At 67.8% G+C, this 48596-nt stretch carries 44 protein-coding genes; 24 read left to right on the top strand and 20 right to left on the bottom strand.

Going from position 1 to position 48596, the window contains the following annotated elements; genetic code table 11:
* Both HYU53_17220 and HYU53_17225 read right to left on the bottom strand, forming a co-directional pair.
* Positions 1 to 878 (bottom strand): PAS domain S-box protein (locus tag HYU53_17220; GenBank protein MBI2222931.1); only part of this gene is annotated, 878 nt, incomplete at its 3' end.
* A gap of 319 nt (positions 879 to 1197) precedes the next feature.
* A complete protein-coding gene (locus tag HYU53_17225) occupies positions 1198 to 1896 on the bottom strand; it encodes a hypothetical protein (protein ID MBI2222932.1) in 699 nt (232 codons plus the stop codon).
* A gap of 248 nt (positions 1897 to 2144) precedes the next feature.
* Here HYU53_17225 and HYU53_17230 point away from each other — a divergent pair, with 248 nt between their 5' ends.
* Positions 2145 to 2615 carry a CoA-binding protein gene (locus tag HYU53_17230; GenBank protein ID MBI2222933.1) on the top strand — a complete coding sequence of 157 codons (471 nt, stop codon included), beginning with the start codon at positions 2145 to 2147 and terminating at the stop codon, positions 2613 to 2615.
* Between the two features lie 36 nt (positions 2616 to 2651).
* Entirely contained in the window at positions 2652 to 2876 is a 225-nt protein-coding gene (locus tag HYU53_17235) for a hypothetical protein (GenBank protein ID MBI2222934.1), read from the top strand.
* Between the two features lie 94 nt (positions 2877 to 2970).
* Here HYU53_17235 and HYU53_17240 read toward each other — a convergent pair whose 3' ends face one another.
* Positions 2971 to 3672 (bottom strand): metal-dependent hydrolase, encoded by a 702-nt coding sequence (locus HYU53_17240; GenBank protein MBI2222935.1) that lies wholly within the window; start codon positions 3670 to 3672, stop codon positions 2971 to 2973.
* 24 nt (positions 3673 to 3696) lie between these two features.
* Between HYU53_17240 and lipA the strand changes: the two genes are divergently transcribed.
* Positions 3697 to 4629, top strand: coding sequence for a lipoyl synthase (lipA, locus tag HYU53_17245; protein ID MBI2222936.1), 933 nt, complete (start codon positions 3697 to 3699; stop codon positions 4627 to 4629).
* On the top strand, positions 4553 to 5353 hold the full coding sequence (locus HYU53_17250) for a uracil-DNA glycosylase (protein MBI2222937.1): 801 nt from the start codon (positions 4553 to 4555) through the stop codon (positions 5351 to 5353). Before lipA ends, HYU53_17250 begins: the two co-directional genes overlap by 77 nt.
* 3 nt (positions 5354 to 5356) lie before the next feature.
* On the opposite strand, the gene HYU53_17255 is transcribed toward HYU53_17250, so the two are convergent.
* Entirely contained in the window at positions 5357 to 5809 is a 453-nt protein-coding gene (locus HYU53_17255) for a DoxX family protein (GenBank protein ID MBI2222938.1), read from the bottom strand.
* 84 nt (positions 5810 to 5893) lie between these two features.
* Here HYU53_17255 and HYU53_17260 point away from each other — a divergent pair, with 84 nt between their 5' ends.
* On the top strand, positions 5894 to 6361 hold the full coding sequence (locus HYU53_17260) for a MarR family transcriptional regulator (GenBank protein MBI2222939.1): 468 nt from the start codon (positions 5894 to 5896) through the stop codon (positions 6359 to 6361).
* Here the strand turns inward: HYU53_17260 and HYU53_17265 are convergent.
* From HYU53_17265 to aceE, 4 genes are all read right to left on the bottom strand, one after another.
* A complete protein-coding gene (locus tag HYU53_17265; GenBank protein ID MBI2222940.1) occupies positions 6323 to 7741 on the bottom strand; it encodes an aspartate aminotransferase family protein in 1419 nt (472 codons plus the stop codon). The two genes, HYU53_17260 and HYU53_17265, sit on opposite strands and share 39 nt — an antisense overlap.
* Positions 7713 to 9140 (bottom strand): dihydrolipoyl dehydrogenase, encoded by a 1428-nt coding sequence (gene lpdA, locus HYU53_17270; protein ID MBI2222941.1) that lies wholly within the window; start codon positions 9138 to 9140, stop codon positions 7713 to 7715. The genes HYU53_17265 and lpdA overlap by 29 nt, the downstream gene beginning before the upstream one ends.
* A 75-nt stretch (positions 9141 to 9215) precedes the next feature.
* Positions 9216 to 10589, bottom strand: coding sequence for a 2-oxo acid dehydrogenase subunit E2 (locus tag HYU53_17275; protein MBI2222942.1), 1374 nt, complete (start codon positions 10587 to 10589; stop codon positions 9216 to 9218).
* 9 nt (positions 10590 to 10598) lie between these two features.
* Positions 10599 to 13274, bottom strand: a complete 2676-nt coding sequence (gene aceE / locus HYU53_17280; GenBank protein MBI2222943.1) for a pyruvate dehydrogenase (acetyl-transferring), homodimeric type — start codon at positions 13272 to 13274, stop codon at positions 10599 to 10601.
* A gap of 223 nt (positions 13275 to 13497) precedes the next feature.
* Between aceE and HYU53_17285 the strand changes: the two genes are divergently transcribed.
* The 12 genes from HYU53_17285 to HYU53_17340 all read left to right on the top strand — a co-directional run bounded on the left by HYU53_17285 (position 13498) and on the right by HYU53_17340 (position 27670).
* A complete protein-coding gene (locus HYU53_17285; protein ID MBI2222944.1) occupies positions 13498 to 15396 on the top strand; it encodes a PAS domain-containing protein in 1899 nt (632 codons plus the stop codon).
* 3 nt (positions 15397 to 15399) lie between these two features.
* On the top strand, positions 15400 to 16833 hold the full coding sequence (locus HYU53_17290; protein ID MBI2222945.1) for a sigma-54-dependent Fis family transcriptional regulator: 1434 nt from the start codon (positions 15400 to 15402) through the stop codon (positions 16831 to 16833).
* Positions 16834 to 17029: 196 nt separating this feature from the next.
* Positions 17030 to 17365: a hypothetical protein gene (locus HYU53_17295; GenBank protein ID MBI2222946.1), complete on the top strand. Its 336-nt coding sequence runs from the start codon at positions 17030 to 17032 to the stop codon at positions 17363 to 17365.
* 11 nt (positions 17366 to 17376) lie between these two features.
* On the top strand, positions 17377 to 17880 hold the full coding sequence (locus tag HYU53_17300) for a cyclic nucleotide-binding domain-containing protein (protein ID MBI2222947.1): 504 nt from the start codon (positions 17377 to 17379) through the stop codon (positions 17878 to 17880).
* A gap of 16 nt (positions 17881 to 17896) precedes the next feature.
* Entirely contained in the window at positions 17897 to 18433 is a 537-nt protein-coding gene (locus tag HYU53_17305; protein MBI2222948.1) for a cytochrome c3 family protein, read from the top strand.
* 13 nt (positions 18434 to 18446) lie between these two features.
* On the top strand, positions 18447 to 20774 hold the full coding sequence (locus HYU53_17310) for a molybdopterin-dependent oxidoreductase (GenBank protein MBI2222949.1): 2328 nt from the start codon (positions 18447 to 18449) through the stop codon (positions 20772 to 20774).
* A gap of 8 nt (positions 20775 to 20782) precedes the next feature.
* Complete coding sequence (locus tag HYU53_17315) at positions 20783 to 21466, top strand: 4Fe-4S dicluster domain-containing protein (protein MBI2222950.1); 684 nt, start codon at positions 20783 to 20785, stop codon at positions 21464 to 21466.
* 1 nt (position 21467) lies between these two features.
* The gene (gene nrfD / locus HYU53_17320) at positions 21468 to 22820 is read left to right on the top strand and encodes a polysulfide reductase NrfD (GenBank protein MBI2222951.1); all 1353 of its coding nucleotides are present in this window, start codon (positions 21468 to 21470) and stop codon (positions 22818 to 22820) included.
* A gap of 8 nt (positions 22821 to 22828) precedes the next feature.
* Positions 22829 to 24025 carry a c-type cytochrome gene (locus tag HYU53_17325; protein ID MBI2222952.1) on the top strand — a complete coding sequence of 399 codons (1197 nt, stop codon included), beginning with the start codon at positions 22829 to 22831 and terminating at the stop codon, positions 24023 to 24025.
* Positions 24026 to 24047: 22 nt separating this feature from the next.
* Positions 24048 to 24995 carry a DmsE family decaheme c-type cytochrome gene (locus HYU53_17330; protein MBI2222953.1) on the top strand — a complete coding sequence of 316 codons (948 nt, stop codon included), beginning with the start codon at positions 24048 to 24050 and terminating at the stop codon, positions 24993 to 24995.
* A 16-nt stretch (positions 24996 to 25011) separates the two neighbouring features.
* The gene (locus HYU53_17335; protein MBI2222954.1) at positions 25012 to 27312 is read left to right on the top strand and encodes an MtrB/PioB family outer membrane beta-barrel protein; all 2301 of its coding nucleotides are present in this window, start codon (positions 25012 to 25014) and stop codon (positions 27310 to 27312) included.
* Positions 27313 to 27337: 25 nt separating this feature from the next.
* Positions 27338 to 27670: a cytochrome c gene (locus tag HYU53_17340; GenBank protein MBI2222955.1), complete on the top strand. Its 333-nt coding sequence runs from the start codon at positions 27338 to 27340 to the stop codon at positions 27668 to 27670.
* Here the strand turns inward: HYU53_17340 and HYU53_17345 are convergent.
* The 4 genes from HYU53_17345 to HYU53_17360 are packed head-to-tail and all read right to left on the bottom strand — an operon-like array spanning position 27663 to position 31907.
* Positions 27663 to 28598 (bottom strand): hypothetical protein, encoded by a 936-nt coding sequence (locus HYU53_17345; GenBank protein MBI2222956.1) that lies wholly within the window; start codon positions 28596 to 28598, stop codon positions 27663 to 27665. The two genes, HYU53_17340 and HYU53_17345, sit on opposite strands and share 8 nt — an antisense overlap.
* Before the next feature lie 10 nt (positions 28599 to 28608).
* Entirely contained in the window at positions 28609 to 30684 is a 2076-nt protein-coding gene (locus HYU53_17350; GenBank protein MBI2222957.1) for a M1 family metallopeptidase, read from the bottom strand.
* Between the two features lie 24 nt (positions 30685 to 30708).
* Positions 30709 to 31149, bottom strand: a complete 441-nt coding sequence (locus tag HYU53_17355; GenBank protein MBI2222958.1) for an energy transducer TonB — start codon at positions 31147 to 31149, stop codon at positions 30709 to 30711.
* Positions 31146 to 31907, bottom strand: a complete 762-nt coding sequence (locus tag HYU53_17360; protein ID MBI2222959.1) for a glycerophosphodiester phosphodiesterase — start codon at positions 31905 to 31907, stop codon at positions 31146 to 31148. The genes HYU53_17355 and HYU53_17360 overlap by 4 nt, the downstream gene beginning before the upstream one ends.
* Positions 31908 to 31960: 53 nt before the next feature.
* On the opposite strand from HYU53_17360, the gene HYU53_17365 reads away from it, so the two are divergent.
* The 3 genes from HYU53_17365 to HYU53_17375 are packed head-to-tail and all read left to right on the top strand — an operon-like array spanning position 31961 to position 35425.
* The gene (locus HYU53_17365; GenBank protein ID MBI2222960.1) at positions 31961 to 33493 is read left to right on the top strand and encodes a sigma 54-interacting transcriptional regulator; all 1533 of its coding nucleotides are present in this window, start codon (positions 31961 to 31963) and stop codon (positions 33491 to 33493) included.
* Positions 33490 to 34794 (top strand): hypothetical protein, encoded by a 1305-nt coding sequence (locus HYU53_17370; protein MBI2222961.1) that lies wholly within the window; start codon positions 33490 to 33492, stop codon positions 34792 to 34794. The genes HYU53_17365 and HYU53_17370 overlap by 4 nt, the downstream gene beginning before the upstream one ends.
* Position 34795: 1 nt before the next feature.
* Positions 34796 to 35425, top strand: coding sequence for an LON peptidase substrate-binding domain-containing protein (locus HYU53_17375; GenBank protein ID MBI2222962.1), 630 nt, complete (start codon positions 34796 to 34798; stop codon positions 35423 to 35425).
* 153 nt (positions 35426 to 35578) lie between these two features.
* Here HYU53_17375 and ypdA read toward each other — a convergent pair whose 3' ends face one another.
* From ypdA to folE, 4 genes are read right to left on the bottom strand one after another with little or no spacing between them, the layout of a single operon-like run.
* Complete coding sequence (ypdA, locus tag HYU53_17380) at positions 35579 to 36586, bottom strand: YpdA family putative bacillithiol disulfide reductase (GenBank protein ID MBI2222963.1); 1008 nt, start codon at positions 36584 to 36586, stop codon at positions 35579 to 35581.
* Positions 36586 to 37833: an amidohydrolase family protein gene (locus HYU53_17385; GenBank protein ID MBI2222964.1), complete on the bottom strand. Its 1248-nt coding sequence runs from the start codon at positions 37831 to 37833 to the stop codon at positions 36586 to 36588. The genes ypdA and HYU53_17385 overlap by 1 nt, the downstream gene beginning before the upstream one ends.
* A gap of 47 nt (positions 37834 to 37880) precedes the next feature.
* Positions 37881 to 38528, bottom strand: coding sequence for a hypothetical protein (locus tag HYU53_17390; GenBank protein MBI2222965.1), 648 nt, complete (start codon positions 38526 to 38528; stop codon positions 37881 to 37883).
* A 49-nt stretch (positions 38529 to 38577) separates the two neighbouring features.
* Positions 38578 to 39186 carry a GTP cyclohydrolase I FolE gene (gene folE / locus HYU53_17395; protein MBI2222966.1) on the bottom strand — a complete coding sequence of 203 codons (609 nt, stop codon included), beginning with the start codon at positions 39184 to 39186 and terminating at the stop codon, positions 38578 to 38580.
* Between folE and HYU53_17400 the strand changes: the two genes are divergently transcribed.
* Positions 39185 to 39874 carry a hypothetical protein gene (locus HYU53_17400; GenBank protein ID MBI2222967.1) on the top strand — a complete coding sequence of 230 codons (690 nt, stop codon included), beginning with the start codon at positions 39185 to 39187 and terminating at the stop codon, positions 39872 to 39874. The two genes, folE and HYU53_17400, sit on opposite strands and share 2 nt — an antisense overlap.
* Before the next feature lie 79 nt (positions 39875 to 39953).
* Here the strand turns inward: HYU53_17400 and HYU53_17405 are convergent, their stop codons facing one another.
* From HYU53_17405 to HYU53_17420, 4 genes are read right to left on the bottom strand one after another with little or no spacing between them, the layout of a single operon-like run.
* Positions 39954 to 40799 (bottom strand): 3-hydroxybutyryl-CoA dehydrogenase, encoded by an 846-nt coding sequence (locus HYU53_17405; protein ID MBI2222968.1) that lies wholly within the window; start codon positions 40797 to 40799, stop codon positions 39954 to 39956.
* Complete coding sequence (locus HYU53_17410; GenBank protein ID MBI2222969.1) at positions 40800 to 41981, bottom strand: acetyl-CoA C-acetyltransferase; 1182 nt, start codon at positions 41979 to 41981, stop codon at positions 40800 to 40802. It abuts the gene before it with no gap.
* Positions 41982 to 41986: 5 nt separating this feature from the next.
* Complete coding sequence (locus HYU53_17415; protein ID MBI2222970.1) at positions 41987 to 43048, bottom strand: 3-isopropylmalate dehydrogenase; 1062 nt, start codon at positions 43046 to 43048, stop codon at positions 41987 to 41989.
* A 21-nt stretch (positions 43049 to 43069) separates the two neighbouring features.
* On the bottom strand, positions 43070 to 44281 hold the full coding sequence (locus tag HYU53_17420) for a thiolase family protein (protein ID MBI2222971.1): 1212 nt from the start codon (positions 44279 to 44281) through the stop codon (positions 43070 to 43072).
* Positions 44282 to 44578: 297 nt separating this feature from the next.
* On the opposite strand from HYU53_17420, the gene HYU53_17425 reads away from it, so the two are divergent.
* The 3 genes from HYU53_17425 to HYU53_17435 form a co-directional block, all read left to right on the top strand.
* A complete protein-coding gene (locus HYU53_17425; protein ID MBI2222972.1) occupies positions 44579 to 47545 on the top strand; it encodes a TonB-dependent receptor in 2967 nt (988 codons plus the stop codon).
* A gap of 107 nt (positions 47546 to 47652) precedes the next feature.
* Positions 47653 to 48435: a tetratricopeptide repeat protein gene (locus tag HYU53_17430; protein ID MBI2222973.1), complete on the top strand. Its 783-nt coding sequence runs from the start codon at positions 47653 to 47655 to the stop codon at positions 48433 to 48435.
* Between the two features lie 72 nt (positions 48436 to 48507).
* The coding region (locus tag HYU53_17435; protein MBI2222974.1) for an AbrB/MazE/SpoVT family DNA-binding domain-containing protein at positions 48508 to 48596 on the top strand (89 nt) is incomplete at its 3' end.

The raw sequence follows: 48596 nt of genomic DNA on the forward strand, positions 1-48596 counted from the left end.
GCGAGCTCCAACGCCTGCTCAGCCAGCATGCGCCTGGTCACGTTTGTGATGGTGGATAGCGCACCGCTGAATCGGCCTCCCGGCTCAACCAGCGGCGTTGAGTTCACGATCGTCCACACCAGGCTGCCGTCCCGGCTTCGGAGCCTCAGATCGTACTCGACGACGAGTCCGTGCTCTCGTCGATACATCTGCTCCAGGACAACGGCCTGATCTTCCTTGTCAACGAACTCCGCGACGAAGCTGAGCATGTGCCGCCCGATGATTTCACGCGACGTGCACCCGACGAGCTTCGCCATTGCGGCATTGACGAAGGCGTAGCGCCACTGTTCGTCGATGACGCAGATCCCTTCTTGAGCCGCATCCACCATCTGGCTCCAACGCCGCTCGTTTGCCGCCCATTTCATGTCGACCGGATCTGGATTCCAGTCCCCCTCTGCCATGGCGACGGTCCGGTAGATTTCACCCGCGCGCCCCTTGATCGAGAACACGCGCATGTGGACGACATGCGTCATCCCGGCGGGCGTTCTGATGTGGAACTGCTCGTCGAGCGGTTCCACCGTGGATCGCTGCCACGCCGCGGCAACTCGTTCGTGCTCCTCCGGGATCACCGCATCCAGCCAGGAGTCGGGATGCTCATAGAAGGACTTACGCGTCCGGCCCCAGATCTTCTCGTAGGCTCGGTTCACGTACCAAGATGTGGAAGCACCGTCGCAGCCCACATCGCTGACGAAGATCACTTCGCCAGCGTCCTCCGCGAGCTGCCGAATAAAATAGCGCTGGTCGAACTCTCCTGCGCCTTGTGGGGGGGCGAACAGATCTAATGAGGCGTGACCGGACCCTGCCCGCGGAGCCGATGAGGCGTCCGTCGTGAGATCCAAGGCAACTCCTCCTCGACGTCCGCGCTGCTCAAACCGAGTGCATGTATCACGCAGCGGGATGTCGCAGCCGGCTTTCGGCGTTCCCGACGTCGTCGCGGCAACTTCGATCGGGCTTCCGGGGCGACGCTACCAACCGAATCGGACGACCTGAGCCGGTGCTCTCGACAGCGTTCCTGAAGGACGCCGTCCTGCTCCCGGCAGCGGGCCAACTATGCCGTCAGCTGCCGCAGTTTGCAAGAGGTTATGACAAGGCCGCCAAGTGCTTCGACGAATCCCACCGAAACAGCCCTGCTGCGGCCCCGTGCCTTGTGCCTCGTGCCTAATCGGAGACCGCCAGCTCGCCGGGTCTCACCTTCCGGGTGCGCGGGAGCATGCCGCGCGACGAGAGCCACGCCACCCACGCGCAGATGCCCAGGAACACCGCGAGGTTGAGCACGTCGGCCGCGCGGCGGCGCGGCAGGAAGACCCACATCTGCCAGAGGACCGGCTGCGCGAGGCACGCCGCCCAGACGCTGCCGTAGAAGAACCGCCGCTCGTGCCCTTCGTTCTTCGTGGACGGCTTGACGCGCGGCAGCCATCCAGCGGCCCCCAGGAGCCAGATCGTCCCGGCGATTGGAAAGTACCCGACGTCGTACATCTGGCGCAGCCGCCACTGCCCCGTCGCGATCGCCCACACGAGGCCCGAGACGTTCAGCACGGCGAACGTGATCACGGCGCTCCACGCGAACGTGTAGCAGATGCGCCGGTACGGCGGGTTCGGCTTGTCCTCGGTGAAGCGAATGATGTACGGCGCGCGCTCGACGCCCGGGAGCCGTCCGCGCAGCGCCGCGATACCGGTGAAGAGCAGCACCGCGCCCAGCCAGAGCGCCATCCGCCGGTCGAACCCTCGCTCGAACAGATCGAAGGTCAGCGGACCTGGCGTGATGAAGAACACCCAGATCCAGATCGGCCAGTGAAGCACACGATAGGTCGCGGTGTTGCGGTCGCGGATGCGCCCGAGTTCGGCGAGCTCCCGCAAATCGCGGAATCTGCCACGCGGTGCTGGGTTCAGGGCGCTAGGTTCTGCGTTCTGGGTTCGGTTCACGGTTCCGGGTGCCCGGCATGCGCCGTGCTCAGCAGGCGGTATGGTACACCACTACACCGACCTGGACACCTGGAAGCTCGCCGATGAATTGCGCGCGCCACTGCCGCGCTGCTGGCGCACCTCCGGACCCAGAACCCGCGCCCGCAGTATCATGGCGTGCGGGGGGACCACGAGGTCGTTCTATGCACCCCCGTCTGCGCCACGCCTCCGCCGCTGCCATCCGCGACTTCGTCTCCCAGCGCACCCTCGCCGTCGTTGGCGTCTCGCGCAGCGGAAAGAAGTTCGCGAACTTCGCGTATCGCGAACTGCGAACGAAGGGGTACACCCTGGTACCGGTGAATCCCGGCGCCGAGACCGTCGAGGGGGAACGCTGCTACCGCAGCCTGCTCAACCTGCCCGGGCCGGTGGACGGCGCGGTGATCATCGCACCGCGGGAGCAGTCGCTGCAGGTCGTGCGCGAGGCGGCCGCGGCTGGCATTCGCCGGGTCTGGCTGCAGCAGGGGGCCGAATCGCAGCCGGCGATTGACGCCTGCGAGGACGCCGGCATCAACGTTGTCGCCGGCGAGTGCATCCTGATGTTTGCCGGGACGGAGCACTGGATCCATCGCGGTCACAGGTTCGTGCGGCGCCTGTTCGGCACGCTGCCGCGATAGCGCACGAGCGCCGACCGCAGGTGGCAGCCTCTGAACATGACCCGCGCGCCCGCACGCATCACCGTGAGCCGCACATCGAAGGAAGACTTCGGCGAGCGGCACCTCGTCGTCTCCGTGGACGGCACGAAGCTCGCCGACCTCCTCTTTGGGCACACGATGACCTGGGAGCTCGAGCCCGGACGGCACCGGCTGAAGGTGCACAACACGCTGGTGTGGAAGACGCTGGAGTTCGATCTGCCAAAGCCTGTTCGCTCGCAATGACCTGCGCACCGGCGTGCGCTGCGCTCGCACCCGCGAAGACCACGACGACACCCATTCTGACCAAGGCTTCGAACACTGGACTCCTCCTTCCAGTTTACGCGGCCGTGTCTCCCGGCTTGAGGTCCAGCACCTCGATCCCCATGGGCCCCACCAGCTCGCGGAGCCGGGCCGGTGTGCCGGTGAGCAGCGGGAAGGTGCCCCAATGCATGGGCACCACCTGCTTGACGCCGAGCAATTCGCAGGCGCGCGCGGCCGCATCCGGGCCCATGGTGAAATGGTCGCCAATCGGGAGGAACGCGATCGCCGGCGCGTAGAGGTCCTTCACGAATTTCATGTCGCCGAAGAGCGCCGTGTCCCCCGCGAAGTACGCGCGCAGGCCGTCCTCGAACGTGATCACGAAGCCCGCCGGCTCGCCAAGGTAGATGGGCTTGCCGTCTTCGACGGCGCCGCTGCTGTGCAGCGCGGTGGTCATCGAGATGGCGATGTCGCCGATGCGCTGCGTGCCGCCGATATTCATCGGGCTCGTGTGCTTCACGCCCTTCGCCTCGAGCCACGCGCACAGCTCGAAGATGCCCACAACGGTCGCACCGGTCGCGCGCGCGACAGGCACCACGTCACCCACGTGGTCGAAATGCCCGTGTGACAGGAGAATGAGGTCGGCCTTGTCGATCTTCTTCATCGACGCGGGGCACGCGGGGTTTCCGTCGAGCCACGGGTCGGTGACGATGCGTTTGCCCCCGGGGGAGGTGAGGATGAACGTCGAATGCCCGAGCCAGGTGATGGAAAGGGACTTCATCGGCGCATTGTATAATTTCCACGGATGTCCGACAGCGCTCCGGTGACCTTCATCCGCGGGCGGCACGCGCGCCGCCGTCTCGAGGAAGCGGCGCGGCAGCCCAAGCCCGAATGGCTGAAGGTGCGCGCCCCCGGCTCGCAGAACTACATGCGGCTCAAGGGACTCATGCGCGACCTCGGGCTGCATACGGTCTGCGAAGAGGCGAACTGCCCGAACATCGGCGAGTGCTGGCACCACGGCACCGCCACGTTCATGATCCTCGGAGACGTCTGCACGCGCTCGTGCGGGTACTGCAACGTGGTGCACGGCAAGCCGGGCCCGGCGGACCCCCGCGAGCCGGTGAAGGTCGCGGAGGCGGTCGCCTCCATGGCGCTCGAGTACGTCGTCATCACGTCGGTGGATCGCGATGACCTGCCGGATTTCGGCGCGTCGATCTTCGCCGGGGTCATCCGCGAGATCCGCGCGCGGCGGCCCGAGTGCCGCGTCGAAGTGCTGATCCCTGATTTCCAGGGGAACGACACATCGCTCCAGACGGTTCTCGACGCGCGCCCTGACGTGCTCAACCACAACATCGAAACGGTCCCGCGCCTGTACCGGACGGCGCGGCCGGGCGGGCGGTACGATCGCGCGCTGCAACTGCTCGATCGCGCGCGGCGGTTTGCGCCCGGGGTGCCGACCAAGTCGGGCGTCATGGTGGGGCTCGGCGAGGAGTTCGACGAGGTGGTGGCCACGATTGCCGACCTGGCGCACATCGGCTGCGGCATCCTGACGATCGGGCAGTATCTGCGCCCCTCGCTGGCGCACCTCCCGATGGCGCGCTACTACCATCCCAGCGAGTTCGCCGATCTGAAACGGATCGCGCTCGATCTCGGCTTCGGTCATGTCGAATCCGGTCCGCTCGTCCGCAGCTCGTATCACGCGCACGAACAGGCGCAATCGTACGAGCAGCGTTCCTGACCGTCGCCGGCCCGTCGGGTTGACATCGCCGCAGTCGGCGCTCGCGCGGGCCCATGCCGCGATCGTCGCCTGCAACGACTGCGCGCGCCTGCGCGAGTACTGCATCACCATCGGGCGCGTCAAGAACGCTGCGCACAGGAACGACGACTACTGGGCGCGCCCCGTCCCCGGGTTCGGCGACCCGGGGGCGCGGCTGCTCATCATCGGCCTGGCGCCCGCCGCGCACGGCGCAAACCGCACGGGGCGCATGTTCACCGGTGATGCGCCGGGGGGCTCCGGCGACTTCCTGATGGAGGCGATGCACGCCCACGGCTTCGCCAACCAACCGACCACGCGTCACAAAGACGACGGGCTGCGGCTGCAGGACGCCTTCATCGCCGCCACCGTGCGCTGCGCGCCGCCGGACAACAGGCCCACGCCGCGGGAGATCGGCCGCTGCGAGCGCCACCTGGACGCGGAGTTCGACGCGCTGCCCAACGTCGAAGTGATCGTCGCGCTGGGCAGGATTGCGTGGGATGCGACCTTCCGCCTCCTCGCGCGCCGGCGTGGCATCATCCTCCGCCCGCGCCCCGCGTTCGCCCACGGCGCACTCGTGCGGGTGCCGCAGCAGCTCGCGGTGATCGGCTCGTTCCACCCGAGCCGGCAGAACACGAATACGGGACGGTTGACGCAGCGCATGCTGCGCGAGGTGTTTGCGAGGGCGCGGCGGCAACTGGGGAGCTAGGGTTCAGGGTTCAGGCACGTGCGCCGCGAGCGCCCCGTCCGCCGACGCCGTCCCGCCGCCGCGGATCATCAGCGCCAGCGCAATGCCGATGGCGAGCAGGTGGTACTCGAACCCCTCGCCTTTCGCGGTGCCGTTCCAGTTCATAAAGAACCCGGCGGAGCCGTGATAGAGCGCCACCGCGACAACCATGACGCTCGCAATCCCAAATGCGGCGACGCGCGTCAGCAGGCCGGCAATCAACCCGAGGCTGCCGAGGAACTCGGCGGCAATGGCGAGCACGCCGAAGACGTATGGAATGCCCTGGCTCTGGAAATAACCCATGGTCCCGGCAAACCCATATCCCCCGAACCAGCCGAGCACCTTCTGGGCCCCGTGCGGGAATATCACGATCCCGAGCGTGAGCCGGAGCACCAGCGCGACCAGGTCTTCGCGCGTCGCGATGAGCTTCTGAAACATCTGCGCACCTCCTCGAAGAAAATGAGCTATAATAATTTCATATTTAATAATTAGATGTCAAACTAATCACCGCATCACATTTCCATGGGAACACATCACAAAGGGACGCCGCCGGAAGTGAGCGCGCTGAACGCCTACATCAAGCTGCGGCGTGCCGCCGGGGCAATTGACGCGCGGCTGGTCAGGGATATCGCCGATCGCGGTCTCACCGAGGCGCAGTTCGGCGTCCTCGAGGTCCTCTATCACCTCGGGCCGATGTGCCAGCGCGCCGTCGCGGCGAAGCAATTCACCAGCGGCGCCAACATGACGATGGTCTTGAATAACCTGGAGAAGCGCGGCCTGGTGAGGCGCGTGCGCAGCACGGAAGATCGGCGGCAGTACTTTGCCGAGCTGACGCCGGACGGACGGGCCCTGATCCGCAGGATCTTCCCCGGCCACGTCCAGCGGATCGTGGACGCGTTCGCCGCGCTGACGCGCGACGAGCAGGCGGAGCTCGGCGCGCTCTGCCGGAAGCTAGGCCTCGCGAACGCGGCGAATCGCGGCAAGGATTGAGTCCACCGACCGTTCCATGTCCCGGGCGGTCGTCGCCCACCCCGATACCGAGATGCGCATGGCCGGCTCGCCTGCCCACTGCGTGCCGCCGAGCCAGCACACGCCATCCTGCTGCACGGCGGCAATCACGGCGGGCGTCACGTTCGCGCCCGCGCGATCGGCCACGCGCAGCAGCACCTGGTTCAGCACCACATCATTCAGAACGGTGGCGCCCGGCTCGGGGCGCAGCCGGTCCGCCGCGAAACGGGCGTGCGCGCAGCACCGGGTCACAAGCTCCTGCACGCCGCGCCGCCCCAGCGCCCTGAGCGTCGCATAGACGGTAATCCCGCGTCCCCTGCGCGACAGCTCGGGCACCCAGTCCAGCGGATCCCGCTGCTGCCCTTCCGCAGAAACCAGATACGCGGCCGTGTGGCTCATCGCGGCGCCGTGCGCCTTCGGGTGCGCGGTCATGACGATGCCGCAGTCGTAGGGGACGTTCAGCCACTTGTGCGCGTCGGTGGCCCAGGAATCTGCGCGCTCGAGCCCGGACACCTGGTGGCGCAGCGCCGGCACGGCCGCCGCCCACAGGCCGAACGCGCCGTCCACGTGGAGCCATCCGCCGCGCTCGTGCGTCGCCTGCGCGATCGGCTCGAGCGGGTCGAACGCGCCGGTGTTGACGTTGCCCGCCTGCGCGCAGACGATTACGGGGCCATCGACGCGCGCCAGCGCCTCCACCAGCGCGCCGGCTCGCATGCGTCCCTGGTCGTCTGAATCCACTCGCACGAGGGTGGACGCGCCCAGCCCGAGCAACCTGCAGGCAGCGGGAATCGAGGAGTGCGCCTCCGCTCCCGCAACGACCGTCACGCGCGGCGCTCCCTGCAGCCCGTCCGCCTCCACGTCCCACCCTGCGCGGCCGAGCACGTCGTGCCGCGCGGCGGCGAGCGCGGTGGTGTTCGCCATGTGCCCGCCCGTCACGAACCCGATGCTCGCGTGCGCCGGCACGCCGAGGAGATCGATCAGCCACTGCCGTGCGACTTCCTCGATGGCTGACGCGGCAGGCGAGGCGATATGCAGGCCGGAGTTCTGATCCCACGCCGACGTCAGCCAGTCGGCTGCCACCGCCACGGGATAGCTGCCACCGATGACGAACCCGAAGTAGCGCGGCCCGGCGGTGGCGACGAGCCCCGGCTCAGCGTCGCGCGCCAGGGCCTCGATCACGCCCGCCGGATCCTGCGAGCGTTCAGGCAGCGGGCCGCCAAGGCGGGCGATGAGCGCGTCGGCGCTCTCGCGCGCGCGAACGGGCCGTCCGGCCAACGAGGAGATGTAGGCGGACGCGAGTTCGTGCGCCCGCGTGAGGAGGGCCGCGTACGGGTCAGGGCTTGCGCTTCGGCCGGTAGACATGGGTGCTGTGGCCGAAGAATACCTCGGCGGCCTCCATCACGGTCTCGGACAGCGTGGGGTGCGGGTGAATCGTCATCGCGACATCATCGACGAGCGCGCCCATCTCGATCGCGAGCACCCCTTCGGAGATCAGCTCGCCCGCGCCGGCGCCGACGATCCCGACGCCGAGCACGCGGCGCGTGTCGGGATCGACCACGAGCTTCGTCGAGCCGTCGGGGCGGTCGAGCGTGATGGCGCGGCCGATGGCGGCCCACGGGAAGCGGGCCACGTCCACCTTGATGCCGCGCTTCTGTGCCTCGGTCTCCGTCAGGCCACACCACGCGATCTCCGGGTCGGTGAAGACGACCGCGGGAATCGCGTTCGGCTCGAAGGCCGCATTCTTCCCCGCAATCGCGTCAACGGCCGTGCGCGCCTCGTGCGAGGCCTTGTGGGCGAGCATCGGCTCCCCCGCGACGTCGCCGATGGCGAAGATCGACGGCTCCGCGGTCCGCCGCGCGCCATCCGTCTCGATGAACCCGCGATCGGTGACCTTCACGCGCGTGCGATCGAGCCCCTCGATCTTCGCGTTCGGCCGGCGGCCGACCGAGATCAGCACCTTGTCGAACACCTGCGGCGTGCCGGTCACGCCTTCGCCTTCCAGGGTGACCCTGATCCCCTTCTTGTCGTCGGTGAGCGATGTGACCTTCGTGTTGAGCATCACCGCCTTGAACGTCTTCTCCGCCCGGCGCGCCAGCACGCCCACGAGGTCGCGGTCCGCGCCCGGCAGCAGGCCGTCGGTCATTTCAACGACCGATACGTCGGAACCGAGCGCGGCGTAGACCGTGCCCAGCTCGAGGCCGATGTAGCCGCCGCCGATCACGAGCAGCTTCCCGGGGACGTCGGCCAGCTCCAGCGCCGTGGTGGAGTCCATGACCCGCGGGCTGTCGGTCGAAAGGCCCGGGATCTTCGACGGAAGCGATCCTGTGGCGATGATCGCGTGCTCGAACACGAGCTTCTGCGCGCCCCCTGCGGCCAGCTTCACGTCGAGCGATCGCGCATCGGCAAATGCGGCCCACCCCCGCACGTACGTGATCTTCCGCATCTTCGTCATCTGGCCGAGCCCGCCGGTGAGCTTGCCCACGACCGCGTCTTTCCAGGAGCGGAGCTTGTCGAGATCGATTTTCGGTGCCGGGAACGTGACGCCGAACGCGCCGGCGTCGTGCGACTCGCTGATGACTTTCGCCGCGTGCAGCAGCGCCTTCGAGGGGATGCATCCCCGATAGAGACAGACGCCGCCGGGGTTCGTATCCGGATCCACGAGCGCGACGCTCATCCCGAGGTCCGCCGCGTAGAACGCCGCGGCGTACCCGCCGGGGCCAGCGCCGATGACAACGGCTTGGACTGAGATATCAGAAGGCATGAGAGCATCCACAGGCTTCAGGGTTCAGGATTCAGGGCTCAGGACCAAACCCTCAACCCTGAATCCCGGCAAGCGTCAGAGCACGAGCAGCAGCGGCTGCTCGAGCGCCTCGCAGACCCAGCGCAGGAACCGCGCGGCGTCTGCGCCGTCGATGACGCGATGGTCGTAGGACAGCGACAGCGGCAGCATCAGCCGCGGCTCGAACGAGCCGCCGGTCCCGCCGGCGCCCGCCGGGCGCCACACGGGCCGCATCTCGGCGCGCGACAGGCCGAGGATCGCCACTTCCGGCGCGTTGATGATGGGCGTGAACGACGTGCCGCCGATGCCCCCGAGGTTCGTGATGCTCATCCCGCCGCCCGCCATGTCGTCGGGCGCGAGCTTGCGGTCGCGCGCCTTCTTCGCGGCGGCGGCGACCTCCACGGACAGCTCCACGATCGTCTTCCGGTCCGCGTCGCGCACGACCGGCACCAGCAACCCTCGCTCGGTGTCGACCGCCACGCCCACGTTGATGTACCTGCGGTACACGATCTGGTCGTTGGGCAGGTCAATCGACGCGTTGAACTGCGGAAACCGCTTCATGGCTTCGGCGATCACCTTGACGGCGATGGCCGTGATGGTCAGCTTGCCGCCGGCGGCCTCGGCGCGCGGCGCGTACTGCTTCCGCAAGTCCTCCAACGCCGTGATGTCCGCCTGGTCGTGCTGCGTGACGTGCGGTGCGGCCCAGGCCGCGGTGAGGTGCTCCGCCGTCTTGCGACGAATATTGCTCATCGGCTTGCGCTCGACCTCACCCCACTTCGCCAAATCGGGCAGCGGCGCCGGTTCGGCGCCGCCGGCTGCCGGGCGAGCGCGCACGAACGCCTTGACGTCCTGTTCGCTGATCCGCCCGGCGGGGCCGGATCCCTGGACGCGCCGGATGTCCACACCCAGCTCGCGCGCCATCCGCCGCACCGACGGCGCGGCCGGCACCGGCGCGATGTCCGCGGGAACGTCCACGGCGGCTGCCGCCGCCGCGGGCTGGCGCGCGCCGCGCGAGATGTCCACGACCTTGCGCGACGGCTCCCGCGCCCCCTCGGACTGTTGCGGCTGCGGCGTGGTGGCCCGGGGCGCTGCTTCTGCGCCTTCGGCGCCTTCTGCTGTGGAAACGGGCTGGGCCGCCGGCGCCGGCGCCGCGTCTGCCTTCGGCGCCGCTTCCTTTGCGGGGGGCTTCGGCGCGCCTTCCTCGACGCGCAGGATCAACTGCCCGACCTTCACCTTGTCCCCCTGCTTGACGGCGATCCCGGTGATCGTTCCCGCCACGGTGGACGGGACCTCAATGGTGGCCTTGTCCGTCTCCAGCTCCAGCACCGGCTGGTCTTTCGCGATGGCGTCGCCGGCCTTCACGAGGAGGCGGACGACGTCGCCCGCCGTGATGTTTTCGCCAAGTTCAGGAACGTTGAAATCCGTCGCCACTCGTCACACCTATGAGATCCGCGGGTTCTTCTTGCCGGGATCGATGCCGAGATCCTTGATCGCCTTCGCGACGACCTTCGCGTCCGCCTCGCCCCCCCGGGCGAGCGCCGACAAGGCCGCGACCGCGACGTAGCGCGCATCCACTTCGAAGAAGTTCCGCAGCCCCGCGCGGTCCTCGCTCCGTCCGAACCCGTCGGTCCCGAGCGTCACCATCGGCCTGCCGATCCAGCGGGCGAGAGCGTCGGGCAGGATCTTCATGTAGTCGGACGCCGCCACGACCACGCCGGGCGTGTCCGACAGGCACTCGGACACGTACGGCCGGCGCGGCTTCTCGGCCGGATGGAGCATGTTCCAGCGCTCCACGTCGTGCGCCTCGCGCGACAGCTCGTTGTAGCTGGTCACGCTCCACACGTCGGCGGCGACATCGTACTTCTCGAGCAGTTTCTGCGCCGCGATCACCTCGTTGAGGATGGCGCCGCTGCCGAGCAGTTGCGCGCGCAGCGTCGCGCCGCCGTTCTCGGCCGCGCGGAACTTGTACATCCCCTTCAGGATGCCCTCGCGCACGCCGTCCGGCATCCGCGGCATCTCGTACTGCTCGTTCATGACGGTGATGTAGTAGAAGACGTTCTCGCCCTCCTTGTACATCCTCCGGATCCCGTCGCCGATAATCACGGCGATCTCGTAGGCGTAGGCCGGGTCGTACGAGAGGCAGTTGGGCACCGGCGACGACAGCACGTGGCTGTGACCGTCCTGGTGCTGCAGTCCTTCGCCCGCCAGCGTCGTGCGGCCGGCGGTGCCGCCGAGCAGGAAGCCCTTCGTGCGCGCGTCGCCGGCCGCCCAGATCAGATCGCCAATCCGCTGGAAGCCGAACATCGAGTAGTAGATGAAGAAGGGGATCGTGTTGATGCCGTAGGTCGCATAGGCGGTGCCCGCCGCGATGAACGACGACATCGACCCGGCCTCCGTGATGCCTTCCTCGAGGATCTGCCCGTCTTTCGCTTCCTTGTAGTAGAGCAGCGTGTCCATGTCGACCGGCTCGTAGGTCTGGCCGGCGTGCGAGTAAATGCCGACCGCGCGGAAGAGCGACTCCATGCCGAAGGTGCGCGCCTCGTCAGGAACGATCGGAACGATCAGGTCCCCGATCTCCTTGTCACGAAGGAGCTTCGACAACATCCGCACGAACACCATCGTGGTGGACGCCTTGCGCCCCTCGGTGCCCTTGTAGAACTCCTCGAAGAGCGGCTCGAGCGGCGTCGTCACCGGGACGAAGTGCGTCTGCCGGCACGGTACCGCGCCGCCGAGCGCCTTCCGGCGCTCCCGCATGTACTTCAGCTCGGGGCTGTCATCCGGCGGCCGGTAGAACGGCGCTTCGGCGATCTGCTCGTCTGAAATCGGAATGCCGAAGCGGCTGCGGAACGACCGCAGGTCCTCGTCGTTCATCTTCTTCTGCTGGTGGGTGATGTTCTTGCCCTCGCCCGCCTCGCCCAGGCCGTAGCCCTTGATGGTGCGCGCGAGGATCACCGTCGGCTGCCCCTTGTGGGTGACGGCCGCGCGATACGCGTTGTAGACCTTGAGCGGATCGTGGCCGCCGAGGCGCAGCCGCTTGATTTGATCATCGGACATGCCTTTGACCAGCTCGGCGAGCCGCGGGTCCTTTCCGAAGAAATGTTCGCGGGTGTAGGCGCCGGACTCGACCGCGTACTTCTGGTACTCGCCGTCCACGATCTCCCCCATCCGCCTGGCGAGGACGCCTTCCTTGTCCTTCGCGAACAGCGGGTCCCAGTCGCTGCCCCAGATCACCTTGATGACGTTCCAGCCCGCGCCGCGGAACGCGGCCTCGAGCTCCTGGATGATCTGGCCGTTGCCGCGCACGGGCCCGTCCAGCCGCTGCAGGTTGCAGTTGACGACGAAGATCAGGTTGTCGAGCTTCTCGCGCGACGCGAGCGTGATGGCGCCGAGCGTTTCCGGCTCGTCCGTCTCGCCGTCGCCGAGGAACGCCCACACCTTGTTGTCGGCCGGCCGCTTCAGGCCGCGATCCTCCAGGTAGCGCATGAAGCGCGCCTGGTAGATCGCCATGATCGGCCCGAGTCCCATCGACACCGTGGGGAACTGCCAGAAGTCCGGCATCAGCCACGGGTGCGGGTACGACGAGAGGCCGCCCCCCTCGGCCGTCTCGCGGCGGAAGTTCTGGAGCGGCTTCTGGTTGATCCGCCCCTCGAGGAACGCACGCGCGTAGATGCCGGGCGAGGCGTGCCCCTGGAAGAAGATGATGTCGCCGTCGTGATCCTTCGTGCGGCCGCGGAAAAAATGGTTGAACCCCACCTCGTAGAGCGTCGCCGCCGAGGCGTAGGTGGAAATGTGGCCGCCGATGCCGTCCGAGATCCGGTTCTGCCGGATGACCATCGCGAGCGCGTTCCACCGCACGAGGCTCTTGATGCGGCGCTCGATCTCCTGGCTGCCCGGGAGCGAGACCTGCTGGTCGGCCGGAATGGTGTTGATGTAGGGGGTCGTTGCCGAGAACGGCAGTCGGAAGCCGGACTGGCGGATGCGGATGCCGAGCGCTTCAAACAGGCGGATGACCCGATCGCGGTCCCCCTGGCGGAGCACATAATCGAGCGACTCGAGCCATTCGCGCGTTTCCTGGGCCTCGAGCGCTGCATCGTCGTTCGGAGCAGTCTGCTTCATTGCTGCGTGTCCCTGCGTAGTTATCCGCGGCTGGATAACCTTTCCATTCTATCGCCATCGGAGAGTGGTCGTCACGCGCGAGCCTGCGCGCGTGCACCTCCCCCGGCCATTCCCCATCCCCCCTGGGTCCCCTGCGTCCCCTGTGGTCGTTGATCCTGCGTCCTCCGCGGTCACAGGTGCTACACTGAGCCACACCGCGACATCGACCAGGGAGAGCTGCGACGTGACACCCGCGTGGTTCCCGAAGTTGGATCGTCTCACGGCGCGTCTCGCGGCAGGCATCTCGATCCTGGTCGTGGTGCCGCTGGCCGGCGGCCTGTACCTTCTCTCCCGCTATCAATACGATCAAACCATCGCGGCCCGGCGCGCAGCCGCTGAGCTCGAGAACCGCATCCTCGAAACCTCGCTCCGCCATCAGATGCTGACCCGGGACAGCCGCCTGATGACGCGGATCCTGGAGGAAGTCGCGCGGCATCCAGAGGTGCGCCGGGCGATGGTCATCGACCACAACGGCGTCGTCCGGCTGTCGAGCCGCGACATGGACGTGGGCGTGCGGTTCTCGCGCGATTCCCCGACCTGCCTCGTGTGCCACTCGAAGAGCCCCGGTGAGCGGGCCCGGTGGGTGCTCCTTCACGATGACGGCATCGACGTGCTCCGCTCGGTCCAGCCGATTGAGAACCGCCCCGAGTGCCACCGGTGTCACAATGCCGCGGCCAAGTTGAACGGCATCCTCATCATGGATGTGTCCCTCGCGCCCATCCAGGCCAAGGCGCGGAAAGAGCTGCAGCAGATCACGACGGCCACTATCGCCTTGACCTTCGTCCTGCTCGCGGGCGTCGGACTGCATCTCCGCCGGGTCGTGCTCTCCCGCCTTGGCAGGCTGAGCCGCGCGGCCCGCGCCGTCGCGGCGGGCGCGTTCGGCCAGCGGATCGATCCCGGGGGCAACGATGTGATCGCCTCGCTGGCGACCGACTTCAACCACATGGCGGATGCCGCCTCGTCGCTCATCGAAGACGTCAAGGGGCGCGAGCAGCAGCTCGCCGGCGTGCTCAACAGCCTCGATGACGGCCTGGTGGTGCTGGACCGCAACTTCCAGGTGGTGGCGGCGAACCGTTCCATCGCGAGCCGGCTGTGCGCGTACCCCGAGACGCTCCGCGGCCGCAACTGTCGCGACGCCGTGGGGCACGCGCTGCCGTGCCGCGAGGATCCGGAGTGCCCGACCGCGCGGTGCCTGTCCACGGGCAAGCTGCAGCGCGCGACCTACGGGCTCCCGTCGGGCTCGAACGGCAAGGGGCGCGTCCACGAGGTGTACGCCTCGCCGGTGTTCGACGACAACGGCTCGGTGACCCAGGTGGTGGAGGTGTGGCGCGACATCACCGATCGGGTGCGCGAAGAGGAGCGCCTGGCGGAGATCGAGCGGATGTCGTCGCTCGGCGTGCTCGCCTCCGGCCTGTCGCACGAAGTGAACACGCCGCTCGCCTCGACGCTCACGTGCGCGGAGGCGATTCTCGATCAGCTCGAGGGGGCGGAGCTGGCCGCGTGCGAGCCGGTCACGATGGACGCGATTCGCGAGAGCGCGGCCACGATTCGCGACCAGGTGCTGCGCTGCCGCCGGATCACCGACCGCTTCCTCCGTTTCGCGCGCGGCATCCCTCCGGCCATCGAACCGATCGACCTCCTGGAGGCCGTGCGCAACGTCATGGAGCTGGCGCGTCCGACCGCCCGTGAAGCGGGCGTCGAGCTGGTGCTCGACGGCGACGGCCCGATCCCGGTCGTCACCGCCAACACCGAAGTCGTCCAGCACGTCGTGCTCAACCTGCTCGTCAACGCGATCCAGTCTTTCGAGGCGGGAGGCGGGCGCGTGACCGCGCGGTTCGCCGTCGATGCTGATGCCATTCGCCTGCAGATCCGAGACAATGGCTGCGGCATCCCGATGGATATCCAGAAGCACCTGTTCGAGCCGTTCCGCACGCAGAAGCCGCGCGGCACGGGCATGGGGCTGTTCCTGTCGCGCACCTTCATGCGCCGGTTCAACGGCGAGGTGCGCCTCGTGGACAGCGCCCCGGGCCGCGGGTCGTGCATCGAGGTGGTGTTTCCGCGATCGAGCCGCGAAGCCGAATGAGCCATGCCCAACAAGAACACCCGCATTCTGCTGGTCGATGACGACACGACCTTCCGTCGCGTGATGGACACGGAGCTGACGCGCCGGGGCTACAAGGTCGTGGCGGTGGCCTCCGGAGCCGAGGCGCTCGAACAGGCGCCGCGCGCCAACGCGGACGTCACGCTGCTGGACCTGCGGCTGCCGGACATGGACGGCATCGAGGTGCTGAAGCGGCTGCAGGAGCGCAACACCCCGAGTGCGGTCGTCGTGCTGACGGCGCACGGCACGATCGACACGGCCATCCAGGCGATCCGCCTCGGCGCGCACGATTATCTCGAGAAGCCCTGCCCGATTGCGAAGCTCGAGATGGCCATCCAGAAGACCTGCGAGCACGAGCGGCTGGTCAAGCGGCAGCGCGTCCTCGAAGATGGCTACGCGGCGCCGAACGTCGCGCCAGGACTGGTCGGGGCCAGCCCCGCGTTCGTGAAGCTGATGGACAACGTCGCCCGGATTGCGAGGGCCGGTGCAACCACCCTCGTACTGGGGGAGACCGGCGTCGGCAAGGAGGTGGTCGCGGCGCTGCTGCACGCGCAGAGCCCCCGCGGCGACGCACCGTTTGTCGTCGTCGACTGCGCATCGCTGCACGAAGAACTGCTGCAGAGCGAGATTTTCGGCCACGAGCGCGGCGCATTCACCGGCGCCAACCGCCTGAAGCACGGGCTGTTCGAAGTGGCCAGCGGCGGCACGATCTTCCTCGATGAAGTCGGCGACATCAGCCCCGACGTCCAGGCCAAGCTTCTGCGCGTCCTCGAAACCGGCCGCTTCCGCCGGCTGGGGGGGACCGACGAAATCTCGGTGGACGTTCGCATCATCGCCGCCACCAACCGCGACCTCCGGTCGGCGATCTCACGCGGCCATTTCCGGGAGGACCTGTTCTACCGCCTCGCCACGTTCGTCGTGGAGATCCCGCCGCTGCGCGAGCGCCCGGAGGATATCCGGCTGCTCGTCGAGCACTACGCCGCGCAGCTCAACCAGCGGTTCTCGCTCGACAAGCGGGTGGGGCCCGAGGCCATGGACGCCCTCCTGCGCCATTCCTGGCCCGGCAACGTCCGTGAACTGATTCACGTGCTGGAGCAGGCCGTGGTGCTCAGCGACGACGACGAGATCGGGCGTGAGGATCTCCCGCCGCCAATTCGCGGCGTGAGGGCCGAGGCCGCGGCCCCGCCGGAAGAAGGAAGGGAAGAAGGAAGGGAAGAAGAAAACCTGACGCTGCGCGAAGTGCAGCGCCGGCACGTGTTCCGGGTGCTGGAGAAGGCGGCGGGCAATCGCGCCCAGGCCGCTCGCCTGCTCGGCACGAGCGAACGCACGTTCTACCGGCTGCTCGAACGCTATCGCGGTGCATCGAATCCGCCGCCGCGAGCGAAAGTCCCTTCGTCCTCGCCCAAGCGAGAGTCCTGACAGTTCTGACAGGCTCGCGCCCCCTGCACCTGCCAGAACTAACAGGCTGCGCGCGCGTCTCCGCCTCCAGGCAAACCCCGCCACTCGCCTCTCGCGCACGTTTTCGGCCTGATTCAACGGATCGGCACACCGGCCGGGCTTGCGGAACGGAGGTTGCTCATGCGCACGTGCAAAAGGAGGCAGAGGGATGGAAGGAATGGTGGCTCTCGTCCTGGTCCTCACACTTCTGTTCGGCGGCATGATGCTGGCCCTCGTCATGGGCTACCGCGACATCGAGGAGCGTCGCGGCCTTGACGCGGCGCGGGCGGCCGGCGCGTCGCGCGCGGCAAACGCCGCGATGGTCCCCGGGTTCTTCACCGGCGCGAAGAGCGGGGCCTACGCCGTCGGTCCGGCCATTTCGTTTGACGAGATGCTGCTCACGCGTCTCGAGCAGCACGTGCAGGCCGAGCACGAGCGAGTGGCGGAGTTCGTCCACTTCCCGTCGATGGATCGGCTGTATCGCGCGTCGGATTCGCAGCTTCACGTTCACTGATCGGAGGGCACGTGACGCTCACCGCGCAGATGCACGAAGTGCTCAAGAACGCCGAGCTGTTCCGGGGATTCACCCTGGACGGCATCTGGCGGCTGACGGCGATCGGCCGGTCGCGCGCGCTGGCCGCCGGAGATTATCTCTTTCTCCTCGGCGACCCGGCGGAGTGCATTTACGTCGTGGCGAACGGGGCGATGGAGCTGTGCCTCCCCATGACGGTTGCCGGTGCGGTCAGGGACGTGCGCGTGGAATCGGCCGGAGCAGGCAAGGCGCTCGGCTGGTCCGCGCTCGTGCGCCCCTACCGCTTCACACTGTCCGCGCGCGCGGCTGAAGCGGCCGTGGTCATCGGCTTTCCGCGCGCAGACCTTCAGGTGCTGTTCGACGCAGCGCCCGACCTCGGAAAGTGCTTTCTTGGAAATCTGTCGGAGCTGGTCGGCGTCCGTCTGCTCACGTTCCAGACCTTGTGGGTCCGCGAGCTGCAGCATGCGGTGCTGAACGAAGCGAACCAGCGCAGGTGACACAGGAGCCGACGCCGTGTCCATAGACGAAGGGCTCAATCCGAAACGGCGCCTGGTCCTCGGCGTCCTCGCGATCGCGGTGGCGACCGCCGGCTTCAACGCGGGCCGGTTCGTCCTGCGGCCGACCACCCGGATCGCGCAGCCGATCCAGTTCAATCACCAGAAGCACGTCAAGGACGTCGGCCTCGAGTGCTCGACGTGCCACGAGCACTACACCACGAGCGAGCACTCCGGCCTGCCGTCGCTGGCGGTGTGCCAGGGCTGCCACTCGGAGCCGCTCACCAAGTCCGCCGAAGAACAGAAGCTGCTGAAGCTGGCGGCGAGCGAGCGCCAGCCCGCGTTCCGCAAGCTGTTTCGCATGGCCGACCACGTGCGCTACTCGCACCGCCGGCACGTCGCGATCGGCGGCATCGCGTGCGACACGTGCCACGGCGCCATCGCGGACACGACGACTCCTCCGCCCTCCCCGCTGGTGCGGATCACCATGGACACGTGCACGGGGTGCCACGCCGAGCGTGGCGTCAAGACCGATTGCACGCACTGTCATCGCTGAGGGAGGAACACCGATGTCGATGACGCGACGAGGTTTTCTGTTCGGTACGGCGGGCGCGGGTGTCGGGCTCGGGCTCGGGGCATTGTCCCACGAGTTCCCTCTCCCATCGCCCCAGTTCGGGCCCGAGTGGCAACCTGGCGCTGAAACCTTCGTGGCGTCCACCTGCGTGCTGTGCCCCGCCCACTGCGGGATCAAGGCGAGGCTGGTGGACGGCGCGCTGACCCGGATCGACGGCAACCCGTTGCACCCCGTGAGCCAGGGGGGGCTGTGCCCCAAGGGGCGCGCGGGCATCCAGCTCGCCTATCACCCGGCGCGCCTGAAGGGACCGGTCGAACGCGTCGGGCCGCCCGGATCCGATCGATTCGTGCCGATCTCGTGGGATGCCGCGCTCGATCGCGTTGCCGCGGCGCTGCGCGCTGCCCAGGCGGCACACCAGGCAGGCTCGGTGGAATGGCTCGTCGGAGACGCACCGGGCGTCGTCGGTGAGCTGATCGCGGCGTTCTGCCATGCGTACGGCACCGATCGGATCACCGTGGACGATTACCGCGACGGCTCGGCCGACGTGATGCGCCTCTGCCAGGGAATCGCGGCGCCGCCGGCGTTCGATCTGTTGTCGTCGGATCTCGTCGTCTCCTTCGGCGCGGCGCTGTCGGAGGCGTGGGCGGCGCTGCCGCTGGCCGCGAGAGCGCGCGAGGCCGCGGGGCGGCGCTGGGTGCAGGTTGACGTCCGTCTCTCGCGCACGGCGGTCAGCGCGGACGAATGGATCGCGGTTCGGCCCGGCACGTACGGCACGCTCGCGCTGGGGCTCGCCTACCTGCTCGCCAAGGAAGGACTCTACGACGCCGAATTCGTCTCGAGCCGGGTCTCCGGCTGGGAAGACTGGAGCGACCAGGGAGGGACGCACACGGGATTCCGATCGCTCGTCTTGAGGCACGGGGCGCCGGACAACGTCTCGCGCATCACCGGGGTGCCGGTGGCGCGACTCATCCAGCTCGCCAAAGCCTTCGGCACCGCCCAGCGGCCGGTGGCGATCTGGGACCACGCGGTCAGCTGGCGTCGCGGGGGCCTGTCGGACGCGCTCGCGATCCACGCGCTCAACGTGCTTCGCGGCGGCCTCAATCGCCCTGGAGGAGTGCTGGTCCAGGCGCCGGTCGCGCTGCCCGGCCCGCTTGACGGCTTCGACCGCGGCGCCGACCTGTCGCGCCGGCCACTCACCTCCGCCGCGTGGCCAGGCGAGCCCGGCGGCGACGCAGCGCGTGCGGCCCAGGTGCTGTTCCTCTACCAGTCGAACCCGGTCGCTTCGGCAGCGCGCGCAGACGAGGCCCGGCGCGCGCTCGAGCGCGTGCCGATGGTCGTGTCGTTCTCGCCGTTTCTCGACGAGAGCGCGCGCTACGCGCACCTCGTGCTCCCCGATCACACGTATCTCGAGCGCTGGCAGGATGCCCCGGCGCCGGCTGCGGTGGCGTTCCCCGTATGGGGAGTCGTGCGCCCGGTGATCGCGCCGCTGCAGGACACGCGCGCCAGCGGCGACGTCATTCTTGGCCTGGCCTCCCGCCTGGGCGGCAGTGTCAAGGCGCGTCTTCCCTGGGCATCGCTCGAGGAGATCGTGCGCCGGCGCGGCGTCGCGCTCGCGGGGGCGCAGCGTGGAAGCGCCTTCGTCGAGCCGTTCCGCCAGGGCGAGTTGCGCGAGCTGGAGAGCCGCGGCTGGTGGCTGCCCCACGGCGTGCCGGCCGAGGAGTACTGGCAGACGATCCTCGACTCCGGCGGCTGGTTCGATCCGATCTACGACTACCAGGATCGCAGCGCCGTCACGCAACACGCCGACGGCCGGGTGTGGATCTTCCCGCCCGAAGCAAGACGACGTCTTGCGAAGTCCGGCGAGCCCCTGACGGAGGGGTTCCTGCCGGCAACGGCCGAACCTTCCGAGATGCCGGCCGGGGACAAGACGTTCCCGCTACGGCTGGTTCCCTTCCGCGTCCTCACGCTCGCCTCGGGCGGAACGCCGCTGATGCCCTGGCTGCTCGAGCATATCGGGGTCCTGGCCGGCAACGCGTGGGAGACCTGGGCCGAGCTGAATCCGGAAACCGCCCGCGAGCTGGGGCTGCATTCCGGCCAGCGTGTGCGGGTCGAATCGGAACGCGGCGCGTTCGAGGCGACGGTGCGCGTCTTTGCCGGCGCGCAGCCCGGCGTCGTGAACGTGCCGTACGGACTCCACACGCGCGTGCGCGGATGGGGAGAGGCGCCGGCTGCCAACCCGCTCGTTGCGGTGGGTCCGGCGCAGGACATGGTCGCCGGTCTTCCCGACTGGTACTCGACACGCGTCCGGCTCACGCCGGCTTGAGGACAGCCATGCCGCGATGGGGAATGGTGATCGACCTCGACAAGTGCAACGGCTGCCAGGCGTGCGAAGTGGCGTGCCGATCGGAAAACAACATCGCCGTCGGCGGGCCGCAGGCGGCCGGCGAGAGCCGCACCATTTCGTGGATGCGCGTGCAGACGGAGGTCGAGGGCGAGTGGCCGAACCTGCGGGCCCGGTTCGTGCCGCAGCCGTGCATGCACTGCGACCGCCCGCCGTGCACGCTGGTCTGCCCCGTGCAGGCGACCTCGCGCGATTCGGAAGGCATCATCAGTCAAATCTACGCGCGGTGCATCGGCTGCCGGTACTGCGCGAACGCCTGCCCGTACACGGTGAAGTACTTCAACTGGCGGCGGCCATCCTATCCGGGCTCCACCGTCGCGGGGCTGAACCCTGACGTGTCGCTGCGCCCGGTCGGCGTCATCGAGAAGTGCACGTTCTGCCACCACCGCCTGCAGAAGGCGCGTGACGTCGCGCGGGCCGAGAAACGCCCGTTGCGGGAGGCGGATTACGTGCCGGCCTGCAGTGAGAGCTGCCCCACCGGCGCGATCGTCTTCGGGGATCTCGACGATCCGGATCACCGGGTGGCGCAGCTGGCGCGCGATCCGCGCGCGTTTCGTCTCCACGAAGACCTCGGGACTCAGCCCAAGGTCTATTACCTGGCGGAGCAGGACTGACGTGACTGATCTCGAGATCGTTTCCCGTCTGCCGCAGGACGAACGCGTGTTGCTCATGCCGCTCGTGCGCACGACGAAGACCTTCTGGCGATGGGCGGCCGTGATGGCGGCCATCTCGCTCTGGGGGCTCTTCGCCTACGCGTACCAGTTGAGGAACGGGCTGGGCGCAACCGGGTTGAACACGCCGGAGTACTGGGGCATCTACATCATCTGCTTCGTGTTCTTCATCGGCATCTCGCACGCCGGCACGCTCATCTCCGCGATTCTTCGCGTCGCCAACGCGGAATGGCGCCGTTCGATCACCCGATCCGCCGAATTCATCACGGTGCTGGTGATCGGCTTCGGCGCGATCCAGCCGGTGCTGGACCTGGGAAGGCCCGACCGCGTGCTGAACGTGATGCTGCACTCGCAGCCGTTCTCGCCGTTGCTCTGGGACGTGATGAGCATCGGCCTCTACTTCACGGCGAGCAGCGTCTACCTCTACGTGCCGATGATCCCCGACCTCGCACGCATCCGCGACCTGGGCCTGCGCCCGCGGCTGCTCTACTGGTTCCTGGCGATCGGGTACCACGACACGCCGGCGGCCCGGCACACGCTCGAGCGCCTGATTTCCGTCCTCGCGGTGGCCGTGATCCCGATCGCCGTGTCGGTGCACACGGTGATCGGCTGGATCTTCGCCCTCACGCTCAGACCCATGTGGCACAGCGCGATCTTCGGGCCCTACTTCGTCATCGGGGCCATCTTCTCCGGCATCGCCGCCCTGATCATCGCGATGGCGATTCTCAGGCGCGTCTACCGGCTGGAGGCCTACTTCAAGGACATCCACTTCAATCACATGGGGCTCCTGCTGCTCGTGATGTCGATCCTGTGGTTCTACTTCACGTTTGCCGAGCACCTGACGGTCTGGTACGGCGGCGAGGAGGCGGAGCTGGCCACCCTGTACTCGAAGCTGTACGGCGCGTTCTGGTTTCCGTTCTGGCTGATGTTCGCGACCTGCTTCGTCATCCCGTTCGGGCTGATGGCGCGCGCGAAGACCCGCAACGTCCCGGGAACCGTCATCGCGTCGGTGGCCGTGGTGATCGGCATGTGGCTGGAGCGCTTCAACATCGTCGTGCCCACTTCCCTGCACCCGCGCGGAGAGGTCGCCATCGCGCACTACTGGCCGTCGTGGGTCGAGCTGTCGATCATGGCCGGGACGTTTGCCGGGTTCGTGCTCGTCTACATGATCGCCACGAAGTTCTTCCCCATCGTGTCGATCTGGGAGATCAAGGAAGGCCGCGAGAAGTCCATCGAGGAAGTCACCGAACGCGTCTCCGAATATCTGCCGGACGATCTGGAGGCGGTGGCGTTATGAACAGGCGAGTGGCACTCATCGTCCTGGCGACGGCGGTGTGGGGCGCCGCGATGGCGGCGAGCGCGCGAGTGGCCGACGACCCGATGAGCGACGGGAATCCGTTCAAGGGTCGCGACATCTTCGTGCGGAAGGGGTGTGTCAGTTGTCATTCGATCTGGGGCAACGGCGGATCGCTCGGGCCTGACATCACCGTCGCGGTCGCCGGCAAGACGTGGGACGAGCTGGTCGGCGATTTCTGGAATCACACGCCGCGGATGATCGATGAAGTCAGCGCGCGCGGGTATCCGTGGCCCTCGCTCGACGCGCAGGAGATGGCCGACGTCCTGAGCTATCTCTACTACCTGCGGCTGTTCGACGAGCCGGGAAACGCCGTCCGCGGCGCCGACACGTTCGCGCGGCTGGAGTGCGGCAGCTGCCACACGCTCGGCGGGCGCGGCGGGAACACCGCGGGTCCGCTGGACCGGTTTGGCGCGTATCCCTCTCCCACCCCGCTCGCCCAGGCCATGTGGAATGCCGGACCGCGGATGCAGCAGGAGCAGCTGCGCCGCGGGAGAGACATTCCGCAGTTCACCGGCCACGAGATGGCCGATCTCCAGGCCTACATTCGCTCGGAAGGGCGTCGCGCGGGACGCGAGGTGGACCTGCAGCCGTTGCCGAGCCCGGGCCGCGGCGCCGAGGTGTACCGGCGCAAGCAATGCGGCACGTGTCACGACAGCCGCGGCGGGCGCGCCCCGGACATCACGCGGGCGGCCCTGTCGAAGACCGCGTCGGAGATCACGGGACTGCTCTGGAACCACAGCTACGCGATGGGCGCGATGATGCGCGCGCGCGGCGTGCCGTTCCCCCACTTCAGCGGCAGCGACCTCTCGGATCTGGTCGCGTACCTGTACTTCCGCGGCTACCTCGGCGACGAAGGGGTCGCCACGAGGGGCGCGGCGGTGTTCAAGAACAAGGGGTGCGCCGGCTGTCACGGCGCCGGGATCGCCGGAGCGCCTGACCTCGCCTCAGCGCTGAAGCGCGCGGACCGCCCCGGCCTTGCCGCCGCGATGTGGAATCACGCCCCGCAGATGCATCGCCTGATGGCGGAGAAAGCGCCGTTCTGGCCCAAGTTCGAGCCAGGCGACATGCGTGATCTGGCCGCGTACCTCCGCCGCCTTGCAACCTCGCCGGAGAACGCGGCCCGAAGTGGAAAGTCGAAGTCGTAGAGCACGTGTGAAGGAGGCCGATATGCGCCGTGCCATTCCCGGAGTGTTCCTGAGTGCGGTCGTGATCGCGTGGCTGGCCGCCTCGGGGTGGGTCCTCACGGCGTCCGCCACGCCCGCCCAGCAGGCGGCAGCGCCCGAAACGGCAGGAGGAACCTACGCCGGAACCGAGGTGTGCCTCACCTGCCATACCGAAAAAGCGGACAGCCTGAAGGGCACGCCGCACGGGCGCGCGTCGAATCCGCGCAGCCCGCTGGCCGGACAAGGATGCGAAGCGTGCCACGGCCCCGGCAAGGCCCACGCCGAGGCCGGAGACGCGACGCTCATCCGGCGGTTCGGCAACGGCGGCCTGGCGCCACGCGCCTCCGCCGAAGTCTGCACGGCCTGCCACGTCCGCGGCACCCATGCCCTCTGGACCGGGAGCCAGCACGAGCAGCGCAACGTCGGGTGCGTCACGTGCCACAGCGTGCACAGCCCCCGCGGTGACAAGCAGATCAAGGCGGCCACGCAGCCGGAGCTGTGCGGCGGCTGTCACCGGCAGATGGCGAACAAGTTTTATCGCTTCAATCACATGCCCGTGCGCGAGGGCAAGATGGTCTGCTCGTCGTGCCACAACCCGCACGGCTCGAGCAACGTCAAGCTGCTCAAGGCGGGGACGACGGTCGACCAGGCGTGCACGAGCTGTCACGCGGAAAAGCGCGGCCCGTATCTCTGGGAGCACGCGCCGGTGACCAATTCCTGCGTGACGTGTCACGACCCGCACGGATCGAACAACGAGCGGCTGCTCGTGGCCAAGGTGCCCTTCCTGTGCCAGAGGTGCCACGTCACGGCCCGGCACCCGCCGACGGTCTACGAGGGCTTCGCCTTGAGGAACACCACAAGCGCCAACCGGCTGATCGGCTCCGGCTGCGTCGTCTGCCACGTGCAAATCCACGGGTCGAACGCGCCGTCCGGGAAGTACTTCCATCGCTAGTGCGAGGAGGATTGCGATGCGTAACACACTGACGATGGCCATTGCCGGATCCCTGCTGGCGTCCGTGGCGTCGGCGCAGCAGCCGCCGCCGCCGCCGGCGTTCATCCCCACCGCAGGCTGGGCGGGCTCGATCGACTTCGGCGCGCGGCTGAACGCGGTGACGGGCGACCAGGCGCGCTTCGAACGGTTCGGCGACGTGCGCGACGGCGCGTCCACCCGGATCACCCTCGGCAAGGAGACCGCGCAGTATGCCTTCAGCGCGGAGATTTCCAACATCGGGTACAGAGACCAGCGATACGAGGCGAGCTACGATCGCCAGGGGCGGGTGAAATTCACGTTCCTGTGGGACTCCACCCCGTTCAACTACGCCTACAACTCCTCGACGCCGTGGGTCGAGCAGTCTCCCGGCGTGTTCACGCTCGATCGAACGGCGCGGCTGCTGGTGCAGAACCGGGCGCCGGGGGTGGTTGGCGTCGCGGCCAGTGCGGCGCAGCTCGCGACCCCGTCGATTTTCCGGGACCTCGCCTCGCCGCTCGACATCCAGTCGCGGCGCGACACGGCGAGCTTCGCCGGGACGTTGATGGCCACCCGCGAGCTGGCCATCAACTTCTCGTTCGCGTCGACCAACAGGACCGGGCACGAGCCGAAAGGGGCCTCGTTCGGGTTCAACGTGGCGAGCCAGGTGGCGGCCCCGATCGACACCCGCACCAACGACCTCTCGGCCGCCGCCGAGTGGCTTGGCCGGCAGGCGATGTTCCGCGTCGCGTGGGACGGCTCCTGGTTCAGGAACGGCATCCATGAACTGCTGGTCGACAACCCGGTGCGAGCCGATGACACCAGTCCTATCGACTACAGCGGGTATGCGAGCGGGCGAGGGGCGGCGCAGAGCCGCTTCGCGGCGGCTCCAGACAACAGCCTCAATACGATCAGCGCGACGGGACTCTACAAGCTGCCGGGACACAGCAACGTGAACGGCACGGTCTCGTTCGCGACCATGCGGCAGAACGACACGCTGATCCCGTGGACGAGCAGCAAGGTGATCGACAGCCCGGCGGTGTTCGCGCTGTTCCCGGGGCTCGCGAGCCTGCCGCGGAGCACGGCGGACGCCAAGGTGGAAGCGGTCAACGCCCTGCTCACCTACACCACGAGGCCGAACCGGTTCTTCGGCTTCACGACGCGCTACCGGTACAACGACCATCGGAACCTGACGCCCATGTTCGACGGCACCGACTACGTCCGCATGGACGCGGTCCCGGAGGAAACCGGCGGTCCGACCCGCCCGTTCAACGTCAGGCAGAGCACGTTCGACGTGAACGCCAGCTTCAACGTGGCGCCGCGCACGGACCTCCGGCTCGGCTACACGCTGGACGACGCCAAGCGGACGGGGCGGGAACTCAGCGACAGCACGGACTACACGTTCCGCGCCACGCTCGACACGGTGGGCGGGCCGTACGTCATGGTGCGCCTGATTTACGAGAACTCGCATCGGGTCGGCACCGGCCTCTCGCTGGAGACGCTCGAGGAGGCCGGTTTCCAGCCGGGCCTGCGGACCTACGACGTCGCCGATCGCGACCGGGACCGTGGCTGGCTGGTGGTCACGCTCACCCCGGCGTCCATCTTCGACGTCAGCTTCTCGCTCGCGGCCGCCCGGGATCGATACCGCGGCGACGGCCACCAGTTCGGGCTGCTGGACAACGACAACACCGTCTTCAACGTCACGGCCAACCTCCGGCCGGTCGAGAAGGTGCTGCTCGGCGCCAACTACGGCCGCGATTCGTACGACGCGCTGATGAAGGCGCGCAACGCGAGCCCGCTGGGCACCGACTACGGGAGCTGGATCGATCCGAACCGCGACTGGCTGCTGGACCAGGACGAGAAGGTCGACAACGTGAGCGTGTACCTCGACCTGCTCCAGGCGATCGCGCGCACCGACATCCGCCTGAGTTACGACTACAGCGACTCGAACAACGCGTACATCCACAGCGGCCCGCGCATCCAGGAGCTGATGACGTCCACGGCGTTCAGGCCGGGGGCGCCCAGGCCGTGCACGGCGCCGCTCACGTCCTGCTTCGAGCCGCTGCCGACCATTACCAACACGTGGCAGCGCCTGAAGGCGGACGTGACCTACATGTTCAGCCGCAGCGCGGGCCTCGGGTTCGGCTACTGGTTCGAGAAGTTCGACGTCAGCGATTACGCGACCGTCGATTTGCAACCCGGCACACCCCGGATCGACTACCTCGGCGTCATCGGCACCGGATACGGGAACCGGCCCTACAAGGCGAACACGGGATTCTTCCGGATCCTCTATCTGTTCTGATGACGCCGTCTGGAGGACACTCGCTATGCGCCCGAACGTGTTGATGCTCGTCGTCGCGGGACTGCTGTGGCCCGCCGCCGCGTGGTCGCAGGATGCTCTGGTTCAAAAGGGACAGCAGCTCTACGCCGCCCAGAAGTGCACGATGTGTCATTCGGTGGCGGGCAAGGGAAACCCGAAGGGTTCTCTCGATCACGTCGGCTCGAAGTGGAAGGCCGAGGAGCTGCGCGAGTGGATCGTGAACTGGAAGGAGATGGCGGCCAAGCACCAGGTGACCCGAAAGCCCCCGATGCTTGACTACTCGAAGCTTCCAAAAGCGGACGTGGACGCGCTGATCGCGTACCTCCAGACGCTCAAGTGACGTTCGCCGGCGACGGCGCAGAAGGCACGGGCTCAACGGTGGCCGGGCCTTCTGCCCGCGCGCCGGTCAGCGCCACGAGGCTCACGGTCGCGCCGGCCCGGGCGATCCGAATGGCGGCGCGCGCCATCACGAACAGCTGCTGCAGCACGATTGCCGCCACGATGCCCGCCCAGGCGCGCGTCGGGATCGCGCCGGCAAGGGCCGCGTAGAGCGCGAGCACGGCGACCAACAGGACGCCCAAGGCCAGATAGATCCCCGCGACCGCGCCGATGTGGCGCAGCACGACGCGCGCGGCGCCCAGCCAGGCGCGCAGCATGCCGCGCGTCTCGGTCGCAGCGGTCGCGACCCTCGCGCGCGCCACCTCCAGCACCGCCATCACAAACGCCACCAGCGCCCCGTACACGACGAAGCGGCCGAAGCCGAACGCGATCGACGCGCGCTCCCAGCTCGACTCGGAAAGCGGCGTCGCGATCGGGCGCGTGATCGCCGCGGCCGCTACGACGAGCACCACGGCGGCCACCGCGCTGATGACGAGCAGGCGGAGGAACCGGCCGAAGAAATGCCCGGCGCCGCGAAAGAATCGGTGCAGCAGCGGCCGGTCGTCGCGCGACACGATCACCTCCAGCACGCCCGCGGCCACCAGGGGATTGCTGATGAGGCCGACCGCGGCGAGGCCGAGCACCGCGCCGTTCAGCGCCAACATCGGCGAAAAGCGATCGTACTGCACCAGCTCCGCGGCCAGCCCGAGGAAAAACCGGTCGAGCAGACGATCGGCCCAGGGCGAGTCGTTGAACGCGGCGCCGAGCCAGCGCCAGGTCGCAGCGCCCGCCGCGAGCGCACCGAGCGTGCTCCACGCCCACAGCGTTGCCACCAGCTTGCCGTTGCCCGAGAGGGCGCGCGATCCGGAACGAAGGCAGGTCGTCATCATGGCAGCCCCCTCAGAAACCCATCACGGTCGCGAGGACGTTCTGAACCCAGAACATGACCCGCGTCGACCACCGCGTGCTGACGCGGCTGTCGGAATCGACGCGCCGCGCGTTGTTCAGGTAGTCCACGTCGAGCGGGACCTTGCGGTCGGGATCGACGTCCGCCCACTCGAGCTTCTCCCGGGTGGTCGTCCGGATCTTCAGCCAGCGATCGCGCCCATCCCACGTTCGCCGATCGATCCGGCCGCCCGCGTAGTGCAACGCAATCTGCACCGGAAAGACGATGTCCCCCTTGCGCTGGACCAGCACTTCCGACTCCCACGGCAGGTTGCTGTCATTCCGCTCCCTGTCGCGCGCCTCGGCGGCCTTCGTCGTCGTCCTTCCCTTCGGTCCGTCGATGACGCCTGCCGGCACCGTCGCCGTGCGCGATCTGACCGCGGCGACCGCGTAGTCAAGGACGCCCGTGCCCTTCACCGTCTGGTCGAAGAACCAGCCGAGGTCCCTGCCGGACACCTCGTTGGCGACGCGGAAGAAGTCGTCGCTGGAGGGATGCTTGAACCGCCAGCGCTCGTGGTAGGTCCGCATCACGCGCGCCATGGTTTCCTCGCCGAGATGACCCTCGAGCGTGCGCAGCACCAGCTCCGTCTTCGCGTAGGACGAAAACGAGTACGCGCCGCCCGACTCGAACTTCCACGACGGCGTCAGGATCGGATCGGACTTGCGGTTCGGGCTGTTCTGCGCGCGTGCCATCTCGAGGCCGCCGATGCGAAGCAGGCCCGCGATGTTCGCGACCGACGCGTCGCGGCCGTGGACCTTCTCCCCGATCTTGCCGGTCGAATACGAGTTGAATCCCTCGTCCAGCCACGATTCTTCGAACTCGTTGCTCGCCACGAGCCCGTACCAGAACTGGTGCCCGAACTCGTGGACCGTCACTTCCTCGACCGCGTTCACCCCATTGAGCGGACCGCGGTTCAGCAGCGCGGAGGTTCCCGCGGTAATCAGCGTCGGATACTCCATGCCGCCCGCGCCGGCGGCGCCGAAGGCGGGGTCGACCACGGTGAGGGTCTTGTAGGGATAGCGGCCGTACCACAGGCCGAAGTACTTGATGGCGTCCATCGCGGCCTTGAAGTGGCGCTCGGCCTGCACCAGGCGGGGCCGATGAACGAGCAGGATGGTCTCGACGTCGGATAACCGGACTTCGTCGAGCGATCGTCCGAGCAGCCGCGCGGCGTCCTGGTACTCCTTCGGCGTGACGTCGCGCGCCGCGGAGAATGTTCGCCGCAGTTCGACGTACTCCGGATCGGCCGTCCACGCGAAATCGTGCACGTCGTCCTGTGCGTGGACGAACGTGACGGTCCCGTCCTTGTTCTCCGTCGTGGACACGCGAGCGCCGGTTGCGCCGACCACAAAGCCGTTCGGCACGGTGATCGCGACGCGGTACGTGCCGAAGTCCGCGTAGAACTCGGAGTTGGCGTGGAACTGGTGGCAATTCCAGCCCCCCGTCGCCCGGCCCCGCATGCCCGCCGGCTCGTACACGCCGAGTTTCGGGAACCACTGCCCGACCATGTAGAAGTTGCGCTTGTACCCCGTGCGCGCGAACACCTCGGGCAGCTGCGCGCGGAACTCCACGTCCACCGCGACGCTTCCGCCGGGCGGCACCGCCGAGGGCAGCGGCACGCGCATCACCGTCTGATCCCCCGCGTTGTCATCGTCGGGGTGCTCGAAGGTTGCGCCGTGGAGCAGGTCGGCGCCGTTGGCGACGCGCATCGACGTGATGTCAATCCAGCCCCACGAGTCGCGCGTCATCCGGTCGCCGCGGAGCTGGCCGCCGGATTCGCGCACGAAGGTCGTGCGCGTGTTCTTGAACGCGTTCAGGTACAGGTGGAACCAGAGGTCGTTGACGGCGTCGGTCGATGGATTCTTCCAGACGATGTGCTCGCGGCCGATCAACTGCTTGCTGCCGGCATCGAGCCTGACGTCGATTCGGTACTCGACGATTCTCTGCGCGCGATCGGGGAGCGGATCGGCCTCAAGCAGCGGCGGGCAGGCTGTCGCCGCCAGGAAAAACAGACAGGAAATGTGCCGCATGCGACGCATTTAACCACAGGAGAGCTACCCGCGCAGCGCGAAGTTCACTTCGACGGTGAGAACCACTTTGACGGGCTGGTCGTCGAGGATCGACGGCGAGAACCGCCACTGCTTCACGGCGTCGAGCGCGGCTTCGTCGAGGAGCGCCACGGAGCGGAGCACGCGGGCGTCCTGCACGCGCCCTCCTTCGTCAATCAGGATTTCCAGAATCACGACCCCTTCGATCCGGGCCTGGCGGGCGGCTTCAGGATAGAGCGGATCGACGTGCCTCGTCTTGCGCGGTGACGGGATACCGGCACGCACGGCTTCGCGCCACGGACGCGGCAGCGGCGCGGCCGAGGACGGGGGCGGCGGCGCGACCATCGACCGCCGCGGCGGAGAAGCCGGCTGCGGGCCGCCGATCAGCAGCACGGCGACAAAGAGCGCGCCGCCAAAGAAGATCCGCGCCTGCCCCAGCCGGCTCATGGCACGCCGGCGGACCAGTCACGTACGGCCCGCGCGGCCACCTCCGGGCAGTCGGAGATCACGGCGTCCACGCCCCATCCGAGCAGGCGCGCGACGTCGTGCGGCGTGTCCACGGTCCACACCTGGACGGCAAGCCCGGCGGCATGCGCCATCTTGACGAACCGTTTCGACACGACCCGCTGGCCGGATGTCAGCTCCGGAACCTGGAAGGCCCTGTAGCCCGCCCAGAACGGGGCGATCCCCGCGTAGCTCGCGTACAACGCCAGGCGCGTCTCGTCGCGGGCCGATCCGGTGGGAATCCGCGGCTCGTACCGCCGCACGGCTTTGAGCGGCGTCGCGTGAAACGAACCCAGCGCGACGCGCTCGATGGCGCCCGCCTCCCGGACGAGATTCGCGACCCGAAGAGCGAGATCGGCGCTGGCGTCCTTCATCTCGATGATCAGGGCCGCGTCGCGGTATCGCTCCAGGACCGTGCGCAACCGGGGGACGCCGTCTCCCGATCCGAGGACGTTGAACCGCTCGAGCTCGGCGGCCGAATACGCGCTGACGGCCCCTCGGTGGTTTGTCGTGCGATCGACGGTGGGATCGTGGATGACGACGACCTCGCCGTCGCCCGACAGGCGCACGTCGAGCTCGAGCCCGTCCGCGCCGGCCGCCAAGCCGCCGTCGAACGCGGCGATTGTATTCTCGGGTCCGGCCTTCGCGCCACCCCGGTGCGCGAAGACCAGCGGGCGTGAGCCCCGCAGCGCTCGGTGCATGCGCCCATCCTACCTCCTACCTCCCACCTCCTACCTCCTGCTAAGATGCATCCATGGCCGCGAACACCCGGGGAGAACTCCGTCGTGCTGTCGATTCGGGCAGCGTCCCGTCCCGAACCGTCAAGGACGAGCTACGCGAAAACCTGATCGAGAAGCTGCGGGCCGGCGCGCCGCTCTTCCCCGGGATCGTGGGTTACGACGAGTCGGTCGTGCCGCAGATCGTCAACGCCATCCTCTCGCGCCACAATTTCATCCTGCTTGGCCTGCGCGGCCAGGCGAAGACGCGCATGCTCCGCGCGCTCGTCGATCTCCTGGACCGCGAGATCGCGGTCGTCCCCGGGTGCGAGATCCACGACGATCCGCTTGCGCCGATCTGCGGCGCGTGCCGGGCTCGCGTCCAGGCGGAGGGTGACTCGATGCCGGTCGCGTGGCTGCCGCGCGCGCGCCGCTACGTGGAAAAACTCGCGACGCCGGACGTGACGATCGCCGACATGATCGGCGACATCGATCCGATCAAGGCCGCGCGCGCCGGCCTCCAGCTCTCCGACGAGCTGACGATGCATTACGGGCTGCTGCCGCGGGCGAACCGCGGGATCTTCGCCATCAACGAGCTGCCGGACCTGGCCGGCAAGATCCAGGTGGGTCTGTTCAACATCCTGCAGGAGGGTGACGTCCAGATAAAGGGGTATCCCGTGCGCCTGCCGCTCGACGTGATGATGGTGTTCACGGCGAACCCGGAAGACTACACGGCGCGCGGCAAGATCATCACGCCGCTCAAGGACCGCATCGGATCCGAGATCCGCACCCACTACCCCGCCACGCGGCACGAGGGCATGCGCATCACGTCGCAGGAATCCTGGACCAGCCGCACGGTGTCGCCGGGCGGACGGCCGCGGCCGAACGCGCTGCGGGTCGAGATCCCCGACTACGTGCGTGAAGTGGTGGAGGAGATCGCGTTCCAGGCGCGGATCGATCAGAAGGTGGACAAGCGATCGGGCGTGAGCCAGCGGATGCCGATCACCTGCCTCGAGAACGCCGTGTCGAACGCCGAGCGGCGCGCGCTGCTGAACGGCGAGGCCATCGTCGTGCCCCGCGTGACGGACGTGTACAGCGCGATGCCGTCGATTACCGGCAAGTTCGAGCTGGAATACGAGGGGGAGCTGAAGGGAGCGGACCACGTCGCGCGCGAGCTGATTCGATCGGCCGCCGCCAACGTGTTCACCGGGTGGGTCGGCGACGCGGACTGCCGCGGCGTCATCGAATGGTTCGAGCTTGGCGGCACGCTGCAGCTTGACGATGCGGCGCCGGCCTCGCAGCTGGTCGAACGGGCGGCGCAGGTGCAGGGGCTTCGCCCCGTCGCCGAGCACCTGCTGGGCAAGGGCAGGCACTCCGAGCCGGCCGTCGCCTCAGCGATCGATTTCGTGCTCGAAGGGCTGTACGCCACCAAGAAGATCAGCCGCACCGAGGAGCGCACGTATTCGGCCGTGGAGGGGGCGCGCGCCCGGCCGCAGCAGGGGCGCAACGTCGAGGACCTGATGGAGCGCGAGCTGCCGCACCCGGCCGGCAAGAAGCGGTACTACAATTGAAATACCGGTACTCGCGATTCACCGGCGACGGCCTGGACGGCCTGGACCTGGAGACCCTGCTCTCGCAGCTCTCCGATTTGATGCTGTCCAGCGGCTTCGGCAGCCCGTACGACTTCGACGAGACCGAGCAGACGCTGCAGGCGCTGCACGACGCCATCCTCGACGCGCTGCTGAACGGCCATCTCCTGTCGGACGCCCAGCTCGAGAAGCTGCTCGGGCAGGCTGGCGACCCCGAGACGCGCGACGCGCTGGAGGAGCTGATCGAGCAGATCATCGAGCGCCTGCAGACGCAGGGCTACATCACCGCGCCACCCGATACCCGCGCCGAGCGCGAGCACCGCGAGCGGGGCCAGGGTGCCAGCGGGCCCGACACCCAGGCGCGCTTCGAAGTCACCGACAAAGCACTCGATTTTCTCGGCTACCGCGCGCTGCGCGACCTGCTCGGTTCGCTCGGCCGCTCGAGCGCCGGGCGCCACGACACCCACGACCTCTCGGCAGGCATCGAGGCGGGCGCCGCGCCGAAGCCCTACGAGTACGGCGACACGCTCAACCTCGACCCGAGCGCGACGATCCTGAACGCCGTGCAGCGCACGAGCGCGGAAAAAGGGGTCGGGAGCCTTTTTCCCGGAAACGAACAGCGGGAAAAAGGCTCCCGACCCCTTTTTACGTTGGACGTAAGTTACGAGGACCTCATGGTGGCGCAGGGGGAATACCAGAGCTCCTGCGCGACGGTGCTGCTCCTCGACTGCAGCCACAGCATGATCCTCTACGGCGAGGACCGGTTCACGCCCGCCAAGCGCGTCGCCCTCGCGCTCGCCAACCTGATTCGGCACCAGTACCCGGGCGACAGCCTGAAGGCGGTGCTGTTCCACGACTCGGCTGAGGAAATCCCGATCCAGCAGCTGGCGCGCGTGCGCGTGGGGCCGTACTACACCAACACGCGCGAGGGGCTGCGGCTTGCGCGGCGGCTGCTGGAGCGCCAACGGAAAGACATGCGGCAGATCATCATGATCACCGACGGCAAGCCGTCGGCGGTCACCCGCCCGGACGGGCGGATCTACCGCAACGCCTTCGGCCTCGATCCGTTCGTCATCACGGAAACGTTTGCCGAGGTCTCCGCGTGCCGCAAGGCGGGCATCATGATCAATACGTTCATGCTCGCGCGGGACTACGACCTGGTGAGCTTCGTCCGCAAGGTGGCGCAAATCTGCCGCGGCAAGGCGTACTTCACGACGCCCTACACGCTCGGCCAGTACGTGCTGATGGACTACGTGAACCGGAAGACCAGGACGATTCACTAGCATGCTCCCGCCGCTCATCCCGCTGTTCCCGCTGCCGTCGGTGGTGCTCTTCCCGAACGTGCTGCTGCCGCTGCACATCTTCGAGCCTCGCTATCAGCAGATGCTGGCCGACGCGCTCGCCGGCGACCGCGTCATCGGGATGGCGCTGCTGCAAGCGGGATGGGAGGACAGCGACGATGGACGCCCCGGCGTGTTCCCGATCGGCTGCGCCGGCGTCATCACGCACGTCGAAGCCCTCCCCGACGGCCGCTCGAACATCGTCCTGCGGGGACTGACGAAGTTCAGGATCCAGAGCGAGGACGGCTCCAAGCCGTACCGCGTGGCCCAGGTCGAGCCGATCGTCGAAGGGGTGTCGCGCGGGGACCGCGAGCGCCTGTTTGCCATCCGCAACCGGCTCGAGGAAGTCGTGCTGGCGGCAGCGTTGAAAGGGCGTCGCGAGCGGCAGTTCCCGCCCGACATCCCGGACGAAGACCTCGTCAACGCGCTCTCGCAGTACCTCGAGCTGGAGCCGCTGGAACGGCAGGCGCTCCTCGAATCGGAGGGGGTCGTCTCACGCGCGAAGCGGCTGCTCGAGCTGCTCGAGATGAAGGTGATCGCGTACCGGGCGCCGGGGGACGACCGGGTACACTGAACCACGTGCGACGTGCGACGTGCCACGTGCCACGTGCCACGTGCGGCACGTGGTCGCACGTCGCACGTCGCACGTGGTCGCACGTGGTCGCACGTCGCACGTCGCACGTCGCACGTCGCACGTCGCACGTCGCACGTCGCACGTCGCACGTGATTAGGTCGTCGGTGAAAGATGCCGCACGATCGACTTGACCACGACTTCCCCGTGGAGCCGGCCGTTCTCGATGAAGATGCGGCCGCTCTCGATGCCGGCGGTCACCGCACCCGCCACGAAGAGCCCCGGCACGTTGGTCTCGAAGGTCTCCGAATCGTGGACCGGGCCGCGCGTGTCCGGATCCAGGTCGACGCCGGCATTCCTGAGCAGCACGGGGTCGGACCGGTATCCGATGAGCAGGAAGACGGCGTCGGCCGGAATCTTCTCCCGATGGCCCGCCGATTCGACGATGACCAGCGACGGCGTGATCTCGACGACGCGCGTGTTGAACCGCGCCGCGATCGAACCCTCCGCGATCCGGTTCTCGATGTCGGGCTTCACCCAGTACTTGATCGACTCGCCGAGCGCCGCCCGGCGGTGGACGATCGTCACGCGCGCCCCCGATCGATGGAGGTCGAGCGCCGCCTCCGCCGCCGAATTCCTGCCGCCAACGACCACCACGTTCTTGCGGTAGTACGGGTGCGGCTCGGTGTAGTAGTGCGACACGTGCGGCAGGTCCTCGCCCGGGACGCCAAGCAGGTTCGGCACGTCGTACGCGCCGGTCGCGATCACGACCGCCCGCGCGTGGCTGACGCGACGCACGCCTCGCTCCGACCGTGTCTCGATCGCGAAGACCGGATGGGGCGTGGCATCCGGCGTGTGCCGCTCGATGCGGAGCACGGCCTCGTCGAAGCAGATGTCGAGCGCGAGCGCGTCGGCCGCGCGGCGGTAGTACCGCAGGGCCTCCAGCCGTGACGGCTTGTCGTTCGGGCTGACGAACGGCAGCCCGCCGACTTCCATCAACTCTGGCGTCGTGAAGAAGGTCATGTGCCGCGGGTAGTGCAGCAGCGAGTTGACCAGCGCCCCCTTCTCGATGATCTGGCAGCTCAGTCCGGCTTTCGTCGCGGCGATGGCGGTGGCCAGGCCGGCCGGCCCGGCGCCCACCACGATTACGTCCCGTAGCTCCATCAGTTCGTTCCCGCCTTCTTCTCCATGTCGAGACGGTTCGCTCCAACGCGGCCGTTGCTGATGACGAGCAGGACGTCCTGCAGCGCGCGCGGATGCTCCAGCGGATTGGTCTCCACCGCGATCGCGTCCGCCTCGAAGCCGGGCGCCAGCACGCCGACCCGCCCGTCGAGGCGCAGCAGCTCCGCCGCGGTGGTCGTCGCCGCCTGCAGCGCCTGCAACGGCGTCATGCCCAGCTCGACGAAGTTCGTGACCTCCTGCGAAATGCGCGTGAGGCTGTTCGGGCCGTAACCCGTATCGGCGCCGGTGACGATCTTCACCCCGATCCGATGCGCGCGCTGCACGGTGCCGGCAAGCCGCGGAAGCATGTGGCCGCCGCGGATCCGCAGCGCCGGGACGTCGTAGTCGCCGCCCGGCTCGGTGAGATCGACGACGGTGGTGTAGGTCGGCACCAGATAGGTGCCCTTCTCCTTCATCAACCGCAACGTCGCGTCGGACAGGTACGTGCCGTGCTCGATGCTGCGCACCCCGGCACGCACCGCCGCCATCGCCCCCTCGTCGCCGTGCGCGTGCGCCTGGACCGGGACGTTCCTGGTCGCGGCCTCCTGCACGGCGGCGCGCAGCTCGGCTTCCAGGTACACCTGCTTGCGCGGATCCGTGTCGGCGGTTCCGGCGCGCTCGGTCGCGAGAATCTTGATCCAATCCACGCCGCGCGCCAGGTTCGCGCGCACGACGCGACGGATGCCCTCCTCCGTCGCGACCCCGGTCCGCATCAGCGTCGACAGATCGGGGGCGTCGAAAAACGCCTCTTCCGCCAGTTGCGGGCGCACGTGGTAGCCGGCCGCCACGACATCCGGCGCCGTGACCGCCCCGCGCCGCACCAGCTCGCGCATCCCCACGTCGACAAATCCAGACACGCCGGAACTGCGGACGGTCGTGACGCCCGAATCCAGCGCGGCGCGCAGCGCCCGGAGATTCGCGATGTGGACGTGGGCGTCGATGAGACCGGGAACGAGGTACTTGCCGCCGAGGTCGATCACGCGGGCGCCCGCGGGCGCCGCGCCGGATCCAACCGACTCGATGCGTGCACCGCGGATCACGACGGTGGCGCGCGCCGCGATCCGCCCATCGCGCGGATCGACGAGGTTGGCGTTGACGAGAACAAGGGCCGCGTCTTCCTGCCGCGCGGAGACGATCCACGCGCATGCGAGAACAACCGCGACGCACAACACGGCCACGTGACGCTTCATAGCCCCTCTCTCTCTCGTGGGATCTGCAATCCGCAATCTGCCACGCCCTACCGGCGCCTGGCGGGGGCCCGCTTCGGCCGGTACTGCACCTGCACATCGCTCACCGTCGCGATCGGGGTGCCGGCGACGGTGTACGTCGCGGTCTGTTCGCGCCTCACGACGACGAGCTTCTCGCCGAGGAGGCTGGCCTGCTGGGTCGCCGCGTCCACCTGGAGGCGCACGTGCTCGGCGCCGATCGGCGCGACCGCTTTGAGGCCGCGCGGCCCAGCCCCCCCTTCAATCCGGTCGAACAGGTCGCGCTCGGCGAAAAACTCGGCCTGCACCGCCGCCCGTTCCACCAGCTCCGCGTCCATCGTGAGCAGCCCCACGACGGCGGTGTAGCTCGCGTACGCGCGTTTTGCGCGGACCTCTTCGTCCGAGTACGTGTGCCGGTTGTGGAGGGAGAAAGTGACGAACGCCGGGCCCTCGTGCGGCGGGATGGTGATGAGCACGCCGTCGGCGGGCTGGCGGCTGATGAGGACGTCGCAGAACTCGAGGCGCGTCCGGACGCCGCGCCCGAGAAGCGCCGGACACGTCAGCTTTGCCGCTTCGGTTTTCAGCGCGACGGCCGCCGGCTTGCGTGGCGTCGCGCGCCGCGTGGACCGCCGTGCCTGCGCATCGAGGATGACGCCGGCGCCGAGACCGCAGGCCAGCATGAGAGCCGCACATCGCCGCACGGTCGAAGTATAACAGCCGCCGGGGGCGTCAATCGGCGACGAGCGACCGCTCGGGCGTCGACAGACGCCTGGCCGGCTCGGGGCGCTTGATCAGCTCCAGGAACTCCGAGCGCGTCCGCGCATCCTCGCGGAAGACGCCGAGCATCGCGCTGGTGACGGCGTACGAGTTCTGCTTCTCAACGCCGCGCATCGACATGCAGAGGTGCGTGGCCTCGATCACGACGGCGACGCCCATCGGGTTGATCTTGTCGCGGATGATGTCGGCGATCTGCTGCGTGAGCCGCTCCTGGATCTGCAGGCGCCGGCTGAAGACGTCGACGATCCGCGGAATCTTGCTCAGGCCGATCACCCTCCCCTGCGGGAGGTAGGCGATGTGGCACTTGCCGAAGAACGGCAGCATGTGGTGCTCGCACAGGCTGTAGAAGTCGATGTCCCGCACGATCACCATCTCGTTATAATCGACGGAAAACAGCGCCTCGTTGATGACGCCGTCCACGTCGGTCCGGTAGCCGCTCGTGAGGAAGCGCAGGGCCCGCTCCACCCGCGCGGGCGTGTCGAGCAGGCCTTCGCGGTCCGGGTCCTCGCCGAGCTGCTCGAGCAACTGACGGATGATCTCCTGCATCCTCGTATTGTACATGTCGTTGGCGCAGCCTCCGGCTGCGGATCCGGACGCCCTCTACGCGCGCCGGGAAGAGCTCGCCTCCGCACGGGCCGCGGCGCAGATCTGGGCGGGGCGCCTGGGCCGCCCGGGCGGAAGTCCCGACTTCGAAAGCGCGTGGAAGCTGGCGCGCGCGGCGTACTGGATTGGGACGCACGCCGAGTCGCGAGAGATCCGGCGCACGGCGCTCGAGGAAGGGATTGACGCCGCCGCGGCGGCCATCCGCGCGCGGCCGGGCCGGCCCGAGGGACATTTCTGGCGCGCCGCCAACATGGGCGCCCTTGCCGAGTCATTCGGGCTGCGCATGGGGCTGAGGTACCGTGGCCAGATCAAGCGCGAGCTGGACACCGTGCTGACGATCGACCCCGGCTTTCAGCTCGGCTCCGCCGATCGCGCGCTGGGCCGCTGGTACTTCAGGGTGCCGGCGCTGTTCGGCGGCAGCCGGAAGAAATCGGAAGAGCACCTCCGCCGCTCGCTCGCGTACGATCCCACGTCGCACGCCTCGCTGTACTTCCTCGCCGAAACGCTGCTCGCGATGGATCGCCACGCGGAAGCGTGCGCCGCGCTCGAGAAGCTGATGGCGGCGCCCATCCACGACGAATGGGCGCCGGAGGATCGCGAGTTCAAGGCCAGGGCGCGGCGACTGCTGAGGGAGCCGCCGGCCTGAAGGCCGGCGGCTACACGGACGGCCGGCGGCGACACGGACTGCGGATACGCGTAGCCGCGGCCCTTCAGGGCCGCGGCTCTCAGTACTTGTAGAACCCCTGCCCGCTCTTCCGCCCGAGGCGCCCGGCGAGCACCATCCGCTTCAGCAGCGGCGGGGGCGCGTACGCCGGCTCGCGATACTCCTCGAACATGATGTTCGCGATGTAGTAGGTCGTGTCGAGCCCCACGAAATCCAGCAGCGTGAACGGCCCCATGGGGTAGCCGGTTCCGAGCTTCATGCCCTTGTCGATGTCCTCGAGCGTGCCGAGGCCATGCTCGTAGGACCGGATGGCATCGAGCAGGTACGGCACGAGCAGCCGGTTGACGATGAAGCCCGGCTTGTCGGGCGCGGTGATCGGCTCCTTCCCCAGCGACTGCGCGAACTGGAACACCGCGCGATACGTGTCGTCGCTGGTCGTCAACCCGCGGATCACCTCGACGAGCTTCATCAGCGGCACGGGGTTGAAGAAATGCAGCCCGGCGAACCGGTCCGCCCGCTTCGTCTTCGCCGCCAGCTCCGTGATGCAGAGCGACGAGGTGTTCGAGCAGAAGATGGTCCGCGCCCCCACGACGGCCTCGAGCGCCGCGCAGGCGCGCGCTTTCTCGTCGATGTTCTCGATGATGGCCTCGATGACGATGTCGCAGTCCTTGAAATCGTCGAACGAGGTCGTGCCCTTGAGGTTGGCGAGCGTCTTCTCGCGCGCCTCCGGGCTCACCTTCCCCTTCTCGACGCCGTCGGAGAGGAACTTGTTGATGCGGCCGAGCCCCTTGTCGAGGAACGACTGCTCCACTTCGCGCACGATCGTTTTGTAGCCAGACTGCGCGGCCACCTGCGCGATCCCCGACCCCATCAAACCGCAACCGAGTACGCCCACTGTTCGAATCATCTATGACTCCGTTTCCACCAGCGCGGCGATCCCCTGTCCCCCGCCGATGCACGCCGTCGCCAGGCCGCGGCGCTTGCCGCGGCGACGCAGCTCGAGCAGCAGCGTGAGGAGCAGCCGCGTGCCCGTCATGCCGAGCGGGTGGCCGAGCGCGATGGCGCCGCCGTTCACGTTCACCTTGTTGCGGTCGAGGCCCAGCTCCTGCTCGACCGCGAGATACTGCGCCGCGAACGCCTCGTTCACCTCGATGAGATCGAGGTCGTCCAGCGTGAGCTTCGTCTTCTCGAGGAGCTTGCGCGTGGCCGGCGCCGGCCCCATGCCCATCAGCGTCGGCTCCACGCCCACGTAGGACCACGCGATGAGCCGCCCGAGCGGCTTCAGCCCACGCGCGTCGACCGCCTTCCTCGAGGCGAGAATGAGCGCCGCGCCGCCGTCGACGATCCCGCTCGCGTTTCCCGCAGTGACGCAGCCGTTCTTCGAGAAGGCCGCCGGCAGCTTCGCCAGCCCGTCCATCGTCGTCTCGGGCCGGATGTGATCGTCTTTCGCGAACAGCGTCACCCCCTTGCGCGACGTGATTTCGACGGGCACGACCTCCTCGTCGAACTTCCCTTCGCGCCAGGCCTTCTCGGCGAGCTGCTGGCTGCGGAGCGCGTATGCGTCCTGCGCCTCGCGCGGAATCGCGTACTTGGTGGCGCAGTTCTCGGCGGTCGCCGCCATCATGCAGTTGCAGTGCGTGTCGAGGAGGGCTTCCCAGAGCATGTCCTCCATCTTCGCCTGCCCCAGCTTCAGCCCGGTCCGCGCGCCGCGAATGACGTGCGGCGCCTGGCTCATGCTCTCCATGCCGCCGGTCAGCACCAGGTCGGCCTCCTCGAGCTGAATCAGCTGGGCGCCGTTCACGGCCGCCTGGATGCCGGACCCGCACAGGCGGTTGACGGTCAGCGCGGGCCGATCGATCGGCACGCCCGCTTTCAACCCGACGTGCCGCGCGCCGTAGATCGCGTCGGCGCTCGTCTGCAGGACGTTCCCGAAGACGACGTGGTCCACCCAGTCCGGCTGCACGCCCGTGCGATCCATCGCCGCTTTCGCCGCGATGGCGCCGAGCTGCAGCGCGGAAAAGTCCTTCAGCGCGCCGACGTACTCCGCCATCGGCGTCCGCGCCCCTCCAACGATGAATACCTCATGCATGGGAGCTACCTGTCCTTGCCTGCTTCCAGGCGCTTCGCAACATAGTCCCCGGTCTGCGCCGTCCCGAGCCGGCCGCCCGCGTCGGTCGTCACGTTGAGCGTCTGCACCGCGTTGGCGACGGCGGCTTCGATGGCCGCGGCTTCCGGCTTCGCGCCCAGGTGCTCCAGCATCAGCGCCGCCGACAGGATCGCGCCGACCGGGTTCGCGACGTTCTTGCCTTCGTACTTCGGCGCCGAGCCGTGCACCGGCTCGAACATCGACGTGCGCCCGGGATGGATGTTGCCGGAAGTCGCCATCCCGAGCCCGCCCTGGAGCTGCGCGCCGAGGTCCGTGATGATGTCGCCGAACAGGTTGTTTGTGACGATCACCTCGAACAGACCGGGGTTCTTCACCATCTGCATCGCGAGCGCGTCGATGAAGTAGTGATCGGCCTTGATCCCGGGATAGTCCACCGCCACCTCGCGGAACACCCTCTGCCACAACGCGTGCCCCTGCTGCATGGCGTTGCTCTTGTCGGCCATCACGACGTTCGTCCGGCCCGAGGCTGCCGCGAACTCGAAGGCGTGGCGGATGATGCGATGGACGCCCTTGTACGTGTTCACTTCCTCCTGGATGGCGATCTCGTCCGGCGTGCCGGCCTTGAAACGCCCGCCGACGCTCACGTACAGCCCCTCGGTGTTCTCCCGAAAGACGACGAAGTCCACGTCCTTCGGCGTGCGTCCCTTGAGCGGGCACAGGCGCTCGTCGAGGAGGCGAACGGGCCGGTAATTCACGTACAGATCCAGCTCGAAGCGGATGCCGAGCAGGATGTCGCGGGCGTGGCGCATATCCGGGATCCGCGGATCGCCAAGCGCTCCGATGAAGATCGCGTCGAACTCATCGCGCAGCGTCGCGTAGCCGTTGGCCGGCAGCGCGATGCCCGTCTGCAGGTAATAGTCCGCGCCGTACGGGAGCAGCTCGAGGTCGATCGTCCTCCCGAACACCTCCGCCGTCTTCCGGATCACCTTCACGGCTTCGGCCGTGACGTCTTTTCCGATGCCGTCTCCGGCAATAACCGCAATCCTCAAATCCTCAAATCCTCCAAATCCTCAAATCCTCAAATTCTCAAATGCAACCGCCATCCCGAGCCCGCCGCTCACGCACAGCGTCGCCAGACCGCGCCGCGCGCCGCGCCGCTTCATCTCGTGCAGCAGCGTGACCACGAGGCGCGTGCCGGTGGCGCCGATCGGGTGGCCGAGTGCGATCGCGCCGCCGTTCACGTTCAGCCGATCGGGCGCGATCGGCACGTCCTTCAGCACCGCGAGCACCTGCGCCGCGAACGCCTCGTTCAGCTCGACGAGGTCGTAGTCGTCAACCGTGGTGCCCGTCCGCTCGAAGAGCTTCTTCATCGCCGGCACTGGCCCAATCCCCATGACCCGCGGATCCACGCCCGCGCTGGCCCACCCGGTGATGCGCGCCAGCGGCGCCAGGCCGCGCGCGCGCGCCCGCTCCTCGCTCATCACGACGACCGCGGCGCCGCCGTCGGTGATGCCCGACGAGGAACCCGCGGTGATGATCCCCGGCTGCCCGTCAACCGCGCCGAAGACGGGCGGCAGCTTCTGAAGCGACTCCAGCGTCGCCCCGCAACGCGGGTGCTCGTCGCGCCCAACGACCGTCTCACGTCCCTTCGCGTCCGCGATCGTGACCGGCGCGATTTCATCGCCGAAGCGGCCGGCGGCGATCGCCGCTTCCGCCTTGCGCTGGCTTTCGAGCGCGAACCGGTCCGAGGCGTCGCGCGTGATGCCGTACTGCCGCGCGAGGAGCTCGGCGGTCTCCCCCATGATCATGCCGCAGACCGAGCAGGTGAACCCGTCGCGGTACATCGCGTCCACCAGCGTGAAGTGGCCCATGCGGTGGCCCCACCGCGCGTCCTCGGCGTCGATGAGATACGGCATCCGGCTCATCGACTCGACCCCGCCCGCCAGCGCGCACTCGATCTCGCCGAGCGCGATCTCCTGCGCGGCGCTCACGATCGCCTGCAGCCCGGAGGCGCACGCCTTGTTGATCGTCTGCGCCGGCGTCGTGTGGGGAAGGCCGGCTCGCTTGCCCACCTGGCGTGCGGTGTTCGGGCCGGAACCCGCCTGGCGGCCGTGGCCGATCCAGACGTCTTCGACGTCTTCGCCGGCCAGTCCGGCGGTGTCGATGACGCGGCGCGCGGCCACCGCGCCGCGTTCGGCCGGATGGACGGTGCGAAACGAGCCGCCGTACTTTCCGATAGCGGTGCGCGCGGCGCTCACAATGACGACGGACCGGCCCGGCATAACCCACGAATGATATCAGTGGCCCGGCCGGAGATCTGGAGGGAGGGCCGCTGCCGGTCGCAACATAGTGCACCTTGTCATAGCCAATCCGGCCATTTGGATTCAATTCGGTGGACCCGCCGGCCCGACGCCGGGTCTGTTTAAACTAAGTTACTGCAAACAAGCGACTTAGCAAATTGTGATTTCAGGCACATCGTGTGCTAAAAACGTGGGTTGGCAGTGCTTCGTTCCTGCCATTTCGTTCCTAGACTCATTCGGAGGATTTGAAGAATGCGTGCACGCACAGTAATAGCCTTCATGTGCGCACTGCTGCTTACCGGGACCGCGATGGCCCAGGAGCAGCGGGGCTCTATTGAAGGGGTCGTGAAAGACACGTCGGGAGCGGTGCTCCCGGGTGTCACGGTGGAGGCGAAGAGCCCCACAGGCGCGACCGTCAGCACCACCTCGGACAATACCGGCACTTACCGCTTCCCGTCGCTCGCGCCTGGCAGCTACACCGTCACGGCAAACCTGAGCGGCTTCTCACCGCGGACGACGGAAAACGTCCAGGTCAACCTCGGGCAGATCAAGAAGGTGGACTTCGCGCTCGCGGTCGCAGGGGTTGCGGAAAGCGTGCAGGTCACCGCGGAAAGCCCGCTGGTCGACGTCAAGCAGACGGCGCGACAGACCAGCATACGCGGCGAGCAGGTCGAACTGCTGCCGAAGGGACGTGATTTCACCACGCTGGTCACGCAGGCCCCCGGCGCGAACAACGAGGCGAAACTCGGTGGTCTCTCGATTGACGGCGCGAGCGCCGGCGAGAACCGCTACATCGTGGACGGCATCGAGACCACGAACCTGCGGACCGGCGCCTCCGGCAAGAATGTCATCGCGGACTTCGTCGAAGAGGTCCAGGTCAAGTCCTCCGGCTATACGGCGGAGTTCGGTGGCGCGATGGGCGGCGTGGTCAACGTCGTGACCAAGAGCGGCACGAACGACCTGCACGGCAACGGGCTTTTCTACTTCCAGGGCAGCGACCTGGAGAGTGCCCGTCGTCCCACGCTCCGGCAGAACCTCACGGACTCGAACGTGGCTGAGTACGTCAGCTACCCGAAGGACGACGAAACGCGCATCGAGCCGGGCTTCGCGCTCGGCGGCCCGATCATCAGGGATCGCGCGTGGTTCTTCGGCGCCTACCAGCCAGCCCTCACCAGCACCGAGCGTTCGGTGGACCCGAGCACGGCGAGCAATCCGAGCGCAGCGACCACCTCTGCGACGCAGAAGGAACAGTTCCACTACGTCACGGCGAACACGACGGCGCAGTGGAGCGACAAGCTGCGCTCGCGCGTCGCGTTCAACAACAGCTGGCGGCGCCTGAAGGGGCTGCTGCCCGCGCTGTCGGGCCTCGATCCGGCGGGAACGAACTACGGCAAGACCTCGACGTTCCCGAACTACAGCGTGTCGGGCAACCTGGACTACGTGGCCAACCCGAACCTGTTCTTCAGTGTCCGCGGCGGCTATTACATGGCCGACCAGCACGACACCAACGTGACCGAAGAGCCCGTGATCCGCTGGACGACCACCAGCAACATCGGCATGGCTGGCGTGCCCGCGGAACTGCAGCGCGGCACGAACTTCCGGAGCATTCCGTCGAACACGAAGGTGGAGCGCGACCAGCAGACCCGCGCCTACTTCCAGGCGGACGCGACGGTGTACGGCCACTTCGGCGGTGAGCACCAGATCAAGGGCGGCGTGCAGCTGGATCGCGTTGGCAACAATGTGCTCAGCGGCGAGTCGCGCAACCTCGTGACCATCCGCTGGGGAATCCCCCTGTCGAGCGGCCGGCCAGTGACGCGTGGACCTTTCGGGTACTACGAGGTCCGCAGCAACGCCATCGATCCGAAGAAGGGACTCATCACCGAGGGTGACATCCACACCAACCTCGTGGGTCTGTTCATCCAGGACGCCTGGACGATCAGCAACCGCCTGACCGTCAACCTGGGCCTCAGGACCGAGCGTGAGCGCGTGCCCACCTACACGACGGGCGAGGACATCCCCGAGTTTGGCCTGGAGTTCCCGTTCAGCGACAAGCTGGCACCGCGCGTCGGCTTCGCGTATGACGTCAATGGCGACGGCCGCACGAAGGTGTTCGGTTCGTGGGGCATCTTCTACGACATCTTCAAGCTGGAACTGCCGCGCGGCTCGTTCGGCGGCGACAAGTGGCTGTCTTACTACTACACGCTCGACACGCCGGACTGGCGGACGCTGGTCAACGGCGCGAACTGCCCGCCGGCCTGCTCCGGCACGCTAATCCGCGGACCGATCGACTTCCGTCACCCGTCGTTCGGGTCGGACGCGATCGACCCGGATCTCAAGCCGATGCGCCAGCAGGAGTTCACGCTGGGCGGCGACCACCAGCTGAACGACGTGATGGCGGTCAGCCTCCGGTACGTGCACAAGCAGCTCGATCGGGCGGTTGATGACACGGGCTTCCTGCTCCCGGATGGCAGCGAGGGCTACGTCATCGCGAACCCCGGCGAGGGGCTCACGGCGCTGGCGTTCACCAACCCGCAGGTGGAGCTGCCGAAGGCGAAGCGCGACTACGACGGCGTCGAGTTCGCGTTCGAAAAGCGGCTCGCAAACAGCTGGTATCTCCGGAGCAGCTATCTCTGGAGCCGTCTGCACGGCAACTACACCGGTCTGTCGCAGTCCGACGAGAACGGCCGTATGAGCCCGAACGTCGGCCGCGCGTATGACTACCCGATGATGATGTTCCAGGACGGCGGCGAAGCGGCGTTCGGGCCGCTCCCGACGGACCGGCCGCACCAGTTCAAGACGCAGTTCATCTACGTGATGCCGTTCGGCACCAGCGTAGGCTTGAACCAGTACATCGCCAGCGGGCTGCCCGTGACGCGCGAAATCGGGATCTTCCCGACGAGCAACTACCCGGTTCAGTACCTGGGCCGCGGCAGCGACGGCCGCACGCCGACGTACTCGCAGACTGACGTCAGCCTGCAGCACGATTTCCGGCTGGCCGGCGACCGCCGCCTCCAGCTGCAGTTCAACGTGCTGAACCTGTTCAACCAGGACACCGCGATCAGCCAGTACTCGACGTACCACAAGGTCAACGGCGTCACCCCTGATGAAGCCCAGTTCTACGGCGGCCGTCAGACTCTGGCGCAGTTGATCGATGCGGAGCACATCGTGAAGGACCCGCGGTTCCTGATGGACAACGACTTCCAGATCCCGCTGCAGGCCCGGGTGGGCGTGAAGTTCATCTTCTAGATCTCGCGGGACGGCCCGCGGCAGCGGGTCGCCTCCGGGTGTACCATGACGCCCTGCGATCCTCCGGGATCGCGGGGCGTTTTCATTTGGACCCTGGAGAACATGTCATGAGGATGACGTCGGCAGCCACGCTCGCATTCGTGCTTGCTTGCACGCCTCCCACCTTGCTGGCCGAACAGTTCCGGGCTGCACCGCGCGAGCTGGCGAACAATCGCGACCGCGCGCTCGTGCCGTACCGGCTCGGTTTTGAACACATGCGGGCCGAAGACTTCGAGAAGGCTACCCGGGCGTTCCAGCAGGCGGTCGAGATCGATCCGCAATTCGAACTCGCATTCTACATGCTGGGGCGTTCGTATATGGCGCAGAAGCGCTACGTGGAGGCGATCTCCGCGCTCACCCGCAGCCGTGACTTGTACCAGGCTCAGGCCGGGCAGCGGTTCAGCAACCAGCAGGAAGCGCAGCGCTACCGTCGCGATCGCGTCACGGAAATCGACGAGATAATTCGCCAGTACCAGACCGGTCCCCAGACGCAGCAGACAGCAGAGATCCTGCGGCAGCTGAACGAACGGCGTCGGCAGATGATGGAGGCCATCCAGCGCGGGAGCAACTTCTCGCTGAGCAACACGGTGCCGGCGTGGGTTTCCCTCTCGTTGGGCAGCGCGTATTTCCGGACGGAGAAATTCGAGGACGCGGAACGCGAGTACAAGGCGGCGATTGCGGCCGACGGACGATCCGGTGAGGCGCACAACAATCTGGCGGTCGTCTACCTGCTGACGGGAAGGGCCGACGAGGCGGAGAAGGAAGTGAAAGCGGCCGAAAAAGCTGGATTCAAGGTGCAGCCGCAGCTCAAAGAAGACATCAAGGCGGCGAAGAAGAAGGCGACGAACTGAAGGGTTCTACCGGCGGGTTCTGACGGGTGGTTCTGCCGAGAGGTTCGGACCCGGACATGGTAGTCTGTTGCCATGCGAACTACCATCGACAAGGCAGGGCGTGTGGTCATTCCGGCCGTCATCCGCGAGCGGGCCGGATTGAGACCAGGCACGCCGCTCGA

This window comes from Acidobacteriota bacterium, from assembly GCA_016184105.1.
Classification (GTDB): Bacteria; Acidobacteriota; Vicinamibacteria; order Vicinamibacterales; family 2-12-FULL-66-21; genus JACPDI01.

Bases quoted from the DNA above. Each gene is read 5' to 3' on its own strand.
- HYU53_17425 (MBI2222972.1), top strand. From the start codon at position 44,579: ATGTGCGCACTGCTGCTTACCGGGACCGCGATGGCCCAGGAGCAGCGG.
- HYU53_17230 (MBI2222933.1), top strand. From the start codon at position 2,145: ATGCACCCCCGTCTGCGCCACGCCTCCGCCGCTGCCATCCGCGACTTC.
- HYU53_17385 (MBI2222964.1), bottom strand. From the start codon at position 37,833: ATGAAGCGTCACGTGGCCGTGTTGTGCGTCGCGGTTGTTCTCGCATGC.
- HYU53_17400 (MBI2222967.1), top strand. From the start codon at position 39,185: ATGTCGTTGGCGCAGCCTCCGGCTGCGGATCCGGACGCCCTCTACGCG.
- HYU53_17295 (MBI2222946.1), top strand. From the start codon at position 17,030: ATGGTGGCTCTCGTCCTGGTCCTCACACTTCTGTTCGGCGGCATGATG.
- HYU53_17335 (MBI2222954.1), top strand. From the start codon at position 25,012: ATGCGTAACACACTGACGATGGCCATTGCCGGATCCCTGCTGGCGTCC.
- HYU53_17330 (MBI2222953.1), top strand. From the start codon at position 24,048: ATGCGCCGTGCCATTCCCGGAGTGTTCCTGAGTGCGGTCGTGATCGCG.
- HYU53_17430 (MBI2222973.1), top strand. From the start codon at position 47,653: ATGAGGATGACGTCGGCAGCCACGCTCGCATTCGTGCTTGCTTGCACG.
- HYU53_17365 (MBI2222960.1), top strand. From the start codon at position 31,961: ATGGCCGCGAACACCCGGGGAGAACTCCGTCGTGCTGTCGATTCGGGC.
- HYU53_17410 (MBI2222969.1), bottom strand. From the start codon at position 41,981: ATGCATGAGGTATTCATCGTTGGAGGGGCGCGGACGCCGATGGCGGAG.
- HYU53_17350 (MBI2222957.1), bottom strand. From the start codon at position 30,684: ATGCGGCACATTTCCTGTCTGTTTTTCCTGGCGGCGACAGCCTGCCCG.
- HYU53_17340 (MBI2222955.1), top strand. From the start codon at position 27,338: ATGCGCCCGAACGTGTTGATGCTCGTCGTCGCGGGACTGCTGTGGCCC.
- HYU53_17260 (MBI2222939.1), top strand. From the start codon at position 5,894: ATGGGAACACATCACAAAGGGACGCCGCCGGAAGTGAGCGCGCTGAAC.
- ypdA (MBI2222963.1), bottom strand. From the start codon at position 36,586: ATGGAGCTACGGGACGTAATCGTGGTGGGCGCCGGGCCGGCCGGCCTG.
- aceE (MBI2222943.1), bottom strand. From the start codon at position 13,274: ATGAAGCAGACTGCTCCGAACGACGATGCAGCGCTCGAGGCCCAGGAA.
- lpdA (MBI2222941.1), bottom strand. From the start codon at position 9,140: ATGCCTTCTGATATCTCAGTCCAAGCCGTTGTCATCGGCGCTGGCCCC.
- lipA (MBI2222936.1), top strand. From the start codon at position 3,697: ATGTCCGACAGCGCTCCGGTGACCTTCATCCGCGGGCGGCACGCGCGC.
- HYU53_17360 (MBI2222959.1), bottom strand. From the start codon at position 31,907: ATGCACCGAGCGCTGCGGGGCTCACGCCCGCTGGTCTTCGCGCACCGG.
- HYU53_17255 (MBI2222938.1), bottom strand. From the start codon at position 5,809: ATGTTTCAGAAGCTCATCGCGACGCGCGAAGACCTGGTCGCGCTGGTG.
- HYU53_17240 (MBI2222935.1), bottom strand. From the start codon at position 3,672: ATGAAGTCCCTTTCCATCACCTGGCTCGGGCATTCGACGTTCATCCTC.
- HYU53_17375 (MBI2222962.1), top strand. From the start codon at position 34,796: ATGCTCCCGCCGCTCATCCCGCTGTTCCCGCTGCCGTCGGTGGTGCTC.
- HYU53_17405 (MBI2222968.1), bottom strand. From the start codon at position 40,799: ATGATTCGAACAGTGGGCGTACTCGGTTGCGGTTTGATGGGGTCGGGG.
- folE (MBI2222966.1), bottom strand. From the start codon at position 39,186: ATGTACAATACGAGGATGCAGGAGATCATCCGTCAGTTGCTCGAGCAG.
- HYU53_17290 (MBI2222945.1), top strand. From the start codon at position 15,400: ATGCCCAACAAGAACACCCGCATTCTGCTGGTCGATGACGACACGACC.
- HYU53_17250 (MBI2222937.1), top strand. From the start codon at position 4,553: ATGTCGAATCCGGTCCGCTCGTCCGCAGCTCGTATCACGCGCACGAAC.
- HYU53_17390 (MBI2222965.1), bottom strand. From the start codon at position 38,528: ATGCTGGCCTGCGGTCTCGGCGCCGGCGTCATCCTCGATGCGCAGGCA.
- HYU53_17345 (MBI2222956.1), bottom strand. From the start codon at position 28,598: ATGATGACGACCTGCCTTCGTTCCGGATCGCGCGCCCTCTCGGGCAAC.
- HYU53_17265 (MBI2222940.1), bottom strand. From the start codon at position 7,741: ATGTCTACCGGCCGAAGCGCAAGCCCTGACCCGTACGCGGCCCTCCTC.
- HYU53_17235 (MBI2222934.1), top strand. From the start codon at position 2,652: ATGACCCGCGCGCCCGCACGCATCACCGTGAGCCGCACATCGAAGGAA.
- HYU53_17315 (MBI2222950.1), top strand. From the start codon at position 20,783: ATGCCGCGATGGGGAATGGTGATCGACCTCGACAAGTGCAACGGCTGC.
- HYU53_17420 (MBI2222971.1), bottom strand. From the start codon at position 44,281: ATGCCGGGCCGGTCCGTCGTCATTGTGAGCGCCGCGCGCACCGCTATC.
- HYU53_17310 (MBI2222949.1), top strand. From the start codon at position 18,447: ATGTCGATGACGCGACGAGGTTTTCTGTTCGGTACGGCGGGCGCGGGT.
- HYU53_17355 (MBI2222958.1), bottom strand. From the start codon at position 31,149: ATGAGCCGGCTGGGGCAGGCGCGGATCTTCTTTGGCGGCGCGCTCTTT.